Annotated in this window: 53 protein-coding genes (2 of these 53 running past the window's edge); 23 read left to right on the forward strand and 30 right to left on the reverse strand. The window is 72.1% G+C overall.

All coding sequences use genetic code 11. The annotated features are described in order from the left end of the window. Window positions 1–2,365 carry the 3' portion of a M4 family metallopeptidase gene (locus ACFY0K_RS36305; protein ID WP_390643423.1) on the forward strand. It extends 41 nt beyond the left edge of the window, so the window shows 2,365 of its 2,406 coding nt (coding positions 42–2,406); the start codon falls outside the window, past its left edge; its stop codon occupies window positions 2,363–2,365. A gap of 56 nt (window positions 2,366–2,421) precedes the next feature. Here the strand turns inward: ACFY0K_RS36305 and ACFY0K_RS36310 are convergent, their stop codons facing one another. From ACFY0K_RS36310 to ACFY0K_RS36320, 3 genes are all read right to left on the reverse strand, one after another. Further along, window positions 2,422–3,621 (reverse strand): glycoside hydrolase family 64 protein, encoded by a 1,200-nt coding sequence (locus ACFY0K_RS36310; protein ID WP_390643424.1) that lies wholly within the window; start codon window positions 3,619–3,621, stop codon window positions 2,422–2,424. A gap of 160 nt (window positions 3,622–3,781) precedes the next feature. Then, a complete protein-coding gene (locus tag ACFY0K_RS36315; RefSeq protein WP_390643425.1) occupies window positions 3,782–4,537 on the reverse strand; it encodes a dienelactone hydrolase family protein in 756 nt (251 codons plus the stop codon). Window positions 4,538–4,651: 114 nt separating this feature from the next. Further along, window positions 4,652–5,272, reverse strand: a complete 621-nt coding sequence (locus tag ACFY0K_RS36320; protein WP_351961436.1) for an L-threonylcarbamoyladenylate synthase — start codon at window positions 5,270–5,272, stop codon at window positions 4,652–4,654. 451 nt (window positions 5,273–5,723) lie between these two features. Here ACFY0K_RS36320 and ACFY0K_RS36325 point away from each other — a divergent pair, with 451 nt between their 5' ends. Continuing rightward, window positions 5,724–7,253, forward strand: a complete 1,530-nt coding sequence (locus ACFY0K_RS36325; RefSeq protein ID WP_390643426.1) for a helix-turn-helix domain-containing protein — start codon at window positions 5,724–5,726, stop codon at window positions 7,251–7,253. Window positions 7,254–7,397: 144 nt separating this feature from the next. Here ACFY0K_RS36325 and ACFY0K_RS36330 read toward each other — a convergent pair whose 3' ends face one another. From ACFY0K_RS36330 to ACFY0K_RS36365, 8 genes are all read right to left on the reverse strand, one after another. After that, window positions 7,398–8,630 carry a cytochrome P450 gene (locus ACFY0K_RS36330; RefSeq protein WP_390643427.1) on the reverse strand — a complete coding sequence of 411 codons (1,233 nt, stop codon included), beginning with the start codon at window positions 8,628–8,630 and terminating at the stop codon, window positions 7,398–7,400. Continuing rightward, complete coding sequence (locus ACFY0K_RS36335) at window positions 8,627–9,853, reverse strand: cytochrome P450 (protein ID WP_390643428.1); 1,227 nt, start codon at window positions 9,851–9,853, stop codon at window positions 8,627–8,629. Before ACFY0K_RS36335 ends, ACFY0K_RS36330 begins: the two co-directional genes overlap by 4 nt. After that, window positions 9,850–10,473: an ATP/GTP-binding protein gene (locus ACFY0K_RS36340; RefSeq protein ID WP_390643429.1), complete on the reverse strand. Its 624-nt coding sequence runs from the start codon at window positions 10,471–10,473 to the stop codon at window positions 9,850–9,852. The genes ACFY0K_RS36335 and ACFY0K_RS36340 overlap by 4 nt, the downstream gene beginning before the upstream one ends. Next, the gene (locus tag ACFY0K_RS36345) at window positions 10,445–10,807 is read right to left on the reverse strand and encodes a DUF742 domain-containing protein (protein ID WP_390643430.1); all 363 of its coding nucleotides are present in this window, start codon (window positions 10,805–10,807) and stop codon (window positions 10,445–10,447) included. The genes ACFY0K_RS36340 and ACFY0K_RS36345 overlap by 29 nt, the downstream gene beginning before the upstream one ends. Further along, complete coding sequence (locus ACFY0K_RS36350; protein WP_351961430.1) at window positions 10,804–11,226, reverse strand: roadblock/LC7 domain-containing protein; 423 nt, start codon at window positions 11,224–11,226, stop codon at window positions 10,804–10,806. Before ACFY0K_RS36350 ends, ACFY0K_RS36345 begins: the two co-directional genes overlap by 4 nt. Then, the gene (locus ACFY0K_RS36355) at window positions 11,223–12,713 is read right to left on the reverse strand and encodes an ATP-binding protein (RefSeq protein ID WP_390643431.1); all 1,491 of its coding nucleotides are present in this window, start codon (window positions 12,711–12,713) and stop codon (window positions 11,223–11,225) included. Before ACFY0K_RS36355 ends, ACFY0K_RS36350 begins: the two co-directional genes overlap by 4 nt. A 215-nt stretch (window positions 12,714–12,928) precedes the next feature. Then, a complete protein-coding gene (locus tag ACFY0K_RS36360; RefSeq protein WP_390643432.1) occupies window positions 12,929–14,179 on the reverse strand; it encodes a serine hydrolase domain-containing protein in 1,251 nt (416 codons plus the stop codon). Between the two features lie 147 nt (window positions 14,180–14,326). Next, window positions 14,327–14,797 carry a hypothetical protein gene (locus tag ACFY0K_RS36365; RefSeq protein WP_351961427.1) on the reverse strand — a complete coding sequence of 157 codons (471 nt, stop codon included), beginning with the start codon at window positions 14,795–14,797 and terminating at the stop codon, window positions 14,327–14,329. Between the two features lie 334 nt (window positions 14,798–15,131). Here ACFY0K_RS36365 and ACFY0K_RS36370 point away from each other — a divergent pair, with 334 nt between their 5' ends. Beyond that, window positions 15,132–16,481, forward strand: coding sequence for a transaminase (locus ACFY0K_RS36370; RefSeq protein ID WP_390643433.1), 1,350 nt, complete (start codon window positions 15,132–15,134; stop codon window positions 16,479–16,481). 37 nt (window positions 16,482–16,518) lie between these two features. Continuing rightward, window positions 16,519–16,959 (forward strand): Lrp/AsnC family transcriptional regulator, encoded by a 441-nt coding sequence (locus tag ACFY0K_RS36375; protein WP_093497173.1) that lies wholly within the window; start codon window positions 16,519–16,521, stop codon window positions 16,957–16,959. A gap of 29 nt (window positions 16,960–16,988) precedes the next feature. On the opposite strand, the gene ACFY0K_RS36380 is transcribed toward ACFY0K_RS36375, so the two are convergent. Continuing rightward, on the reverse strand, window positions 16,989–18,086 hold the full coding sequence (locus tag ACFY0K_RS36380; protein WP_390643434.1) for a PP2C family protein-serine/threonine phosphatase: 1,098 nt from the start codon (window positions 18,084–18,086) through the stop codon (window positions 16,989–16,991). A 244-nt stretch (window positions 18,087–18,330) separates the two neighbouring features. Between ACFY0K_RS36380 and ACFY0K_RS36385 the strand changes: the two genes are divergently transcribed. After that, window positions 18,331–19,224 (forward strand): GNAT family N-acetyltransferase, encoded by an 894-nt coding sequence (locus tag ACFY0K_RS36385; protein ID WP_390643435.1) that lies wholly within the window; start codon window positions 18,331–18,333, stop codon window positions 19,222–19,224. 83 nt (window positions 19,225–19,307) lie between these two features. Here the strand turns inward: ACFY0K_RS36385 and ACFY0K_RS36390 are convergent, their stop codons facing one another. From ACFY0K_RS36390 to ACFY0K_RS36410, 5 genes are all read right to left on the reverse strand, one after another. Next, window positions 19,308–20,195: a Gfo/Idh/MocA family protein gene (locus tag ACFY0K_RS36390; RefSeq protein ID WP_390643681.1), complete on the reverse strand. Its 888-nt coding sequence runs from the start codon at window positions 20,193–20,195 to the stop codon at window positions 19,308–19,310. A gap of 47 nt (window positions 20,196–20,242) precedes the next feature. Then, window positions 20,243–21,226, reverse strand: coding sequence for an ATP-grasp ribosomal peptide maturase (tgmB, locus tag ACFY0K_RS36395; RefSeq protein WP_390643436.1), 984 nt, complete (start codon window positions 21,224–21,226; stop codon window positions 20,243–20,245). Between the two features lie 15 nt (window positions 21,227–21,241). Continuing rightward, window positions 21,242–21,433, reverse strand: coding sequence for a putative ATP-grasp-modified RiPP (gene tgmA / locus ACFY0K_RS36400; RefSeq protein WP_089102565.1), 192 nt, complete (start codon window positions 21,431–21,433; stop codon window positions 21,242–21,244). Window positions 21,434–21,598: 165 nt separating this feature from the next. Beyond that, window positions 21,599–22,465: a fructosamine kinase family protein gene (locus tag ACFY0K_RS36405; RefSeq protein ID WP_390643437.1), complete on the reverse strand. Its 867-nt coding sequence runs from the start codon at window positions 22,463–22,465 to the stop codon at window positions 21,599–21,601. Window positions 22,466–22,492: 27 nt separating this feature from the next. Beyond that, the gene (locus ACFY0K_RS36410; RefSeq protein ID WP_390643438.1) at window positions 22,493–22,972 is read right to left on the reverse strand and encodes a hypothetical protein; all 480 of its coding nucleotides are present in this window, start codon (window positions 22,970–22,972) and stop codon (window positions 22,493–22,495) included. Between the two features lie 227 nt (window positions 22,973–23,199). Between ACFY0K_RS36410 and ACFY0K_RS36415 the strand changes: the two genes are divergently transcribed. From ACFY0K_RS36415 to ACFY0K_RS36425, 3 genes are all read left to right on the forward strand, one after another. Next, window positions 23,200–24,588, forward strand: a complete 1,389-nt coding sequence (locus tag ACFY0K_RS36415; RefSeq protein WP_390643439.1) for a glycoside hydrolase family 43 protein — start codon at window positions 23,200–23,202, stop codon at window positions 24,586–24,588. Between the two features lie 235 nt (window positions 24,589–24,823). Beyond that, window positions 24,824–25,252, forward strand: a complete 429-nt coding sequence (locus tag ACFY0K_RS36420; protein ID WP_390643440.1) for a hypothetical protein — start codon at window positions 24,824–24,826, stop codon at window positions 25,250–25,252. Window positions 25,253–25,362: 110 nt separating this feature from the next. Further along, window positions 25,363–26,058 (forward strand): class F sortase, encoded by a 696-nt coding sequence (locus ACFY0K_RS36425; RefSeq protein WP_390643441.1) that lies wholly within the window; start codon window positions 25,363–25,365, stop codon window positions 26,056–26,058. 57 nt (window positions 26,059–26,115) lie between these two features. On the opposite strand, the gene ACFY0K_RS36430 is transcribed toward ACFY0K_RS36425, so the two are convergent. The 4 genes from ACFY0K_RS36430 to ACFY0K_RS36445 all read right to left on the reverse strand — a co-directional run bounded on the left by ACFY0K_RS36430 (window position 26,116) and on the right by ACFY0K_RS36445 (window position 31,577). Continuing rightward, window positions 26,116–27,117 (reverse strand): LacI family DNA-binding transcriptional regulator, encoded by a 1,002-nt coding sequence (locus tag ACFY0K_RS36430; RefSeq protein ID WP_390643442.1) that lies wholly within the window; start codon window positions 27,115–27,117, stop codon window positions 26,116–26,118. Between the two features lie 2 nt (window positions 27,118–27,119). After that, window positions 27,120–28,421: an alpha-galactosidase gene (locus ACFY0K_RS36435; protein WP_390643443.1), complete on the reverse strand. Its 1,302-nt coding sequence runs from the start codon at window positions 28,419–28,421 to the stop codon at window positions 27,120–27,122. A 17-nt stretch (window positions 28,422–28,438) separates the two neighbouring features. Continuing rightward, window positions 28,439–29,962, reverse strand: a complete 1,524-nt coding sequence (locus ACFY0K_RS36440; RefSeq protein WP_390643444.1) for an alpha-N-arabinofuranosidase — start codon at window positions 29,960–29,962, stop codon at window positions 28,439–28,441. Between the two features lie 169 nt (window positions 29,963–30,131). After that, window positions 30,132–31,577, reverse strand: a complete 1,446-nt coding sequence (locus tag ACFY0K_RS36445; protein ID WP_351961413.1) for a glyceraldehyde-3-phosphate dehydrogenase — start codon at window positions 31,575–31,577, stop codon at window positions 30,132–30,134. Window positions 31,578–31,753: 176 nt separating this feature from the next. Here ACFY0K_RS36445 and ACFY0K_RS36450 point away from each other — a divergent pair, with 176 nt between their 5' ends. Beyond that, a complete protein-coding gene (locus tag ACFY0K_RS36450; RefSeq protein ID WP_390643445.1) occupies window positions 31,754–32,947 on the forward strand; it encodes a hypothetical protein in 1,194 nt (397 codons plus the stop codon). 69 nt (window positions 32,948–33,016) lie between these two features. On the opposite strand, the gene ACFY0K_RS36455 is transcribed toward ACFY0K_RS36450, so the two are convergent. Beyond that, window positions 33,017–33,331 carry a hypothetical protein gene (locus tag ACFY0K_RS36455; RefSeq protein ID WP_351961411.1) on the reverse strand — a complete coding sequence of 105 codons (315 nt, stop codon included), beginning with the start codon at window positions 33,329–33,331 and terminating at the stop codon, window positions 33,017–33,019. A gap of 173 nt (window positions 33,332–33,504) precedes the next feature. Continuing rightward, entirely contained in the window at window positions 33,505–33,693 is a 189-nt protein-coding gene (locus tag ACFY0K_RS36460; protein WP_382727406.1) for a hypothetical protein, read from the reverse strand. Window positions 33,694–33,856: 163 nt separating this feature from the next. Between ACFY0K_RS36460 and ACFY0K_RS36465 the strand changes: the two genes are divergently transcribed. From ACFY0K_RS36465 to ACFY0K_RS36490, 6 genes are all read left to right on the forward strand, one after another. Beyond that, window positions 33,857–35,059, forward strand: a complete 1,203-nt coding sequence (locus ACFY0K_RS36465) for an exo-beta-N-acetylmuramidase NamZ domain-containing protein (RefSeq protein WP_390643446.1) — start codon at window positions 33,857–33,859, stop codon at window positions 35,057–35,059. A gap of 55 nt (window positions 35,060–35,114) precedes the next feature. After that, window positions 35,115–36,104 carry a GNAT family N-acetyltransferase gene (locus ACFY0K_RS36470; RefSeq protein ID WP_390643447.1) on the forward strand — a complete coding sequence of 330 codons (990 nt, stop codon included), beginning with the start codon at window positions 35,115–35,117 and terminating at the stop codon, window positions 36,102–36,104. Then, window positions 36,101–37,402, forward strand: coding sequence for an ABC transporter substrate-binding protein (locus tag ACFY0K_RS36475; protein ID WP_390643449.1), 1,302 nt, complete (start codon window positions 36,101–36,103; stop codon window positions 37,400–37,402). The genes ACFY0K_RS36470 and ACFY0K_RS36475 overlap by 4 nt, the downstream gene beginning before the upstream one ends. Next, window positions 37,396–38,358, forward strand: coding sequence for a carbohydrate ABC transporter permease (locus ACFY0K_RS36480; RefSeq protein ID WP_390643450.1), 963 nt, complete (start codon window positions 37,396–37,398; stop codon window positions 38,356–38,358). The genes ACFY0K_RS36475 and ACFY0K_RS36480 overlap by 7 nt, the downstream gene beginning before the upstream one ends. Beyond that, window positions 38,355–39,224: a carbohydrate ABC transporter permease gene (locus tag ACFY0K_RS36485; RefSeq protein ID WP_390643451.1), complete on the forward strand. Its 870-nt coding sequence runs from the start codon at window positions 38,355–38,357 to the stop codon at window positions 39,222–39,224. Before ACFY0K_RS36480 ends, ACFY0K_RS36485 begins: the two co-directional genes overlap by 4 nt. 130 nt (window positions 39,225–39,354) lie before the next feature. Beyond that, entirely contained in the window at window positions 39,355–39,675 is a 321-nt protein-coding gene (locus ACFY0K_RS36490) for a hypothetical protein (protein ID WP_390643452.1), read from the forward strand. Between the two features lie 99 nt (window positions 39,676–39,774). On the opposite strand, the gene ACFY0K_RS36495 is transcribed toward ACFY0K_RS36490, so the two are convergent. Further along, on the reverse strand, window positions 39,775–40,380 hold the full coding sequence (locus tag ACFY0K_RS36495) for a GPP34 family phosphoprotein (protein WP_390643453.1): 606 nt from the start codon (window positions 40,378–40,380) through the stop codon (window positions 39,775–39,777). Window positions 40,381–40,668: 288 nt separating this feature from the next. Between ACFY0K_RS36495 and ACFY0K_RS36500 the strand changes: the two genes are divergently transcribed. Continuing rightward, a complete protein-coding gene (locus tag ACFY0K_RS36500; RefSeq protein WP_390643454.1) occupies window positions 40,669–41,523 on the forward strand; it encodes a PaaX family transcriptional regulator C-terminal domain-containing protein in 855 nt (284 codons plus the stop codon). Between the two features lie 38 nt (window positions 41,524–41,561). On the opposite strand, the gene ACFY0K_RS36505 is transcribed toward ACFY0K_RS36500, so the two are convergent. Next, window positions 41,562–41,975 carry a RidA family protein gene (locus ACFY0K_RS36505; RefSeq protein ID WP_390643455.1) on the reverse strand — a complete coding sequence of 138 codons (414 nt, stop codon included), beginning with the start codon at window positions 41,973–41,975 and terminating at the stop codon, window positions 41,562–41,564. A 140-nt stretch (window positions 41,976–42,115) separates the two neighbouring features. On the opposite strand from ACFY0K_RS36505, the gene ACFY0K_RS36510 reads away from it, so the two are divergent. Genes ACFY0K_RS36510 through ACFY0K_RS36525 form a run of 4 tightly spaced genes read left to right on the forward strand, consistent with a single transcriptional unit; the run spans window position 42,116 to window position 47,670 of the window. Continuing rightward, on the forward strand, window positions 42,116–42,598 hold the full coding sequence (locus ACFY0K_RS36510) for a cupin domain-containing protein (protein ID WP_390643456.1): 483 nt from the start codon (window positions 42,116–42,118) through the stop codon (window positions 42,596–42,598). After that, on the forward strand, window positions 42,595–43,521 hold the full coding sequence (locus tag ACFY0K_RS36515; protein WP_390643457.1) for an acyl-CoA thioesterase: 927 nt from the start codon (window positions 42,595–42,597) through the stop codon (window positions 43,519–43,521). Before ACFY0K_RS36510 ends, ACFY0K_RS36515 begins: the two co-directional genes overlap by 4 nt. Window positions 43,522–43,567: 46 nt before the next feature. Continuing rightward, window positions 43,568–45,274: an AMP-binding protein gene (locus ACFY0K_RS36520; RefSeq protein WP_390643458.1), complete on the forward strand. Its 1,707-nt coding sequence runs from the start codon at window positions 43,568–43,570 to the stop codon at window positions 45,272–45,274. Between the two features lie 11 nt (window positions 45,275–45,285). Continuing rightward, entirely contained in the window at window positions 45,286–47,670 is a 2,385-nt protein-coding gene (locus ACFY0K_RS36525; RefSeq protein WP_390643459.1) for a bifunctional salicylyl-CoA 5-hydroxylase/oxidoreductase, read from the forward strand. A 2-nt stretch (window positions 47,671–47,672) separates the two neighbouring features. Here ACFY0K_RS36525 and ACFY0K_RS36530 read toward each other — a convergent pair whose 3' ends face one another. Then, window positions 47,673–47,855: a hypothetical protein gene (locus ACFY0K_RS36530; protein WP_390643460.1), complete on the reverse strand. Its 183-nt coding sequence runs from the start codon at window positions 47,853–47,855 to the stop codon at window positions 47,673–47,675. A 652-nt stretch (window positions 47,856–48,507) separates the two neighbouring features. Here ACFY0K_RS36530 and ACFY0K_RS36535 point away from each other — a divergent pair. Continuing rightward, window positions 48,508–49,029 carry a transglycosylase SLT domain-containing protein gene (locus ACFY0K_RS36535; RefSeq protein WP_390643461.1) on the forward strand — a complete coding sequence of 174 codons (522 nt, stop codon included), beginning with the start codon at window positions 48,508–48,510 and terminating at the stop codon, window positions 49,027–49,029. 193 nt (window positions 49,030–49,222) lie between these two features. Here ACFY0K_RS36535 and ACFY0K_RS36540 read toward each other — a convergent pair whose 3' ends face one another. Then, complete coding sequence (locus ACFY0K_RS36540; protein ID WP_390643462.1) at window positions 49,223–50,674, reverse strand: purine-cytosine permease family protein; 1,452 nt, start codon at window positions 50,672–50,674, stop codon at window positions 49,223–49,225. A 266-nt stretch (window positions 50,675–50,940) separates the two neighbouring features. On the opposite strand from ACFY0K_RS36540, the gene ACFY0K_RS36545 reads away from it, so the two are divergent. After that, window positions 50,941–51,744 (forward strand): serine hydrolase, encoded by an 804-nt coding sequence (locus tag ACFY0K_RS36545; RefSeq protein WP_390643463.1) that lies wholly within the window; start codon window positions 50,941–50,943, stop codon window positions 51,742–51,744. Window positions 51,745–51,841: 97 nt separating this feature from the next. Next, window positions 51,842–53,020, forward strand: coding sequence for an AI-2E family transporter (locus ACFY0K_RS36550; protein WP_390643464.1), 1,179 nt, complete (start codon window positions 51,842–51,844; stop codon window positions 53,018–53,020). Window positions 53,021–53,035: 15 nt separating this feature from the next. Here the strand turns inward: ACFY0K_RS36550 and ACFY0K_RS36555 are convergent, their stop codons facing one another. The 3 genes from ACFY0K_RS36555 to ACFY0K_RS36565 form a co-directional block, all read right to left on the reverse strand. Then, window positions 53,036–55,336 carry a nitrate- and nitrite sensing domain-containing protein gene (locus ACFY0K_RS36555; RefSeq protein WP_390643465.1) on the reverse strand — a complete coding sequence of 767 codons (2,301 nt, stop codon included), beginning with the start codon at window positions 55,334–55,336 and terminating at the stop codon, window positions 53,036–53,038. Window positions 55,337–55,650: 314 nt separating this feature from the next. After that, window positions 55,651–56,055: a nuclear transport factor 2 family protein gene (locus ACFY0K_RS36560; RefSeq protein ID WP_390643466.1), complete on the reverse strand. Its 405-nt coding sequence runs from the start codon at window positions 56,053–56,055 to the stop codon at window positions 55,651–55,653. Between the two features lie 148 nt (window positions 56,056–56,203). After that, on the reverse strand, window positions 56,204–56,430 hold the end of the coding sequence (locus tag ACFY0K_RS36565) for a YceI family protein (protein ID WP_390643467.1). The gene runs 688 nt beyond the window's last position; the window shows 227 of its 915 coding nt (coding positions 689–915); its start codon lies off the right edge, out of view — the gene reads right to left on this strand; it ends in the stop codon at window positions 56,204–56,206.

Below are 56,430 nucleotides of genomic sequence, written 5' to 3' on the forward strand. Positions count from 1 at the left end.
CCTGGTCTCCACCGCGGCCTTCCTCGCCGTCGGCATCCAGTCGGTCCCGGCGAACGCCAAGCCCGCCGCCCCCCACCCCAGCCCCTTGCGCACCGGCGGCGTGGAGGCCAAGCTCACCCCCGCCCAGCACAGCGCGCTGCTCAGGAGCGCCCAGCAGAAGACCGCCGCGACCGCCCGCACCATCGGTCTCGGCGCCAAGGAGAAACTGGTCGTCAAGGACGTCGTCAAGGACAACGACGGCACCGTGCACACCCGTTACGAGCGCACCTACGACGGTCTGCCGGTCCTCGGCGGCGACCTGGTCGTGCACACCCCGCCCGCCTCCCTCGCGGCCGGCACCGTGAGCACGACCTTCAACAACAACAGGCACACCGTCGCGGTGCCCACGGTCAGCGCGGCCTACAGCAAGTCCGCCGCCCAGACCAAGGCCCTCAAGACGGCCAAGGCCCTCGACGCCCAGAAGCCCGTCGCCGACAGCGCCCGCAAGGTGATCTGGGCCGGCAGCGGCACCCCGAAGCTCGCCTGGGAGACCGTGGTCGGCGGCTTCCAGGACGACGGCACGCCCAGCAAGCTGCACGTCGTCACGGACGCCACCACCGGCAAGGAGCTCTACCGCTACCAGGCCGTCCAGACCGGCACCGGCAACACCCAGTACAGCGGCACGGTGACGCTCAACACCACGCTGTCGGGTTCGACGTACCAGCTGTACGACACCACGCGCGGCGGCCACAAGACGTACAACCTCAACAACGGCACGTCGGGCACCGGCACCCTGATGACGGACTCCGACGACGTCTGGGGCACCGGATCCGGCTCCAACACCCAGACCGCCGGCGCCGACGCGGCCTACGGGGCCCAGATGACCTGGGACTTCTACAAGAACACCTTCGGGCGCAGCGGCATCAAGAACGACGGTGTCGCGGCCTACTCCCGGGTCCACTACAGCAGCAGCTACGTCAACGCCTTCTGGGACGACTCCTGCTTCTGCATGACCTACGGCGACGGTTCCGGCGGTACCCACGCGCTGACCTCGCTCGACGTGGCCGGCCACGAGATGAGCCACGGCGTCACCTCGAACACGGCCGGGCTCAACTACACCGGCGAGTCCGGCGGGTTGAACGAGGCGACCTCGGACATCTTCGGCACCGGTGTGGAGTTCTACGCCAACAACTCCTCCGACGTCGGCGACTACCTCATCGGCGAGAAGATCGACATCAACGGCGACGGCACCCCGCTGCGGTACATGGACAAGCCGAGCAAGGACGGTTCGTCCGCCGACAGCTGGTACTCCGGGGTCGGCAACCTGGACGTGCACTACTCCTCGGGTCCGGCGAACCACATGTTCTACCTGCTGTCCGAGGGCAGCGGCAGCAAGACCATCAACGGCGTCACCTACAACAGCCCGACCTCCGACGGCGTCGCCGTCGCCGGCATCGGCCGGGCCGCGGCGCTGCAGATCTGGTACAAGGCGCTGACGACGTACATGACGTCGAGCACCAACTACTCCGCAGCCCGCACCGCCGCCCTGAACGCGGCCGCGGCGCTCTACGGCACCAGCTCCACCCAGTACGCGGGCGTCGGCAACGCGTTCGCCGGCATCAACGTCGGCAGCCACATCACCGTGCCCACCTCGGGCGTCACGGTCACCAACCCCGGCAGCCAGTCCTCGACCGTCGGCACCGCGGTGAGCCTGCAGATATCGGCGAGCAGTACCAACAGCGGCTCACTGAGCTACGCGGCGACCGGCCTGCCGACCGGCCTGTCGATCAACAGCTCGACCGGCGCCATCACCGGCACACCCACGACGGCCGGCACCTACAGCACCACCGTCACGGTGACCGACTCGACGGGCGCCACCGGCACGGCCTCCTTCACCTGGACCGTCAGTTCCAGCGGCGGCGGGGGCACCTGCTCCTCGTCCCAGCTGCTCGGCAACCCCGGCTTCGAGTCGGGCAACACCACCTGGACCGCGACCAGCGGGGTCATCACCACCGACAGCGGCGAGGCGGCCCGTACCGGTTCCTACAAGGCCTGGCTCGACGGCTACGGATCGACCCACACCGACACGCTGTCCCAGTCGGTGACGATCCCGTCCGGCTGCACCGCGACCACGTTCACCTTCTACCTGCACATCGACACGGCCGAGACCACCAGCAGCACCCAGTACGACAAGCTGACGGTCACTGCCGGTTCGACCACCCTGGCCACGTACTCCAACCTCAACGCGGCCTCCGGGTACGTGCAGAAGTCCTTCAGCCTCGGGTCGTACGCGGGCTCGACCGTCACCCTGAAGTTCAGCGGTGTCGAGGACTCCTCGCTCCAGACCAGCTTCGTCGTCGACGACACCGCCGTCACGACCGGCTGACGCACGGCAGCCGAGTGTCCCGCACCCGCGAGCCGGGTGCGGGACACTCGCGCGGGTCAGCTCAGCGGGTCAAGCGTGAGGTACGCCTGCTGCGGGCTGCCGTCGTTGACCAGGGACTCCTGGTTGCCGACGTCGTCGAAGGCGAAGGCGTACGCCTTGCCGTCGGCCATCTGGGCGTGGACGGCGCGCGCGTAGTGGTTGGTCACCGAGTCCTTGTAGAAGTCGGCCGGGCTGGTGTCCGGCTGGTTCGAACTCGTCAGCAGCGTCGACCGGTTGAAGCCCGCGCAGAGGGTGCGCGAGATCGGCCCGCGCACCAGGTCGTTCGGCGCGTCGAGCAGGTTGTGGCAGCCGAAGATGCTGTTCGCGTCGGGCTTCTGGAAGCTCGTCACCACCGCACCGGCCGAGTTGGTGAAGTTCATGACGTTCCCCGAGACCCGGCCGTAGTACTTGGTGTTCGGCTGGTCGGCGAACGGCGTGACGGTCAGGGTCGACGTCGCGTACTTCGACCAGACCCGGTTGACGTAGTCGTCCATGACGGTCGAGGCGAGCGCCCCCGTCTCCACGCCGTAGAGCGGGGAGAGCGCGCGGAGCACGGTGCCGTCGGAGCGGGTCTGCACCAGGTTGGCCCAGCCGCCCGACTGACCGCGCAGGGCGCTGAAGAACCCGTTGTAGCCGCCCGACTTGAGGTGTCCGGTGCTCGCCGTGCTGCCGTCGGCGCGCTGCACCCCGACCGCGTACGGCACCGAGAACATGTCCACCTGGGTGCTGTTGATCCACAGACCCGAGTCGTTCAGCGTGTACTCGGACCAGTTGAAGAGGATGTTCCGGTTGGGGTCGGTCGGGTTCTGCACCGCGGGCTGCACCAGACCGCCGGTGGTCAGCCTGAAGTCGAGCTTCTGGCCGTAGGAGAAGTAGATCCGGCCGGAGAACTTCGGGATCCGGATCGTCTTCGACTGGCCCGCCGCCGGGCCCGTGATCGAGGCGTCCGGCGCCGGGGTCGGCGGGTTGCCGCCGGCCGGCCAGGCGTGGAAGGTGCCGTTCGCGTCGGCCCAGCCCTGCTGTCCCGAGGAGAGCTGGGTGCCGAGGTCGTAGACGTAGACCTGGTCGCCGCGGCCGGAGTTGTTGGTGATCTTCAGCGGGACGGTGTCCGGCACGGCCGCCCCGGCCGGTGCGGGCGTGCCCAGGGTGAGCACCCCGCCGATCAGTGCCGCCGCGGCCGTGAGCGGCAGCGCCCGGCGTACGAGTCCTGTGCGCACTCTCCACCTCCGTGTGGGGTCGGGGTTGGCCCGGAAATTGGTCCGGACCAGTTCTGAGAGCGCTCTCAGGTTGGCGGGCGGTCGGGTCCATGTCAACAACATGGACGAAATCGGGGGCCCGTCGGTCGACGGGCCCCCGGAACCGGGTGAGTCGGTCGGATCAGAAGGTGCGCTTCAGCAGGCCGAGCAGCGCGTCCCAGTGCCGCTCGGCGGCCTCGGCGGAGTACGCCGGGGTGTCGGCCTGGGTGTAGCCGTGCTCCGCGCCCCGGTAGATCTCGACGGTGTTGCGGACCCCGGCGGCGTCGAGCGCCTCCTGGAAGGTGCGGATCTGCTCCTCGGTCATCGACTGGTCCTGGTCGGCGAAGCCGAAGTACAGCTCGGCGGTGATGGGACCGACCGTCAGGTGCGGGCTGTCCGGGGCGTCGGTGACCAGTCGGCCGCCGTGGAAGCCGGCCGCCGCGGCGATCCGCTCCGGGAAGACGGCGGCGGTCCCCACGGCCAGCCTGGCGCCCATGCAGTAACCGGTGATGCCGACCGGTCCGTCGGTCACCAGCGGGCTGTCGGCCAGCCAGTCCAGGTAGGCGTCGGCGTCCCGCTTGACTCCCTCGGGCGTCAACGACTGCATGACCGGCATGATCCGCTGCCAGATCGTCGGGTCCACGGAGGGGTCGATGAACTCCGGCAGCTCCCCGATCGGCGTGCGGCCGTGGCGGTAGAAGACGTTCGGGACCAGCACCGTGTAGCCCTCGCCGGCCAGCCGGTCCGCCATCGACTTCAGGTGCGGGCGGAGGCCGTAGGCGTCCTGGTAGAAGAGCACACCCGGGTGGGGGAGTCCGTCGGCGGGGTGGGCCAGGTAGGCGTCGGCGACACCGTCCTCGGTGGTGATGTCCACGTCGGATCCCTGTACGGCGGTCATGGCGCAAGTGCCTCTCTGTGGAGTCGGCGTCGGGGTGGGGGACACCCGGCGCGGCATGTCACGATCATCGTGGCACGCGAGGGTGAGAGAGCCGCGGACGGGGGATCGTCGAGCTCACTCGAAGCGGGAGGTGTCGCCCGCGCCCCGGCGCACGATCTCCGCCTCGCCGCCGGAGAAGTCGATGACCGTGGTCGGCTCGGTGCCGCACTCCCCGGAGTCGACCACCGCGTCCACCTGGTGGTCCAGCCGGTCCTTGATCTCCCAGCCCTGGGTCAGCGGCTCGTCCTCGTCCGGCAGCAGCAGGGTGCTGGACAGCAGCGGCTCGCCCATCTCCGCCAGCAGCGCCTGGGTGACCACGTGGTCGGGGATGCGGACGCCGACGGTCTTCTTCTTCGGGTGCAGCAGCTTGCGGGGGACCTCCCGGGTCGCCGGGAGGATGAAGGTGTAGCTGCCGGGCGTCGATGCCTTCACGGCCCGGAACACGTCGTTGTCCACGCGCACGAACTGGCCGAGCTGCGCGAAGTCCCGGCACATCAGCGTGAAGTGGTGACGGTCGTCGAGATGCCGGATGGTGCGGATCCGGTCGATGCCGTCGCGGCTGCCGAGCTGGCAGCCCAGCGCGTAGCAGGAGTCGGTCGGATATGCGATGAGCGACCCCGAGCGGACCGCGTCGGCGATCTGCGAGATGCTGCGCGGCTGCGGGTTGTCGGGGTGCACGTCGAAGTACTTCGCCATCCGCCGAGCTTATGCCGTACGGCGAGTTCCGGCCGGGCGGGGCGCTCCGCGGGAGGTGCCGCGAGAGGCCGTCCGCCGTCTGCGCCGCCGTCGTGGCTGGTCGCGCAGTTCCCCGCGCCCCTTCGGGGGCGCTCGGTCGGAGGGGCGGCGACATGCCGTCTGCGGCGGCGTGGTGGGTGGTTGCGCAGTTCTCTGCGTTCCTTCGGGGGGCTGCCCTCGTACCGGGATGCGTGCGGGCCGGAAATCGGTGTGCATACCCCGTGGATTCCTGGGCACCCGAGGAGTCAGCCACCCCGGGACCCTCCCCCCGGCCCCGGGTGAGGCTTCTCCGTCGGCGGCCCTTCCCCCGAGGGCCGCCGACGGAGCCGTGCCCGTTGGTCGGGACGGGGCTTCGGCCATCGGGTAACGTCCGTGGACCGAGGCCGACGCGAGGGACGAGGGGCAGGGCGAGATGGCAGGCCGAGCAGGTGAGGGCCCCCAGAACCCGGCACTGCACGGCGACGGCTGGGCCGAGCGGCTCCTCGACCATCTGCGTCCCGGCGCCCGCGACCCGCGCCGGGTCGTCGCCTGGCTCGCCGGCGCCGTGCAGGGGACCGTCTGCCTCCAGGACGGCGACGGCACCCTGCTCGCCGGGACCCCGGTGCCCCTCGACGCGGATGTCGCGGCCGACGTGACCGCCGGGCGGATCTCCGCCGCCGCCGTCCAGGAGGGCGACCGCCACCTGCGGCTGGTCGCGGTCCGCGCCCCCGATCCCCGTCCGGCCGCCCCCGCACTGCTCGCCGTGGCCCGCGCGACCCCCTTCGACCGGCGCGCCGCGGAGATCGTCACCCACACCGCCGGCGTCGTCGAACTCCTGCTGCGCGAGCGGGAGCTGACGGCCGCCGGGCACCGGCTGAGGCGGGCCACCGCCGACCTGCGCCTGGCCATCCTGCAGCTCCTGATGGTGGAGGACACCGTCTCCGCCCGCCGGGTCGCCGCCGGCCTGTGGCCCGGACTGCTCGACACCGACAGCGCCTGCGTCTACATCGTCGAGGGGCACCCGGCGGAACGCGACGGCCTCGCCGAGGACTGCGTGGTCGTGACCCGCGGTCAGGCCCTCGTCGTGCGCTGCCCCGCGATGGACGGCCACGTCATCGTCCTCAGTCCCGCGCCCGCCACGGCGGAGCGGCTGCGCTCGCTCGTCGGCGGCCGCCCCGGCACCTTCCTCGGCGGCAGCGTCCGGCAGAACCTGGCCCAGACGGCCACCGCCTACGGCCAGGCCGTCAGCGCGCTCGCCGTCGCCCGTTTCCGCCCCGGCCAGGCCGCCGTCTACGCGGAACGCACCCACCCGGAGCGGCTGATGGACCCGGGCGCGCTGCACGCCTGGTCCGCCGCCGTGCTGCGGCCGCTGGACACCCTGCCCCACCACACCCGCGCGGAACTCCTCGCGACCACCCGTCTCGGCCTGGAGTTCACCGCCGTCAGCGCGGCCAAGGTGCTCGGCGTCAGCCGCAACACCGTGCGCGCCCGCATGGACCGGGTCGAGGCGCTGCTGGGCGCGGACTTCTCCGACCTCACCGTGCGGGCCACCGCCCACCTGGCCCTGAACACCCAGGCGGCCCTGACGGAGGAACTCGCCGCCACGGTGCCGGCGCAATCCGGCGTCCGCCTCGGCGACCTGCTGGCCGGTCCGGGGCTGCGCGCCTGGGCGCGCGACCTGCTGGACCGCCTGGTCCGGGACGGCCGCGACCTGCGCGGCACCCTGCGCGCCTGGATCGCCGCCGGCGGCAACGCCGAACGCGCCGCCCAGGACCTGGGCGTGCACGCCCAGACCGTCCGCGAACACGTCCGGGGCGCCGAACCCGTCCTGGAGCGCCAGCTGCTGACCGCCGGCACCGACCTGTACGAGGTGGTGCTGGCCCACCTCGCCCTCGGGGACCTCGCCGCCCCCGTCCTGCTGCGGGCGAATCCGGGCCAACCGGACTCACCTGTGCACGGGTGAGCCCTCAGCGGGCACGAACGGGCATCGGCGCGATACCCAACGGCCGGAGCCGGACGTATGTTCACGGTGCGCGGGGGCACGACCGGAACGGGGGACCGGTCGAGGCCCCCGCCGTCCCCGTTGCGCTGCCCCCACCGCGCCGGTTCACGCCTGCAGACGTACCGGGATCTTCTGCCAGCCGCACGCGATGAACGACGGCACCTGTCGCAGCTCGTCCGCCCCGACCGCCAGCCGCAGCCCCGGGAACCGCTCGAACAGTGCGGGCAGCGCGGCCAGTGCCTCCGCCCGGGCCAGCGGCGCACCGATGCAGCGGTGCACGCCGATCCCGAACGCCAGGTGGTCGTCACGGCCCCGGCCCGCGTCGAACACGGCCGCGTCCGGCCCGTAGTGGGCCGGGTCCACGCCGGCCGCCGCGTACGTCGTGATGATCGCGTCCCCGGCCGGAACGGTGACGCCCCCGACCTTCAGGTCGCTCACCGCGAACCGCAGCGGCAGCGAGGCGATGGACGGATGCACCCGCAGTGTCTCGTCGATCACCGCGTCCCAGCCGGCCTTCCCGGCGCGCACCGCCGCCAGCTGCGCCGGATCCGTCAGCAGCGCCACGGCCGCGTTGCCGATCAGGTTGACCGTGGTCTCGAACCCGGCGCCGATCACCAGCAGCAGCGTGTACAGCAGTTCCTCGTCGCCGAGCCGGTCGCCGTCCTCGTCGCGGACCCGGATCAGCTCCGTGGTCATGTCGTCGCCCGGGTGCTCCACCTTGTGCGCGATCAGCCCGCCGAGGACCGTGCCGATCCGCTCCTGCACGAACGCGGCGTGCTCGGGGGTGGGGTCGGAGGTGTCCATGATGGCCGCGATCAGCGCGCCGGTGTCGTCCCGCATCTCGTCCGGCACGCCGAAGAGTTCGCAGATCATCCGCATGGGCAGCGGCTGTGCGAGACCGGCCCGCAGGTCCACCACCGAGCCGTCGGCACCCGCGGCCGCCACGCCGTCGAGCAGTTCCGCGGCGATCGCCGTGACACGCGGCCGCATCGCCTCGGTACGGCGGTGCGTGAAGCTCGGCGCCACCAGCTTGCGCAGCCGGGTGTGGTCGGGGCCGTACGCGGAGAGCATGTTCACGACGCCGATCCAGCTCACCACCCAGCCCCAGGAGGGGTGTTCGCCGATCTCCGGCCAGAGCCGCCAGTGCTTGCGCGGATCCTTGCTGACCCGGGGATCGAGGATGAGCTGCTTCAGGACGTCGTAGCCGGTGGGGGCCCAGGCGGGTATGCCGCCGGGCAGTTCGACCGGCACGACGGGGCCGAGGGCGCGCAGCCGCGCGCTTTCCGCCCGGATGTCGGAGCCGAACGGGTCGAGAGCGATGCGGTCGGTGACGGTCACGGCGACTCTCCAGGCTGGTCGGGGGAGCGGGGACTGAACCGGACGGGCAGCGAGGTCAGCGAGCGGTGGAACGGGCCGGGCCGCCAGCTGAGCTTGTCGCGGGGCAAGGCCGGGTCGAGGTCGGGCAGCCAGAGGGTCAGCTGTTCGATCGCCTCGGTCGCGATGAGCAGCGCGTGGTGCCGGACCGGACAGGCATGCGGGCCGGCACCCCAGGACAGGTGCGAGGCGTCCGCCGCGTGCCGGCCGCCGGTGACCTCCCGTTCGGCGAACAGGCCGACCGCGCCGAAGGAGACCACCACCGGGATCGCGGGCCGCACCCACGCACCGTGGAAGGAGACCGGCCTGCGGGCGTAGTAGATGCCGTAGTTGGCCAGTGGGGTCTCGTGGTGCAGCACCTCGATCACCGCGTCCATGACCGGGCGGGCGCCGCTGGTGAGCGTGGAGTAGTAGACCGGGTTGCCGAGGATCCGGGAGAGCGCGTTGGAGACGAGGTTCGTGCTCGGCTCGTAGCCGGCGCCGAGGGTGAGGAACACCTGCCAGGTGACCTCCTCCGGGGTCAGCCGGGCGGGATGGTCCAGGAGCATGCTCGGCAGGTCCTCGCCGCGCTCCTCGAGCTTGGCGGCGATCAGCCGCAGCACGTACCCGGCGAAGTCCGCCTCGCCCGCGGCCGCCTGGGCGCCGCCCTCCATCATCTTCAGCAGGCCCTCGTTGAGCCGGTCGCCCTGGCTGTCCGGCAGCCCGAACAGGTTGTTGAAGACCAGGGCCATCAGGGGCCGGGTGAAGTCGGTGACGAGGTCCGCCTCCCCCTTGGGCCCGAACCGGTCGACCAGCAGCCGGACCGCCCGGTGCACCAACTGGCGCAGGTCGTGCGGCTCGATCAGGTCGAACACGTCGATGAGGGTGGTCCGGTAGCGGATGTGCGCGTCGGCGTCGGAGAACAGGGCGTTGGGCCGCCAGCGCATCATGCCGAGCAGCGGGGAGTCCTCGGGGACGGTCGCCTCCCAGTCCCGCGGGTCGTGCGAGAACGTCTCCACGTCCCGCAGCACGTCGAGGGCGGCTCGGCGTTCGGTGACCACGTACGCCGGCGTGCCCGGCGCGAGCTCCGCCCAGCCGACCGGGCCCTGGGCGCGCAGGGCCGCGTAGTAGCCGTGCGGGTTGCGGGCGAACCCCTCCTCCCACAGCCGTACCGGACCCGAGACGGTGAAGGACTGCTGAGCGGTCATCGGGCCTCCGCCGGCCGGTCGTCGATCAGATGCTGGACGAGGGCGAGCAGCGCGTCCACCGAGGAGTTCGCGTCCCGGGCGTCGCAGGTCACCATCGGGGTGCCCGGCGCCAGGTCCAGGGCGGCGCGCAGTTGGTCCCCGGTGTAGTGGCTCGGCGCGTCGGGGAACGCGTTGAAGGCGACCGCGTACGGCAGCCCCGCCTCCTCCAGCAGGCCGAGCACGTCGAACGAGGCGTCGATGCGGCGGCTGTCGACCAGGACCAGCGCGCCGAGCGCCCCGTAGGAGATGTCGTCCCACAGCGTCCGGAACCGGTCCTGTCCCGGTGTCCCGAACAGGTACAGCACGACCCCGCCGGACAGGCTGATCCGCCCGAAGTCGATGGCGACGGTCGTCGTGTCCTTCTCCCGCACCCCGTCGAGGTCGTCGACGGGGACGGAGGCCTCGGTCAGATGCTCCTCGGTGTGCAGCGGCCGGATCTCCGACACCGAGTCGATGAGAGTCGTCTTGCCCACCCCGAACGGCCCGGTGACCAGGATCTTCACCAGGTCGCGGGCGCCGTCGGGGAGATGGGTGCCACCCCTGCGGGGCAGCTCACTGGTGTTTGAGGGCGCGGAGGCCATCGGCCACTCTCTTCAGCAGGTCGGGGTCGAACCGTTGGGCGGGCGGGATCGGCGCGCGGGTCCGGACCAGGTCCCGGTCGACGAGGTCGGCGGCCAGCACCCGCACGGCGGAGAACGGCAGCCGCAGCAGCGCCGCCGCCTCCACCGCCGTCAGCGCGCCGCCGGACAGCAGCTCCAGCAGGGCCAGTTCGGCCGCGGGCAGACCGGTGGGCAGGGGAGTCCGGGTACGGGTGAGCACGGTCAGCCGTTCCAGGTGCGGACGGCTGGGCCGGGCCACCCCGCCGGTCGACAGGTACGCGGGGACCAGGGGACGGCCGCCACGGCGGCCGGTCATGCCGGCGCGCCGCCGTCGGAGCCTCTGGGCGCGGCCGCCATCGCCTTCTCGCCCAGCCGGGCCACCTGCGAGTGCACCCGGTGCGCCAGCAGGTCCAGGCGCACCTCCGGGTCGCCGTAGGCGGCGACACAGGTGCCGTGGTCGGTCGGCACGATCAGCACGTACCCGTGGTCCGACTCGATGACCACCTGCCGTACGTCGGCCCGGTCCCGGTCCGCGAACGCGGCCGCCGCGGCCCGGCAGGCACCCTGCACGGTACTGGTGATCGCGGCGACCCGCTCGGCACTCGCCCGGGTCAGCCCGTCGGTGTAGCCGGTCGCGAGGCCGTCCCGGGTGAGCAGAACGGCGGCCAGTACATGCGGAACCTGCAGGACGGGGTCCAGCACCCATGCCGTCTCGCCCACTTCGCGGCTGGTCATCCGGCCGCCCCTCCTTCGTCGTCGGTCCGCTGGGGTTCGGGCGCGCTCGCCCGCTTGGGGGCCCGCGCCGCCGCGGTGCCGTACTGCAGAGCCGCGAGCGCGGCCGCCGCCTCCTCGGGCCGGCGCGCGGAGGGCTGCGGCCGCGGCGCGTCGGGGGCGGCGGCCGGGGTACGGCGGCGCCGCTGCGGCAGACCGGCCAGGTCCCCCGGGTCCTCGCGGCCGGGGGCGGGGGCGCGCTCGTGCTCGGCGGCCGACCCGGCCCGGTCCGGTGCCGGCCCGGCGACGGCCGGGAACCCGGCCGGCATGATCCCGGGCACAGGCGCCTCGGGCACGGGCGCCTCGGGCGCGGCTCCCTCGCGCACGGACGTCGTGCGCCCCGCGGCCTCCCGCACCGGTTCCCGGCGCACCGCGCGCTCCCGGGTCGACCGCGGCGCGCTGGCCGAGGGGGGCCGTTCGCCGGGGTCGATCCGGCCGAGCAGGTGGCTGTCCACCCGCAGTACCGCGCGCACCCCGCCGTACGGCGAGGGGGAGGAGACGTCGACGTTGAGGTCGAACTGCCGGGTGAGCCGGCCGATCGCGGCCAGGCCCATGCGCGGCGGGTCGCCGAGGTCGGTCAGCAGGATCGGGTCGCTGCCCGCCACCAGCCGCTGGGCGCGGGCCCGTTCGTCGTGCGTCATGCCGAGGCCCGCGTCGTCGACGGTCACGCACACCCCGTGGTGGACGTGCTCCAGATCGACCACGACGTCGGTGTCCGGCGCCGAGTGGCGCAGCGCGTTGTCGAGGAGTTCGGCGACGATGATGGCGACCGGCTCGACCGCGTGCGACACCAGGGCGGTGCCCGGCTCCAGGTGGTTGTTGACCCGTACCCGGTGGTAGCCCGGGAGCCGGGCCTGGCCGCCGGTGACGGCGTCCACCACGTGGGACTCCTCGCGGGCCAGCCCCACCCAGGCCCCGCACACCACCGCCGCGACCTGCGCCCGCCGCAGCGACTGCTCGTTCTCGTGGTCCAGCGCGAACAGCGTCTGCGCCAGCTCCGGGTCGTCGTAGCGCTGCTGGAGCCCCCGCAGGGCGTCCTGCAACCGGTAGAGGGCGGCCTGGATCTCCCTGGTGGCGCCGCGCAGTCCGGCCTGCGCGGCCGCGTCGATCCGGGTGCGCTGAGCGGTCAGCTCCTCGCGCAGCGCGGTGAGCACGTACTCCAGCGCGATCCCGGTGGGAGTCCCCGGCGTGTGCTGTCCGGCCGGGCCCGGCACCCTCAGGTGCGGGTGGGCGAGCTGGGCGGCGGCCGCGGGCATCCGGCGGGCGGCGAGATGCTCGACCTCGGTGATGAACGCGCCCTCGGTGCCCTCCAGCCGCGCGCGCAGCTCCGTCACCTCGGCCCGCAGCGCGGCCTTCTGACGCCGGGACCTGACCAGGCTGCCGCCGAGGGCGAGCGCGGTGAGCGTTCCGGCGGCGAGACCACCGGCCACCAGTTCCGGTAATTCGATCATGGAATCGGTTTCCAGGGGGTAGGGCAGCAGTGGGCAGGGGGGAGCCCGGGCCCCTCCCGTGTGGCGCTCGCTGCACAGTACACACCGTCATTGACCGGCCTCGCACGGTGAATCGTTACATCACTGCGAATCCGTTCGGTGACTGTTCGCTTCTGTGTCGAGTGTCTGAAATGCCGTACAGGGCAGGTGAGTTGAGGACCCGTGAGCGCGCTCCGTCACCGCGTGGCGGAGGCCGGCGCCGGCAGGTCGAAGACATGGGCCGGGGAGATGATCCGGGTGACCGCCTCGCCGAACAGGGTGCTGGGCTCGATGTCGCCCTTGTAGCCGATGTCGGTGTTGAGCAGCACGACCACGGTCGTGTGCGTCGAGGGCAGATGGACGGTCAGGGACTCGTAGCCCGGCAGTGAGCCGTTGTGCCCGATCCACCCCTGGACGTCGAAGATGCCGAGCCCGTACCCGGCGCCCCGGATGCCGGTCGCCGGGGTGGTCAGCCGCTGCTTCTGGACGGCCGGCCCGACCATGGCCGTACCGTCGGGGAAGACCCCGGTGGCCACGGTGCCCGCCCAGGTGTGGAGATCGTCCAGGTTCGAGATCATCGCGCCGGCGGCCCAGCCCCAGGAGGGGTTCCAGCCGGCGGTCTCCGTGACCTTCCCGGTCGCCGACTGGTCCGTGTAGCCCTGCGCGTGCGGGGTGGGGAACTCTTTCCCGGTCGGGAACAGCGTGTGGCGCATGCCCGCGGGCTTGAGGACGTGCTGTTGGAGGTAGTCCCCGAGCCGCTGTCCGCTCACCTTCTCGACGAGCAGGCCGAGCAGGATCAGGTTGGTGTTGGAGTAGTCGAACTTCTCGCCGGGCCGGAACATCGCCGGGTGCCGGAACGCGTATCCGAGCAGTTGCCGCGGCGTGAAGGAGCGTTGCGGATCCGAGGTCAGGGCCTTGAAGAAGCCCGCGTCCTCCGAGTAGTCGAACAGCCCGCTGCGCATCCCGGCCAGGTCCCGCAGGGTGATCCGGTCGCCGCCCGGCACGCCGTCGAGGTACCTGCCGACGGGGTCGTCCAGGCCGACCCTGCCCTGGTCGACGAGTTGCAGCACCGCGGTCACGGTGAACGTCTTGGTCTCGCTGCCGATCCGCATGTACAGGTCGCGGGACATCTTCTGCCCGGTCGCCTTGTTCGCGACCCCGAAGGAGCGAACGTAGTCGCGTTGCCCGGGCGTCCAGACTCCGACGGTCACGCCGGGCACGTCCGCCTCGCGCATCACGTGCTGGACGACCGCGTCGAGTTGCCGGGCCACTGCCGGAGTCATCGCACGGACGCCGGAACTGCCGGACGGCGACGGGGTGGGCGACGGCGCGACGACCGCGGCGGGTGCGGGGGCGGGGGCGGGCGCCGCGACGAGGGGGACGGTCAGCGTCCCCAGCGCGACGGCGATCGAGGCCCCCCGGCGCAGCATGGCGGACGGGTGCGGCATGGGCTGACTCCAAGCACGTGGGGGAACGTGCGGTGGGTCGGGCGTCAGAACCCCGAGCTCACAGAATACGAGCACGGCCGGCCGGCCGCCCGGCGAACCGGAGCGCCGCCGGGCCGCCGTTCCCGTCCTGCCACCCCGCCGCAGGCCTCACTGCTCCTCGCACACCGGCCGCAGGACCGCCAGCGTGCCGTTGGCCTCGCGCAGCGCCGACTCCAGCGTGGCCGGCCGGTGCAGTGCCCCGCTGCCGTCGGGCGGCACCAGCCACTCCAGGAACCGCGTGGGCCGGTACGGCGGCGGTACGGCGACCCACGCCCCCTTGGTCGTGTACCGCAGCCCGGCCCCGATCCAGCCGCCGGACGGGTCGGGCGGCAGGAGAAACCCGACCCGGCGTGCCGCGGTGTCCACCAGCGTCGGTCCGGGCACCGGCAGGGACGGCCGCCACAGCAGGTCGAGCGTGAGCAGACCGAGCCGGTCCGGCACGCTCAGCACGTCCCAGAAGCGCCCCGCCTCCAGCAGTGAGACGCCCTCACCATGGTCCCACTCCCACTTGCACGCCCGGGGGTCCGCCGAGGCCGCCGCGAGCCACTCGACACCCTGCATCCACATCCTGTTCGTCATGCACCCGCTCCGCGATATCCCGCTCACCCGTTCCGCACGCAGGGGAACGCCCGACGCCGGGCACTCGGCGCCTCCGCACGCCAACCCGGCATATGCATGCTGGTAGATATTTCTAACTGGCGGAAGGGGTGGCGAACCCTGGCGTTTGAGGGCGAATGTTCGAACACTGCGCAGTGGTGCGAGTGTTGCTCAAAACGGCGCAATTGTCCGCGTGAGGATGAGCGCTCGATTCGCTCGTCGCAACAATCGATTCGAGCGTCATCTCTTGCTGTGGGACTGATATCGGTCGTACGCTCACGCTGTTCCGTCGCCACCGTTCGACCAGGGGTATTCCATGGACCGCACCCGACTGCACGCCCTCCTGGCCCGCGAGAGCGCCGAGGCCGAGCGGCGAAACCCCCGCTCCCGAGCGGCATATGCCGATGCCGGCCATCTCTTCGGCCGGGTCCCGATGACGTGGATGAACAAGACCGCCGGCGCCTTCCCCCGGTACCTGGCGACCGCCCGCGGCGCCCGGGTCACGGACGTCGACGGGCACACCTACATCGACTTCTGCCTCGGCGACACGGGTGCGATGGCCGGTCACTCGCCGACCGCGGTGACCGAGGCGGTGCACCGCAGGTTCGCCGAGCTCGGCGGGGCCACCGCAATGCTGCCGACGGAGGACGCGGAGTGGGTCGGCGCCGAGCTGACCCGCCGCTTCGGGCTCGCCCGCTGGAGCTTCTCGCTGACCGCGACGGACGCCAACCGGTGGGCGATCCGGCTCGCCCGTGCCGTCACCGGGCGCCCGAAGATCCTGGTGAACAGCTACAGCTACCACGGCAGCGTCGACGAGTCCCTCATCGTCGTCGGCCCCGACGGCAAGGGAGCACCCCGTCCCGGGAACGTCGGCGCGCCCTGCGACGTCACCCTGACCAGCCGGGTCGCCGAGTTCAACGACCTGGACCAGCTGGAGCGCGAACTCGCCCACGGCGACGTGGCCGCCGTCCTCATGGAACCCGCCCTCACCAACATCGGCATCGTGCTGCCCGAACCCGGCTATCTGGAGGGGGTGCGCGCCCTCACCCGGCAGTACGGCACGCTGCTGATCAACGACGAGACGCACACCTTCTCGGCGGGCCCCGGCGGCTGCACCGCGGCCTGGGAGCTGGAGCCCGACCTGCTGACCATCGGCAAGGCCATCGGCGGTGGCATCCCGGCCGGCGCCTACGGCCTCTCCGCCGGCCTCGCCGAGCGGCTCCTCGCCCGCGACGACCTGGACCTGGTGGACATGGGCGGGGTCGGCGGCACCCTGGCCGGCAACGCGCTCTCGGTGGCGGCGACCCGGGCCACCCTGGAGCACGTGCTCACCGACGAGGCGTTCGGCCACATGGACCGGCTCTCCGCACGCTTCGAGGCCGGTGTCCGGGCCGCCGTGGAGGCACACGGACTGCCCTGGTCGGTCAGCCGGCTCGGCGCCCGCACCGAGTACCGCTTCGCCGCCCCGGCGCCGCGCACCGGGACCGAGTCCGAGGCCGCCGCCGACCCCGGCCTCGAGGACTTCCTGCACCTCTACCTCGCCAACCGGGGCATCCTCCTCACCCCGTTCCACAACATGGCCCTGATGTGCCCCGACACCACCGAGCAGGACGTCGACACCCACACCGCGGTGTTCGGCGCCGCCCTGCTCGAACTGGCCGGCTGAGGGCCGGCGGGGGAGGGGACAGGAGAACGTGGTGCACATGGACGACATCGACCGGGCCATCCTGCGCGAACTCCAGGCCGACGGCCGTATCGCCTACGCCGACCTGGGACCGAAGGTCGGCCTCTCCGCCTCCGCGGCCCGGCAACGGCTGCAGCGGCTGCTGGACTCCCGGGCCGTGCAGGTCGTCGGCGTCACCGACCCGATGGCCATGGGCGGCCAGGCGATGGCCCTGCTCGGCATCGGCGTGGACGGCGACCCCCGCGCCGTGGCCGACGCGCTCGCCGGGCACCCCGCGGTGGTGTACTCCGTCTTCACCTCGGGTGGCTTCGACCTGTTCGCCGAGGTGGTCACCCCCGGACCGAAGGACCTGCTCGACTTCGTCAACGACGTGGTCCGGCCGATCGAGGGCGTACGCGAGGTCCGGCCCTTCCCGTACTTCGGCATCCACACCCACCGGTTCCTGTGGGAGGTGGGCTGAGAGCCCGGCCGGCGGCGGTGCCCCGGACCTCAGCCGACGGCCGGTGTCAGGACCAGCATGGTGGCGTCGTCACGCACCTCGTAGTGGCGTGCCAGGTCCGCCCACACCAGCTCGCTGAGCGCAACCGCGTCCACGCCCGCGAACCCGGCGAGCCGCTCCGGGAGCGGGTAGAAGCCCCCGGACCGGTCGCGGGCCTCCCAGACGCCGTCCGAGGCGAGGAACAGGCGGTCGCAGGGACCCAGCTCCACCGTGACCTCCTTCGCCGGGTCCACTCCCACCAGCCCCAGCCCCAGCGGGGCCCCGGGAGCGACGATCACTTCCTGGGCCTGCCCGTCGCGCAGCAGCACGGGCGCCGGATGACCGCAGGCCACGATCCGCACCGACCGAAGATCGGCCGAGAACTCCAGCAGCAGGGCCGTGGCGAACAGCTCTGTGTGCGGGACGTCGGCCGAGTCCACCGTCAGCCTGCGGTCCATCCGCGCCGCCACCGACTCCAGGTCGGGCAGGTCGAGCACCGCCTCCCGGAACGCGCCGAGCAGCGACACCACCGTGGCGACGGCGGCCAGCCCGTGCCCCCGTACGTCCCCCATCACCGCCCGGACCCCGTACGGGCCGTCGCGCACGTCGAAGAAGTCCCCGCCGACCAGCGTCCCGTGCTGCGCGGCCCGGTACAGGCCCACGCACCCCACCGCGCCGACGTGCTCCGGCAGCGGCGGCAGCACCGCCCGCTGCACCGCCTCGCCCACCGCCCGCTCGGTGAGCAGCTGGGCGTCCCGGTGACTGCGTACGTAGGAGACGAACACGCTCAGCAGCGCCACGAAGGTGACTGTGAGGAGGTCGGTGTCGCCGGGATGGTTGAGGTGGGTGGCGGGCACGTTGAGCAGCAGCACCACCAGGCAGCTGAGGACGGCGGTGGCCAGCGGGCCGTAGGAGAGCACGGCCAGCGGCGGGATGGCGCCGAGCAGGAAGCCGAAGTCGTGTCCGTCCGGGCTGATCAGCGTCGCCACCGTCACGACCCCGAGCAGGACGATGGGCAGCACCCGCACCCAGCGTGGCGGCGGCGCACCCTGCAACCAGCCACGACTGTCCCGGTAGCCACGCGGCGACCAGCCGCGCACCGAAGTCACATCCCCAAGCTACGCCCGTGACCGGGCACCGCACCTGCCCCGATCATGAAAAGCCGCGCCGGGGAAACCCGTGGACGCGTCCGGCCCGGGCCCCTTAACGTATGAGCGCACGCCCGAGACCGGACGGAAGGAGGCGAGTGCGATGTATCTCACACCCATCCCGCGCTCCCTCCCCGTTTCCCGGGCGTGACAGGTCAGAGCTGACCCGGGAGCGCTCCTTGCAGCACGCATCCCGGAGGAATCCGTGACCGATCCGGTCATCCGTACGATCGACGACAGCACCGACCATCTCTTCGACACCCTGCCCGACCCGTTGCGGATGCGGGAGCGGCACCGGACGGCCGGATTCCGTGCCGACTGGAAGCGCGTCGCCCTGCGCGACGGGCGCGTCGTCGCCCGGGCCGCCTGGTGGGGCGCTCCCGGGGCCACCGAACCGCTCCTGATCAACTGGTTCGACGTGGCCGAGGGCGAGGAGGAGGCCGGTGCCGAACTGCTGCGCAGCGCGCCCTGGCGGGTCGAGGAACTGGAACTCGACCTGCCCACGGGCTGGCGCGAGACCCCCGCCGTGCGCACCGCCGCCGAGACCAGCTTCAGCGCCGCCCGCAAGGCCGGCTTCGAACTCCTGGTGGAGCGGTACAACTACCGCTGGACCCCCGAGTACGGCCTGCCCGAACGGCCCGGCCGGCTCGTCTTCACTCCCGAGCCCGACGACGGGGTGTTCTTCGACGCCCTGCGCCGCATCCACTCCGTCACCCTGGACACCCACGCCCGCCGCGCCGTCGAACAGGGGGGAGTGGACCAGGCGGCCCAGGAGGAGATGGACTTCTTCCACTGGATGCCCTCGCCCAGGGAGTGGTGGCAGATCGGCCGCACGCCCGACGGCGAGCCGGTCGGCATCCACATCCCCGGGCGCAACCCGGGCGGGCCCTGCATCGGGTTCATCGGCGTCCTGCCCGAGCAGCGCGGGCACGGCTACGCCTACGACCTGCTGGTGGAGTGCACGCGCTTCCTCGCCGAGCAGGGCGCCGAATTCATCGCGGCCGCCACCGACCAGGGCAACACCCCCATGGCCGCCCACTTCGCCAGGGCCGGATACCCCGTCGCCCGGGAGCGGGTGAACTTCTGGGCGAGGCGCTGAGGCCCCACGCCACCCATGCGCGACCAGCCACGACGGCGCCGCAGACGGCAGACGGCCTCTCGCGGCAACTTCCAGCGGAGCGACTAGCCGACGTCCTTGCCCAGCAGCGTCTCCGCCTCCGCGAGGATCTCGGTGACCCGCAGGCCGAAGGCCGCGTCGCAGGGGTGCCCCCGCCCCGTGCGCGCGGCCGTGACCAGGGCGTCGGCGGCCCGGCTCAGCGCGGGAACCGCTCCTTCCGCACTCCTCGGAAGGAGCGTGACCCCCGCCTCGCCCCGCAGCTCCACGTCGGCCCCGGCCGCCGCCGGCGGCGCGGTCAGGCTCAGCGTCACCGTGCTCGACGCCCCGCCTGCGTGGTCGAGGACGAGATGAACGGTGTCCGCGGGACCGTGCACCGCGGCCGCCACCCGCCGTACGTCGCCCAGCACCGGCAGCAGCACGGACAGGGCGTGCGGACCCACGTCCCACAGCGCGCCCTTCTCCCGCCGCCAGGGCGAGTCGGCGAACGGGCTCTCACCGGTGAACAGCGAACCCAGCCACTGCGCCCGGGCCGTGAACCAGCCGTCCGCGGCGGCCTGTTCCCCGATCCACGCCTCGGGCTCCTGCTGGAACCGGGTGGTGAAGAACACCACGGAGGCGACCCGGGCCCGCTCGGCCGCCTCCACCACCGCCCGCCCCTCGGCGACGCCGAGCGCGAGCGGCTTGTCCAGCAGCAGGTGGCGGCCGGCCGTCGCGGCCCGCACGGCCAGCTCCGCCTGGACGACCGGCGGCAGCGCCACGGCCACCGCGTCCACGTCGCCGAGCAGCGCGTCCACGTCGCCGTACGCCCGGACGCCGTACTCCCCGGCCAGTTCCGCGGCGGCCTCGGGGCGGCGGCCCCACACTCCGGCGAAGTCCAGCGAACCGTGCCCCGCCAGCGCGGGGGCGTACGCCGCCCGCGCCCAGGGCCCCGTGCCCAGCAGTCCGATGCGCATCTCGCGTTCCTTTCTCCGTACCAGGTCCCACATCGTCGCCCAGCCGGTCAGGGCGTCGTGCTCCGCCCCCGGTCTGCGTACGGCCGGCACCGGTCGCTGCCGTGCGCCAGCCACCCGGCGATGGTCTCGGCGATCGGCTGGCCGGTGTCCATCTCGACGAACCCGAACTGCCCCGACTGGTTGCACTCCAGGAACCACCAGATGCCGTCGGCGTCCTCCGCGAAGTCGAAGGCGCCGTAGGCCAGCCCGGCGTCCTTCATGTACGTGTGGACCGACTCGGCGACTCGCGGCGGCACCTGCGCCTCCTGCCAGGGGGAGTCGGACGGCGCGAACCGGACGTCCACGTCGTCGGGGTGGGCGTCCGGGCTCACCGGCTTGCGGGCGGCCAGCAGCCGGTCGCCGACCACCGTGAGCCGGATGTCGGCCCGCTTGGCGACCCGCCGCTGCAACAGCGTCGGGCCGAACGCCACCGCCGCGAAGTCGGTGTCCGGTGCCACCCGGCTGGTCGGCACGGCCCGCGGCGGCTCCTGTGGGTGCGCGCCCGAAACCGGCTTCACCACGAGGTCCGGGAACCGCTCCGCGAAATCCCGGGCCGCCTGCGGAAACGTGGTGATCAGCGTCGCGGGCACGGCGAGCCCGCTCTGCTGCGCCAGCCGCAGCTGCCAGGGCTTGTGGCGGGCCCGCCGGGCCGCGTCCGGATGGTTCATCCAGCGCGCCTCGGTCCCGCGCAGCATGCCGTACAGCGCCTGCTCGGACTCCTCGGTCAGCCAGGCCGACGGCTGGGCCGCCCGGGCGGCCGCCGCCCCCGGCCTGCGCACCCAGATGGAGCGCAGGCCGTTCACGCTCACCAGACGCCCGTTCACGGACAGATGCCCGCGGCTGACGCCCTGCACATACTCGCCCGACAGGGCCACACCACTGGTCAGATCAGCAGGATCGAGACGGACGACGGGCACTCCGGCCTCGTGCAGCCGGAGGACCACCATGTCCGCCGTCACGTCCTCTTCACTGGTCAGGATGAGCACGGTCATCGTGAGGATCCGCGATCAGTCGTCGAAGTGCGTCTTGGAGCCCGCGGTGGAGGTCGTGGTCCCCAGGGCTCTGAGCGTTGCGTGATCGGTGGCTGCGATCCGGCCATCGTGGAGAACGTTCAACTGCAGTCCGGAGTCATACGCGTACGGAGTGGTGACGTCCAACTGCACTGCGGGGCGTGCGTAGTTGAGCGCGAACGGTTGCATGGTCTCTCCCTGTTTCGTTCTTCCATGCACTTATACGATTCGAACGCGTGGTTGGTTTCCTTACTCTGCGTAATCTCAGCCCGAATTAAGAGCTTGTTAAGGGAGAAGCGGCGAATCGCTCCTGCACGTGGCCGATTTCACATTCCCCAACGGCACATGACGGTGTCACATGTCCGCGAAATTCCGGGATGTCGCCAACGCCTGTTCGGCATAGTTCCGTCCGAAGAGCACCGCGTGCACCAGCAGCGGGAACAGCTGGTGCAGGCCGATCCGCCGGGCCCAGCCGTAGGTCAGCGGGGCCGCTTCCTGATAACCCGCCAGGATCCGGTCCAGATACGGGCAGCCGAAGAGGTGGAGCATCGCGAGGTCGGTCTCGCGGTGCCCGCCGTGCGCGGCCGGGTCGATCAGCCGGACCTGGCCGTCGGCCCCCCACAGGACGTTGCCGTTCCACAGGTCGCCGTGCAGCCGGGCCGGCGGCTCGGGCGGCCCCGCGAGCTCCGGCAGCCGCTCGCAGACCCGCTCGATCACGGCGGCCTCGCCCGGCCGCAGGATCCCCCGGTCGGCCGCCTCGCGCAGGTACGGCAGCACCCGGTGCTCGGCGTACCAGTGCGGCCAGTCGGTGCCGGGCTCGTTGCGCATCGGGGCGAGACCGATCCACGCGTCGCGCGGACCGCCCGGCGGGGCCGCCCCGAAGGCCGGGGCGCCTGCCGCGTGCAGGGCGGCCAGCGCCCGGCCGAAGCGCGTCGCCACCCCGGCGTCCGGACGCCCGGTGCGGACCAGCCGGGTCACCAGCCAGCGCTCGTCGTGCCCGAGCACCTCGGGCACCGGCACCGCCCGGGCGGCGGCCAGCCAGCGCAGCCCGGCCGCCTCGGCCCGTACCGCCCCGGGGCCGTCACCGCGCTTGACCACGACCGCGGTGCCGCCCGCGAGTGTCACCTCCGCCAGACCGCCCGGCCCCGCCCGCTCAGCCGAGACCGGCCGCCCGGTGAGCCGGGCGGCCACCGCGCCCGGACTCTCGCCGCCATTGACCACGGCCACCAGGGTACGGGCCGGGCGGGATCACGAGCCCCAGGTGCCCTGGTCGACCGCGCAGTTCCACCCCGAGCCGTGCAGCGTGAACCGCACCTTGTAGGTGTGGGTGCTCAGCAGGTGCGTCTGCACCTTCACCCCGAGAGCGCCCTTCTTCTTGAGTGTCGTCGTGTACACCGACACCGTCTTCGACGTCCTGTGGCTGACCTTGCCGCCCTTGGCCGTGGCAGTGCCGAAGCGGATGTTCCTGACGTCCGTCACGGTGAACGTGACCTTCTGGAAGCTCTTGGCCGTGCTCCTGTTCCTGACCCCGAAGTACAGGCCGCCGTCGGTCACCCAGCCGCTCGCGTTCACGGCGAAGCGGCTCGGATAGACGATGTCGACCGGGCAGCCGGTGCTCCTCGCCGTCTCCGCGCCGTTCTCCGTCCGCGCCGACGCGCCCGTGGCGAGCGCGAGTTGGGCGGCGGTCAGCACGCCGGCGACGGCCAGGACCCGGAAAGACGCATGCATACGGTTCACTGCGGTGATACCTCCCCCTGCGGTACTCATCGGACCGTAGAGAAGAATCCCATCCCCCTCGCCCGGAAGCAGGCGATTTTCGCGGACCCCGCACAGTGAATTCCCAGTAACTCCCTTGCTGCACAAGCATTGACGCGCCCCACGCCCCCCTCTAGTTTCTGATCGGTTTCCCGAACCGTGTCCGAAATCCCGGACATCCCCCCTCGTCTGGAGCGCACATGAACGGCACCCCTCTGTCGCGCCGCCACTTCCTCGGTGCGGCCGTGACCGTCCCCCTCGCCGCCACCGGCGCCCTCGCCCTCGGCGCCGGAGCCGCCCGGGCCGCGACCGACTCGGCCTACGTGATGTGCTACTTCACCGAGTCCCCGGACATGCTGGCCGCCGACTACGGCCTGCACCTCGCCGTCAGCACCGACGGCCTCCAGTGGACCCCGCTCAACCAGAACGACCCCGTGGCCACCCCCACCACCGGCTCCCTCGGCCTGCGCGACCCGTTCATCCTGCGCAAGCAGGACGGCACCTTCGTGGTCCTCGCCACCGACCTGTACGGCACCGACTGGTCCTACGTCAGCCAGTACATCCACGTCTGGGACTCCACCGACCTGCGCACCTTCACCGGCTACCGGCGGATGAAGCTGCACGACATGGACACCCACGCCTGGGCCCCGGAGGCCTTCTGGGACGCGGGGCGCGGCACGTACGGCGTCATCTACTCCGCCGTCAACGACAGCGGCCACAACGTCATCATGATCAACTACACCGGCGACTTCGTGACCGCCGGCGACCCGCAGGTCTTCTTCGACCCGGGCTACGACGTCATCGACGGCGACCTCGCCGTCGGCGTGGGCGGCGTGAACTACCTGTACTTCAAGAAGAACTCGACGCTCGTCGGCGCCCGCTCCACCTCACTTGACCCGGGCAGCTTCACCGAGTTCTCCACGGCCGTCTCGCACCACGGCACCGAGGCCCCGACCCTGGTCAAGTCCCTCACGTCCAGCTCCACCTGGTACCTCTGGGGAGACACCTGGGACCCCAACGGCGTCTTCTACGCCTGGCAGACCAGCGCCCTGTCCGCCGGTACCTGGACCGCCCTCGACCAGAAGACCTACACCCAGCCGCTCAACTCCAAGCACTGCGGCATCCAGCCCATCACCGCGACGGAGTACGCCAACCTCGTCGCCACGTGGGGCACCCCCGCCTGGAACCGGCTGAAGTCCTACAACTACCCGGCCAGATACGTCCGGCACAGCGACTTCGTCGGCCGGATCGACGAATACGCCTTCGACCCGTACACCGACGGCATGTGGAACCTGGTCCCCGGCCTCGCCGACAGCGGCGGCGTGTCCTTCCGGTCCGTGAACTACCCGACCCGCTACCTGCGCCACTACGACTACCAGCTGCGGCTCGACGAGAACGACGGCACCACGACGTTCGCCCAGGACGCCACGTTCTACCGGACGGCCGGCCTGGCCGACGCCTCCTGGTCCTCCTTCCGCTCGTACAACTACCCGACGCGCTACATCCGCCACTCCGACTTCGTGCTGCGCATCGACCCCGTCTCCACGAGCACCGACCGGGCCGACGCCACCTTCCACGTCGGCTACTGACACCCCACCGGGCCCGCCGCGCGGCGACACGCCGACCACGGGTCCGCGACCGCCCGAATGGCGGTGTGCCCGACCGGGGGATTGGCCCAGCCGGGCGGTGTTGGGCGTGTCGTGACCACGGATGGGCCGCCTGGATGGTGCGCGCCGCGGGGCTGGCTGACGGTGGTTCATGTCGGGGCCGGGTCGTTACAGCTGATGGAGTATCGGCGCCCGGCCACGGCGGAAGGACATCGAGATGCGTTCTGCCCGCATGATCCTCGCGACCACGGCCGCCACCGCGGCCCTCGCGTTCGCCGCCCCAGCAGCCCAGGCCGCGGGCTCGGGGGACCGGGACGACGGAGGCGACTCTTCCTACAGCAGCAACGACAGCAGGTTCGACCCCGATTCCTACAAGGGTCAGGACGACGAGGACGAGGGAGGCAAGCAGGACCAGGGGGGCAAGCAGGACCAGGGGGGCAAGCAGCAGGGCGGCAAGGGGAAGGACCAGGGCGGTTCGTCGTGGGGCGACGACGAGGAGAGCGGCCGGCCGCACGGCGGTATGCACACCGGCGGCGGCGCCCTCGCCTCGCCCGGTGTCACCGCGGGCGGGCTGGCCGTGCTCGGCGTGGCCGCCTCCGGTGCCTACGCGCTGCGGCGCAGGAGAGTCCCCGGGTCCGCGTCCTGATGGGCCCACGCATGCGGGGGCCGCGGTGCCGTCGGCGCTCCACACTCCGACGGCACCGCGCCCCCTGTGTTCCGCCCTCCCGCTGCCGTGCCCCAGAAAGGTGACCTCCGATGGCAGCTGGCCCCGCCACCCAGATCCCCGAAGCCCCCGCCGACCCCGACGGCCCCGACGACCGGGACGCCGCCGGCAGCGCCCCGTCCGGCGGGCGGCTCCCCGTCTGGTGCATCGCCGCCCTGCTCGTCGCCGTGGCGCTGATCGGCGGGCACCAGGGCGGCTCCGACACCACCGGCACCACCAGGGCCGGGAGCACGGACGCCCTGCCCTCGGCGGATCCCCGCCGGACCGGCGAGGCGCTGCCGCGGTCCACGCCGATCCGCCTGCTCATCCCGAAGATCTCCGTCGACGCACCCTTCACCGCCCTCACCATCGGTTCCACGGGCCAGCTCGAGCCCCCGCCGGCCGCCAACACCAACCTCGTCGGCTGGTACTCGAAGGGCGCGGCACCCGGCGAGGCGGGCACCTCGATCATCGCGGGGCACGTCGACACCGTGACCTCGGCGGCCGTCTTCGCCCGGCTGGACGAACTGGAACGCGGCGACCGCTTCACGGTGGACCGGGCCGACGGGACGGAAGCGGACTTCGTCGTCGACGACGCCGAGACCTTCCCGAAGGACGACTTCCCCAGCGACCGCGTCTACGCCGACACCCGCCGCCCCGAGGTACGCCTGATCACCTGCGCCGGCGACTACGACCACGACGTCAGGGACTACACGGAGAACCTGGTGGTCTTCGCCCACCTGGTCTGACGCCTGGTCTGACACCTGGCCCGGCACCTGGTACGACGCCGCACCGGTACCGCCGGGTCAGCCACCCGTGGACTCCCGCACCACCAGCCGGAACGGACCGGCGAACTCCTCCCGCCCCGGCCCGCCCCGGTCGATGCGGGCCGCCAGCAGGGCGACCGCGCGCTCGGCCATCAGGTCGTGGTCCGGATCGACGGTGGTCAGGGAAGGGACGAGGTACGCGCTCTCGTCGACGTTGTCGAAGCCGACGACCTTGACCTGCTCCGGCACCCGGATCCCGGCATCGGCGAGAGCGCGCAGCACGCCCATGGCGACCGTGTCCGTCACGCAGAACACCCCGTCGAAGCCGAGACCCCGCGCCGTCCGCTCGTGGACACCGCGGGCGGCCTCCTGCATGGTGAGCGACGCGGCCGTCACCACCAGCTCGGGGTCGGCAGGCAGCCCCGCGGCCGCCAGCGCCCGCAGATACCCGGCGTACCGCAGGCTCGACACGTCGGCCTCGCCGCCCAGCCGCCCGCACACGACGGCGATCCGCCGGCAGCCCCGGTCGACGAGATGGCGGGTCGCGGCCTCGGCGGCGGCCTCGTTCGGCATCGCGACGTGGTCGACGGGCCCACCGAAGATCCGCTCGCCGAGAATCACCACCGGGTGGTCGACGTCGAGCGCCCCGACATCGGCCGGGCCCATGCCGACCGTGCTCAGGATGAGACCGTCGTAGAGCCGGTTGCGGGACTGGGACAGAGCGGCCAGCTCGCTCTCCCGGCTGGCGCCGGTCTGCTCGATGCTCACCCGCAGGCCGTGCCGGCCGGCCGCCGCGATGATGGCGGCGGCCAGCCGTCCGTAGTACGGGCGGTTGATCTCGGGGACGGCCAGGCCGATGGTCCCGGTACGGCCCTTGCGCAGGTTGCGGGCGGCCACGTTGACCCGGTAGCCCAGCCGGTCCATCGCCTCCAGGACCCGCTCACGGGTGGCCGGGCGGACGTTGGGGTGCCCGTTCATCACGTTGGAGACGGTCATCGCCGACACCCCGGCCGCCTTCGCCACGTCCTGGATCGTCGCCACACTCACTCCCGCCGGCTGTCCTCGGCAAGACGATAGAGGGCGGCACCGTGGGCGGGCAGCACCGCGGTCAGGTGCCGGCCGTCGTGGGCGGCCGCGGTGCCGGTCCACAGCTCCCGGACACGGTCGCGGGAGGTGGCGCCGACCGACCCCAGCGGCACCTGGACGCGCCGCTCCTCGTCCGCGAGCGAGAACACCGCCGCGTACCTGGTGTGCCCGTCGGTGTCCCGGGCGGTCCACAGCACCAGGTCCCGCTCCCGCAGCACCTCCCGGTTGCCGGTGCTGTGCCACAGGACGTCGAGGGCCTCGTCGTTGGTGAGCAGCGCGATGGTCTCGGGCGGGGAGGTGGGCAGGTCGCCGCCCATCATCAGCGGCGAGCGGGAGATGAGCCAGAGGGTGAGCAGGCTGACCTGCTCCGGCTGGGTGAGGCGGGACTGGCGGTCCGCGCCGCGCTCGGCGCGGATCCCGATGCGGCCGAGCGGCAGCATGTCGGCGTCCGCCCAGCCCCGCTCGCCCTGCCAGGGGGCCCAGCGGGCCATCCGCGCGAACTGCGCCTCGACGTCCTCCCAGCGGTCCCACAGGTCGTCGCAGACCCGCCACATGGTGGCGTGCTCGCGCAGATGGTCCAGACGGGCGAGGGACATGTCCGTGCCGGGGGAGAGACTCAGCTCGATGGGCCGGCCGCTGCGCTCGATCGCCCGCGCGTAGGCGGCGATCTCCCGCTCGTGGTACGGGAAGAGCATGTCGTCGGCCTTGACGAAGTCCACGCCCCAGGCGGCGAACTGGGCGACCTGGGAGTCGTAGTAGGCCTGGGCGCCCGGATGGTCGTGGTTCAGCCCGTAGTTGTCGGAGTTCCAGGGGCACACGGAACCGGTGTCGGCCACGTCCGCGGCCGTGAACTCCGTGCCGAGTACGGGCAGTGCGGCCTCGACCGCGCGGCGTGGGATGCCCCGCATGACATGCAGCCCGAACCGCAGGCCCATGCCGTGCACCCGCGCGGCCAGCGGCCCGAACCCGGCCCCGCCGGCGGCGGAGGGGAATCTGTTGGGGGCCGGGAGCTGGCGGCCGTGGCCGTCGAGGACGAGCGGGGCGTCCGGGTTGTAGCCGTGGGCCCGGGCGGTGGGCTCGTACCACTGGATGTCGACGACGACGGTGTCCCAGCCGTGCGGGAGCAGGTGCTCGTGCAGGAACTCGGCGTTGGCGAGGACCTCCTCCTCGGTGACGGTGGTGCCGTAGCAGTCCCAGCTGTTCCAGCCCATGGGCGGCCGCAGGTGACGGGCGGGCAGCGGGCGTGCGGGTCGGGTCATGTGCGCGCTCCTGCGGGTCAGGGCCGGTCCAGGGGAGCCTGGACGGTGACGAACGAGTGGGGCGGGAGGGTGAGCCGCAGTCCGCCGGCGGTCACGGACACGCCGTCGAAGGCGGTGGGGGAGACGCCCGTCGGGGCCTCCGGGGTGTTGTGGGCCTGGAGCTTGTCGGCCGTGAGGATCCGGGCGGCCGGCTCGCCGAGGCGGCCGCCGCGCAGGTCGAGGGTGACCTCGGCCGGTTCCTCGGCGTCCAGGTTGCTGAGCGAGATCAGGACGGTGCCGTCCTTGACGCTGGCCGAGGCGGACACCGTCTCCAGTTCCGCGTCGCCGACCGTGCGCCGGGTGCCCTCGCCGCGCAGGTGCACGGGGAGCGAGGTGGCGTCCTGGTGGCCCTTGTTCATCTCGAAGACGTGGTAGGTCGGGGTCAGGACCAGGGCGTCGCCGTCGGTGAGGAGCATGGCCTGCAGGACGTTGACGGTCTGGGCGATGTTGGCCATGTGCAGGCGGGCCGCGTGCCGGTGGAAGACGTCGAAGTGGGTGCTCGCCACCAGCGCGTCGCGCAGGGTGTTCTGCTGGAAGAGGAAGCCCGGGTCGGTGCCGGGTTCCACGTCCCACCAGGTGCCCCACTCGTCCAGGACGAGGCCGACGGTGCGCCCCGGGTCGTAGACGTCCATGACCGTGGAGTGGCCGGTGAGGATGCGGTCGATGCGGTGGGCCGACAGCATCGTGCGGTAGTGGTCCTCGGCGTCGAAGTCCGTGGCGCTGCCCTTGGCCTCCCAGGGCCCGGAGAGCGTGTAGTAGTGGACGGAGATGCCCTGGAAGAAGTTCTTGGGAGTCGCCTCGCAGCCGAAACAGCTGATCTGCTGCATCAGCGTCTCGGTCCACTTGTAGTCGGCGTCGGAGGCGCCCGAGGCGATCCGGTAGAGCTTGTTGTCGCCGTGGTCGCGGCAGTAGGTGGCGTACTGGCGGGCCAGGTCGGCCGAGTACTCGGCGCGCATGTTGCCGCCGCAGCCCCAGGTCTCGTTGCCGATGCCCCAGTACTTCACCCGCCACGGCTCCTCGCGGCCGTTCTCCTTGCGCAGCCGCACCATCGGGCTGTCGCCGTCCCTCGTGAGGTACTCCACCCACTCGCTCATCTCGCGGACGGTGCCGGAGCCGACGTTGCCGCTGATGTAGGGCTCGGCGCCGAGGAGTTCGCACAGGGCCATGAACTCGTGGGTGCCGAAGTGGTTGTTCTCCTCGACGTTGCCCCAGTGCGTGTTGACCATCCGGGGACGCTGCTCGCGCGGGCCGACGCCGTCCCGCCAGTGGTACTCGTCGGCGAAACAGCCGCCCGGCCAGCGCAGGTTGGGGATGTCCAGGGCCCGCAGGGCTGTCACGACGTCCAGGCGGATGCCGCCCTCGTTGGGGACGGGGGAGTCCTCACCGACCCAGAAGCCGCCGTAGACGCAGCGGCCGAGGTGTTCGGCGAAGTGGCCGTAGAGGTGGCGGCTGATCGTCGGGCCCTCGATGTCGAGGTTGATGATCGCGGTGGCGGTGGGCACGCGGGCACTCCTGTCCGGGTGATTCGAGTTGTTCGATATACGGAACAGAGTTCGTGAAGTCGGTTGTATCGATAAAAACCTGCCATCGGGCCGTGATCGCGTCAAGAGCGCGAGCAGCCCGGCCCCCTGTGTGTACTGGGGGCCGGGCTGCCGAAGGGGGAGAGGGGCGTCAGACCGCCGGGGACGGGAACGTCGGGTACTCCACGCCCGAGACGTGCTGGACGACCCGGACCACCTGGCAGGAGTAGCCGAACTCGTTGTCGTACCAGAGGTAGAGGATCGCGTTGTCGCCCTCCACCTTCAGCGCGCCGGCGTCGACGATCGACGCGTGGCGCGAGCCGATGAAGTCGCTGGAGACCGCGTCCGGGGCGGTGATGAAGTCGATCTGGCGCTTCAGCGGCGAGGTCAGCGACACCTCGCGGAGGTAGTCGAGGACCTCCGCGCGGGAGGCCTCGCGGGCCAGCTGGAGGTTGAGGATCGCGATCGACACGTCCGGCACCGGGACCCGGATCGAGCTTCCGGTGATGCGCGCCTTGAGGTCCGGCAGCGCCTTCGCCACGGCGGAGGCGGCACCCGTCTCGGTGATGACCATGTTGAGCGGCGCGGACCGGCCGCGGCGCTCGGACTTGTGGTAGTTGTCCAGCAGGTTCTGGTCGTTGGTGAACGAGTGCACCGTCTCGACGTGCCCGCGCAGCACCCCGTACTCGTCGGCCATGGCCTTCAGCGGCGGTACGATCGCGTTGGTCGTGCAGGAGGCGCAGGACAGGATCTGCTCGTCCGGCTTGACGGTGTCGTGGTTGACGCCGTGCACGATGTTCGGGACGTCGCCCTTGCCCGGCGCGGTCAGGACGACCTTCTCGATACCCGGGCGCAGGTGCTTGGACAGGCCCTCGCGGTCCCGCCACTTGCCCGTGTTGTCGATGAGGATCGCGTCCCGGATGCCGTACGCCGTGTAGTCGACCTGGGACGGGTCGTCCGCGTAGATCACCTTGATCTCGTTGCCGTTGGCGAGGATCGTGCTGTTCTCCTCGTCGACGGTGATCGTGCCCTGGAACTGGCCGTGGATCGAGTCGCGGCGCAGCAGCGAGGCGCGCTTGACGATGTCCTCGCCGCCGGCCCCGCGCACCACGATGGCCCGCAGCCGAAGGCCGTTGCCGGAGCCCGCCTTCTCGATCAGCAGCCGGGCCACCAGGCGGCCGATGCGGCCGAAGCCGTACAGGACGACGTCCCGCGGCTCGCGCTGTTCGATCTTGTTGGCGCCGGTGGCCCCGGCGACCGCCTCCGCGGTGAACGCCTCGACGCTCAGGCCCCGGTCGTCGGCCTTGTGGGTCGCGGCGAGCATGCCGATGTCGATCTGGGAGGGGCCGAGGTCCAGGGCGGTGAGCGCCCGCAGGAACGGCATCGTCTCGGTGACCGACAGCTCGGCACCGTCGATCTGGCGGGCGAAGCGGTGGGTCTTGAGGATGCTGACCACCGACTTGTTCACCAGGGAGCGGCTGTGGAGGAGGACCGTCACGTCCCGCTCCCGGTGCAGCTTCCCGATGAGCGGGATCATCGACTCCGCGATCTCCTCGCGGTTCTTCCAGTTGGTGAACGAGTCGTCGTTGACAGTCACAGACCTGAATCTCTCGATCGAGCTGGGTGGCGCTCATATGCTAAACCGCCCGGTGAATGATCGATCAAGGGGGTCCGGGTGTGATGCGGATCGCGAAGTTCTGAACCCCGGCGGAAGATCGTAAGAACCCTCCGTTCCGTGTTGCGCGGACGCGGGACGTTGCCGAAGGTCGGAGGGTGAGCACGTCCTCCGTCCCGCGGCCCGGTGCCGCCGCGCAGACCGGCCCCGCCCGGCCCGCACCCGGCCGCCGCGCCCCGTCCGGCCTGTTGCCGGCCCTCGTCCTGTTCACGGCCGTCCGGCTCGCCGGAGTCGTCGCCGTCGCCGTGGCGAACCACGCCTTGGGGCGCCCCCTGGTCGCGAACCTGGCCCATGCCTGGGACGCCCGCTGGTACCTGCACATCGCCGCCCACGGCTACGGCGACCTCATCCTGATCACCCGCAAGGGAGCCGTCCAGACCGACTGGGCGTTCTTCCCGCTCTACCCCGGGCTCGTCCACGCCGTGACGACGGTCCTGCCCCTGACCCCCGGCAAGGCCGCGCTGGCCGTCTCCTGGACCGCCGCCGTGGCGGCCGCGTGGGGCATCCACCGGATCGGCGACCACCTGTACGGCCGAGCCGTCGCCGCCGCGCTCGTCGTCCTGTGGGCCGTACTGCCCCAGTCGGTCGAACTCACCATCGCGTACACCGAGTCCCTCTTCTCGGCCCTCGCGGCCTGGTCCCTGTACTGCGTCCTCACGCGCCGCTGGCTGTGGGCCGGCTGCCTGGCCGCGCTGGCCGGGCTCTCCCGCCCCACCGGCTTCGCGGTCGCTGCCGCCGTCCTGGCCGCGGGTGCGCATGAAGTGGTACGGCGACGAGGCCGCGTGCCGCTTGCCCTGTGGGGCGGATGCCTGCTCGCCCCGCTCGGCTGGCTCGGCTACGTGCTGTGGGTCGGCCGGCGCACCGGCAACCTCCTGCACGGCTATTTCCACGTGCAGGCCGCCTGGAGTTCCCGCTTCGACTTCGGCGCGGGCTCACTCCGCTTCGTCAAGAGCCTGCTGCTGCACGGCGGCGGCTTCGTCTACGCGGCGGCCCTGGTGACCGTCGCCGCCGGAGTGCTGCTCTTCGGCCTGCTCTGCCTGGACCGGGCCCCGCTGGTCCTGCTGGTCTTCGCGGGCGTCCTGGTCCTGGTGGTCCTCGGCGGCTCGGGCTCCTTCTCCTCCAAGCCCCGCTTCCTGCTCCCCGCCTTCCCCCTCCTGATCCCGCTCGCCCGCGCCCTGGCCGGCAGCCGGCGTGTGCGTCCCGCCCAGACCGTCCTCGTCGTCGGCGCCCTCGCCGCGCTCTCGTGGCTGTTCGGGGCGTACGTGATGACGGTCGCCCGCGCGCCCCTGTGACGCCCGCACACGGACCGGTGGCGCCGGTCACCACGACGTGACCGGCGCCACCGGAGGGCGGAGCGGGGCCTACCGGGGGTTGAAGACCACGCTGGCGAAGCGGACGCTGCCGGAGGCCGAGCGGCCGGGGGCGATCCGGTGTTCGGTGCCCTTGCACTTCGCCTTGCTGTAGACGGCGAGCGTCTTCTTCGTGGCGTTCTGCGGTCCGCGCGCCTCCTGCGCCATGTCGAGGCACTTGCGGTCCGGCGGGTTCTGGATGGCGTACGCCTTGCCCTTCGGTCCCACCCAGACGAACGTCCCGTCGGCGGCGGACGCCGGTCCGACGGTGATGACGGTGAGGGCGAGCCCGCCGAGAGCGACGGCGAGCGGGCGGAGGAGACGCATGGTGAAGTCCTTCGGGAACGGCGAAAACGATGACGAACGGGGCCTCGGGTGCACCGAGGTCCGGCGCCATCACACACCGTCACCGCACCCGGATGTCCCAGCGACACGGCGACGTCCCACGTCCGGGGGACGCGCGTCGGCGTGTCGTGACGCCCGGTCCGGCCGCCGGGGGCTCACACGAACGCCATGACCAGGGCGACCGCGACGGTGAGCGCCGACAGCCCGACCATCGCGGTCCGCCACGCGAAGGACGGCGGCGGGGCCGGGGGAGCCGGGTCGGGGACGTCCTCGCCCAGGTGGGGACTGTCCAGCCAGTAGGCGTCCGACAGTTGGGCGAAGGGAGGGGTGTCACTGAGGCCCATGCCTGTTCCAACGTCCGCGACGCCCACGGGAGTCGGCGGAACCGGCGTCGTCACACCATCGGGGCAATCCGCTTCCCCGCGATTCCCTGCCGGAATTACGAGACATAAGAGTAAATTCCAGCCTATTGCTCGAGGGAGATCTCACCGGCGGACGGGGCAAGGGATGAGCACGGACGACCGCGGCACGGTGACGACCGGGATCGCACGTCTGCACGCGGCGCCCGCACTCGCCGGGCCCGGCCGCTTCGGGCTGGTGACCAACCACACCGGTGTCCTGCCGGACCTGCGCCCGGCCGCGCCCGCGCTGCTCGAAGCCGGCGCGCCCCTCGTGGCCCTGTTCGGCCCCGAACACGGACTGCACGGGACCGGCCAGGCCGGCGAGAGCGAGGCCGCCCGGACCGACCCCGGCACCGGCCTGCCGGTCCACGACACGTACCGGTGCGACGGCGAGCGGCTCGACAAGCTGCTCATCGACAGCGGCGTCGACGCCCTGGTGTACGACCTCCAGGACATCGGGGCCCGCTGCTACACCTACGTGTGGACCATGTTCGACCTGATGGTCTCGGCGGCCCGCACCGGCATCCGCTTCGTGGTCGCCGACCGGCCCAACCCGCTCGGCGGACTCGTCAGCGAGGGCCCGCTGCTCGACCCGGCGTGGGCCAGCTTCGTCGGACGCGCCCCCGTCCCCGTCCGGCACGGCCTCACCTGCGGCGAACTCGCCCGGCATCTCAACGCCTCGGCCGTGCCCCGAGCCGCCGGCCGCGCGGCCGACCTGACGGTGATCGAGGCCCTCGGCTGGCGGCGCGCCCTGGACGCCGCCGCCACCGGCCTGCCCTGGATCGCCCCCTCCCCGAACATGCCGACGCCCGCCACCGCCGCCGTGTACCCCGGCACCAGCCTCTTCGAGGGCACGAACCTCTCGGAGGGCCGGGGCACCACCCAGCCCTTCGAGATCGTCGGCGCCCCCTACCTCGACGCCCGGTTCGCGCCCGCCCTCGCCGAACTCGCCCTGCCCGGCGTGCACTTCCGCGACCTGCGGTTCGTGCCGGCCTTCCACGGACACGCCGGACGGCAGCTGCGCGGGGTCCAGCTCCACGTCACCGACCGCACGGCGTTCGCCCCCGTACGCACCGCCGTGGCGATGCTCGCCGTGCTCCGGCGGCTGTACCCGGACGACTTCGCCTGGCACACCACGGACACCGACGCCGGCGCCGAGGGGACCGGCCACCGGCACTTCGTCGACCTGCTGTGGGGATCCGACCGGCTGCGGCGCGCCGTCGACGCGGGCGACGACCCGCTGCCGCTGTGCGACCCGCCCGCCCCGCCCGGCCGGTGGGCCGGCGACGACGTGCTGCTCTACCCCTGAGACCCGCCGTTGCCTCCCCGGCAGCTGCCGCCCCGCTCGGAAGGACCCCCCGTCGATGACCGACCTCACGACTCGCACGCCGGCCACCCGGACCGCGACCCGCGGCTTTTGCGCGGGCGACGGACCGCAGGTCGTGGCGGCGTGGCGGCGGAGCGCGCCGGCCGACCCCGTCACCGCGGACCGGTTCCGCTCGCTGGTGCTGCTCGACCCCAACTTCGACCCGGAGGGGCTGCGGGTCGCCGTCGACGGCGAACGGGTCGTCGGCGCCGCCTACGCGGTGCGCCGGCTGACCCCGATGGCCGGCACGGACCTGGAACCGGAGCAGGGCTGGATCCCGTTCTTCTTCGTCGACCCGGACGCCCGCGGGCAGGGCCTCGGCCGCCGGCTGCTCACCGAGGCCCTCGACTGGCTGCACGGCCACGGCCGGACGCGGGTGGACTTCTCCTCGTACACCCCGAACTACGTCTTCCCGGGACTGGACGCCGAGGCCTACCCGGAGGCGGCGGGTCTCCTCGACTCCCTGGGATTTCGCACCCTGTACGAGGCGGCGGCGATGGACCGCGTCCTGGTCGGCTACCGCGTCCCGGACGAGGTCGCCCTCCGGGTGGGCGAGCTGACCGCGCGGGGTTACCGGTTCGGCACCCCGGCCGACGACGACCTGGTGGACCTCCTCGCCCTCGCCCAAAGCCACTTCGGGCCGGACTGGGCGGCCACGATCCGGGCGTGCCTGACCGCGGGCACCCCGCTCGACCGGATCGTCGTGGCCCGTGACCCCGGGGGCCGGATGGCCGGCTGGGCGATGCACGGAGCGTTCGACTCGGTGGACGAGCGGTTCGGGCCGATCGGCGTGCTGGAGGAGTTGCGCGGCACCGGACTCGGCGAAGTCCTGCTCCACCTGGTCCTGGAGCGGATGCGGGCGCTGCGCGCGCACTCCGCGTGGTTCCTGTGGACCGGCGCGCAGTCCCCGGCGGGGCACCTCTACCGCAAGAGCGGCTTCACCACGACCCGGGTGTTCAGGGTGCTGCGCAGGGAGGCCGCCCGGTGACACCGTCACTGAGCCGGCGCCACTTCGCGCTCGCGCTGCCCTCGGCGCTGCTGGTCTCCGGCTGCGCGGCCCCGCACCAGGGCACCGGACGGCCCGGCGACCCCGTCGTCCTCACCCTGCTCTCGCACTACGCGAGCGGGGAGCTCAAGAAGGCGCTCCAGAAACCGGTGGACGAGTGGAACGCCCTGCACGACCGGGTCAAGGTGCGGACGAAGGCCGTCGAGTTCACCGACCTGCTGACCACCTTCATGGTCCGGCAGGCGGCGGGCCAGGGCACGGACATCCTGCACCCGTACTGCCTGTGGAACGGCCAGCTCGTCCGCGCCGGGGTGCTGCGGCCCGCGCCGCCCGGGCACGCCGAGGAGATCGGCCGCGGCTACGGCGCCGCCGCGGCCGGCTCCGCATCGGTGGCGGGCAGGGTGTACGGCTACCCCACCGAGATGCAGACCTACGCCCTCTACTACAACAGGCGGCTGCTGCGCGAGGCCGGCGTCCACGGCCCGCCGCGCACCTGGCCGGAGCTGGAGGATGCCGCCTACCGGACCGCCCGGCAGGACCGGTACGGCAACACGCTGGTCCAGGGCTTCGGCCTGTCGGCCTTCGACGACTCCACGACCGTCGGCCAGACCCTCGCCCTGCTCAACGCCGCCGGCGGGCGGTTCGTCTCGGCCGACGGCAGGCGCACCGCCATCGACTCGCCGGCCGGCCGGACCGTCTTCGAGCTGGAGCGCCGCCTCGTCGACAGGGGCGCGAGCGCCCCCGGCGTCAACGTCTACCAGGCGTTCGCCTCCGGACAGGTCGCCATGGTGATCAGCGCCGGCTGGTGGACCGCCAACCTGAAGGCGCTGATGGGCCCGGCCTACCGCGACGTCGGTGTCGCTCCCGTGCCCCTCCCCGAGGCGGGCGGGAGACGCGCCACCCTCTCCACCGGCTTCATGCTCGGCGTCAACACCGCCAGCCGGCACCCGGACGAGGCCTGGGAGTTCCTGCGCTGGCTCAACACCGAGAAAGTGCGGGGTACCACCCGGATGAGCGCGCTGCAGGCGTCCGTCGGCTCCCTGACCGGCCGCGCCGACGACATGCGCAGGCTGCTCGGCGCGGGCGGCGACCCGAACCTGCGTCCGTTCCTGGACGCGCTGGCGTACGCCGTACCCGAACCGAACGTGCCCGGCGCGCAGCAGGCCAAGTCGCTGCTGCGCAAGAACATCGAGGCCCTGTGGACCGGTCAGCAGACGGTCGACGAGGCCCTGCGCGCCACCCGCCGCCAGGTCGACCAGGAGGTGACGCGGTCATGGTGAACGCCACCCTGGCACCGGAGCCCACCGAACGGGCGACGCACGGCGGGTCCACCGCCGTCGGACTCCGCATCCAGGCCCGCAACCGGCGCCGCCAGGCCGTCGTCGCCTACCTCTTCCTGGCACCGACGCTGCTGTTCTACGCCGTCTTCCTCGCCCTGCCGCTCGGCTTCGCGGTGCTCCTCTCGACGTCCCGCTGGGCCGGGTTCGACCTCGGCGACATCCACCCGGTGGGCCTGGACAACTTCGCCGGCCTGTTCGCCGACGGCTCGGCGTTCCTGACGCCGATCCTCACCAACACGCTGCTCTTCGCCCTGGGCACCGTGGCCCTCGCACTCGCCGGCTCGGTGCTCGTCGCCACCTGCATCGACAAGCTGCGGTTCCAGGGGCTGTGGCGCACCCTGTACTTCCTGCCGATCGTCACGACCGTCGTCGCCGTCGGCAACGTCTGGAAGTACATGTACCAGCCGGGCGGTCTCGTCAACGGTGTCCTCAACGCCGCCGGGCTCGGCTCGGTGGCGTTCCTCCAGGACCCGGACACCGCACTGCCCGCGGTGGTGGTCGTCCAGGCCTGGGCCTCCGTCGGCTCGGCGATCCTCGTCCTGACCGCCGGGCTGAAGTCGGTCCCCGAGTCGTACTACGAGGCCGCCGCGCTCGACGGGGCCGGGCCGGCGACCGTCTTCTGGCGGATCACGCTGCCGCTGCTGCGGCCGTCCCTGCTGTTCGTGTGCGTCACCCAGTTCCTCACCGGCCTGCAGTCCTTCGCGCTGATCATCGTGATGACCAAGGGCGGCCCCGGGGACGCCACCGACGTGGCCGCCCTCGAGATGTACCGGCAGGCCTTCTCCTACGGCGACTGGGGCACCGCGAGCGCCGCCGCCTTCGTGCTGTTCGCGGTGGTCCTCGCGGTCACGCTGGTCCAGCTCTGGCTCTTCCGGCGCACGGGGGAGGACGCGTGATCCGCCGCCGTTTCCCGTGGCTGTCGTACCTGCTGGTGGTGACCGGCGCGGTGCTCACCGTGGTGCCGTTCGCCGACATGCTGATGACGTCCTTCAAGGGACCGGACGAGGCGGGCACGCTGCCCTACCGGTTCCTGCCGAAGGCGTTCGACCTGTCCAACTACCGGGCGGCGATCCACCAGCTCGACCTGCCGGTGCTCTTCCGCAACAGCGTCGTCGCCACCGCCACGATCACCGGCTCGGTGCTGCTCACGTCGTCGCTCGCGGGCTACGCGCTCGCCAAACTCCGCTTCCCCGGCCGGGACTTCGTCTTCCGGCTGGTGCTGTCGACGATGATGTTCCCGCCGTTCCTCTTCTTCATCCCGCACTTCCTGATCCTGGTGCACTGGCCGCTGGCCGGCGGCAACGACCTCCTCGGGCGCGGTGGCGCGGGACTGACCGTCAGCATCCTGGCCCTTGCCATGCCGTTCCTCGTCAGCAGTTTCGGGATCTTCCTGACGCGCCAGTTCGTGGTCGCCCTCCCGGACGAGGTCCTGGAGGCCGCGCGCATCGACGGGGCGGGCGAGTTCGCCGTGTGGTGGCGGATCGTCGTCCCGCAGACCAAGCCGGTCCTGGTCACCCTCGGCCTGCTGACCTTCGTCGACGCCTGGAACGAGTACATCTGGGCCCTGCTCGTCTCCACCGCCGACCCGGACGTGATGACCCTGCCCGTCGGCATCCAGTTCCTCCAGGACTACGTCGACCCGACGCGGACCCTGCCCATCGTCATGGCCGGCCTGGTCCTGAGCGTCCTGCCGGTCCTTGTTCTGTTCCTGCTGCTGCAGAAGTACTACATCAGGGGCGTCATGCTCAGCGGCCTCAAGTGAGGCTGGGCGATCTGCCGGGTCCCCGTGCGCGCGTCGGTGCGTCGGTCGCGGCGGTCAGCGTCGGACGGCCCATCGGCACCGCCTTCACGGTGACGCCGTCGGTCAGCAGGATCCAGCCCGCGTCCCGGGCGTGAGTCCGGGACCAGTCGCGGTCCCTGTCGATGGTGCGGCGCTTCGCGGATCTGATCGCCTTCGGCGTCGTCGAAGTGACCTGCTCCGCTTCCGGGCGCTACGACGGCAGGCCGACCGGGCGGCGCGGGACGGGCAGCCGGGCGCCGCCACCGAGCTGTTCGGGGCCGTCCGCCGCCCGGACGGTCAGGTCCAGATCACCGTCGGCGGCTGGCCCGTCCACCGCTTCTCGGGCGACAGCAAGCCGGGCGACCTGAACGGCCAGGGGCTCGACGGCAAGTGGTTCGCGGTCGCACCGACCGGCCAGAAGGCCGCCCAGTGACGGCCAAAACGGTGCCGGCACGACGGTAGGCCGCCCGGGCGAGGCGCCCGGGCGGCGGTGCTCACGGGCGCCCCGGGCGCCGCCGCACGGCAGCCACCGTCACAGGCCGCGCCAGACGTTGTCGAACGCCGCGTCCTCGATCTCCCTGCGCTGGCGTACGGCGGCCAGTTCCGTCACGGCGTCGTCCACGGCGGCCACCACCGTCACGATCGGGTCGGAGACCGAACTCGCGAGGTCCTTGGCCGCCTCGTCCCGGATCCCCACCGCGGCCGCCAGGGCGGCGAGCACGGGCTCGCCCGACGCCCACCGCTCGTGCGCCCGCGCCCGCTCGGGCGAGTCGGCGGCCTCCGTCCGCCCGGTCGGCAGCGGCAGCCAGCGCCGCCGCTGCTGGGCGACGGTCCCGTCCGCCTCCAGGGCGTCCAGGTAGGCGGCGCCCAGGCCGCGCCCCCGCCGCCACAGCCAGTCCTCGACCGACTCGTACGGTGTCTCCCGCCGCAGCGCCGCCGCCGCCTCCCCGAGGAGCCGGTCGGCCGTCGTGCCCGCCGGAGCGGGCACGATGAGCTCGCCGTCGAGCGTGACCGCCCCGGCGTCGAAGAGATCGACCAGTTCGGCTCCCGCGAGCGCCAGCGAGAGGTCACCCTGCTCGACGGGCCGCGCGGCGGCGTCGTACACGGTGACGAGGAACAGGTCCCGGGGTGTGGTCATGACGGACTCCCCAACAGAGACGGCGAAGGCACCAGAGGTATCTGAAGCACTAGAGGTACCAGAGGTACCGAGAGGTGTCAGGGACAACGACGGCGCCGCCGCATTCGATGCCCGGTCGGACGCCGCCGCCCGTGCCGTACCGCCGGCCTGTGCCCTCGGCAGGCGCCCCGCGGCACGACATGCGGGGCCGGGCCCCGTGGCAGTGATCCGCGGCGCCGCTGCGGCTCCCGTACGCGCGGTAGGCTGCTGCGCGATCGGAAGGGTGACTCCGGCCGGAGGTGGGTGGGCATGACAGCACACGTCGAGCCGTCGTCCGCCGTCGGCGCGGGCGGCCGGGACAGCCGGCTGGGCCCGTTGATCATCACCCTGTTCGCGCTGTACGCGCGCGGGGAGCACAACTGGCTCTCCGTCGCCTCCGTGATACGCCTGATGGCCGACCTCGGCGTGGAGGGGCAGGCCGTGCGCTCGGCGGTCTCCCGGCTGAAGCGGCGCGGGGTGCTGCGCGGGGAGCGCCACGAGGGTGCCGCCGGGTACGCCGTCTCCGACCGCACGCTGGAGGTCCTCGAAGACGGTGACGTGCGGATCTTCGAGCGGAACCGGGCCGCGGCCGGCGACGGCTGGCTCGTCGTCGTGTTCTCCGTGCCCGAGTCCGAGCGCGACAAGCGCCACGCCCTGCGCACCGCCCTGACCCGCCTCGGCTTCGGCACCGCGGCCCCCGGCGTGTGGGTGGCGCCCGGCATCCTGGCCGACGAGACCCGCCGCACCCTGCAACGCCTCGCGCTGACGCCGTACGTGGACATCTTCACCGGTGACCACTTCGCCTTCGGTGACCTGTCCGCGAAGGTCCGCGAGTGGTGGGACCTCGACGAGCTCACCGCGCTGTACGCCGACTTCCTGGAGCGGTACCGGCCGGTGCGCGAGCGCGCAACGGCGGGCGCGGTCCCGGTCCGGGAGGCGTTCGGGATCTACCTGCCGATGCTCACCGAGTGGCGCAGGCTCCCGTACCGCGATCCCGGGCTGCCGCTGTCCCTGCTGCCGCCGGACTGGATGGGGGAAACCGCCGGCGCGCTCTTCGAGGAACTGGACCAGACCCTGCGGGAGCCCGCCCGCGCCCACGCCCTGGCGCTCATACACGCCCGCTAGGGCACCCGGCACCCGACATCCCGGACCCGGTCCAGGACCTACGGCCTGACCAGCCGGTCCTCCGGGATCACCGCCACACCGAGGATCTCGATCATCGCCTCCGGCTGCCACAGCGCGGTGCAGCCGATGCCGGCCATCGCCGGGTACACCGGCCCCGCCAGCTCCCGCCACACCTTGCCGATCTCCTTGCCGTGGGCCTGGTAGTCGGGGATGTCGGTGAGGTAGATGGTCACGCTCACCAGGTCCTCGGGCTCGCCCCCGGCCGCCCGCAGGGTGGTCATCACATTGCCGAACGCCTGGCGGAACTGCTCGACGATCCCACCCGGAACGATCTTCATGTCGGCGTCCAGCGCGGTCTGACCGCCCAGGTACAGCGTGTTCCCGGCGAGGGTTCCGTGCGAGTAGCCGCTCGGGGCGGGCAGCGCGGGCGGGTTCACGGCGACGGGAGTCATCGGGCCTCCGGTTCGGTGGTGTCCGGCGCCGGCCGCACGGCCGGTCGTATTGACAATAAATGACGACCGTGAAAAATACGAGATAGAGCGCGCGGTCCGGTTCCGGACCCCGGCGAGCCCACGGAAACGGAGTCGATTCCATGGAGCCTGACCTCGGCAAGTACCGGCTCGAGGGCGACAACGCGATGTACCGGCTGCCCAGCGGCATCGTCGCCCCGGTCGTGACCCGGGCCGGCCAGGAGGACGCCAACACCGCCGACTCGGGCGGCGCCGTCCGCGTGTCGGGCGTCAGCGCCCGGCACACCCCGGCGCGCCGCCTGTGGTACGGCAAGGTCAGCAACGAACCGGGCTACCGCTCGGTCTCCCACCACCACGGCGAGGCCGAGACCGGCGGCTACGTCCTGTCCGGGCGGGCCCGGATCTACTTCGGCGAGAAGTTCGAGGACTACCTCGACATGGCGGAGGGCGACTGGGTCTTCGTCCCGCCGTTCATGCCGCACGTCGAGTGCAACCTGTCCAGGACCAAGCCGCTGGTGTGGATGACCACCCGGACCCCGGAGAACATCGTGGTGAACCTGCCCGACGTGGCCGACACCGACCTGCGCGACTGGCTGAACCGGTGACCGCCGCCCCGGCCGGGCCGGCCGGCGAGGCCGCCCCCACCTCCGCGATCGTCACGGCCGCCCTCACCCTCAAGCCCGCCCCGCCCGAGCACTTCGACCTCGCCTTCACCGCCACCACCCAGCCCTGCCCCTGGCCCAAGGCCTACGGCGGCGACCTCGTCGCCCAGGCCGCCGCCGCGGCGATGCGCTCGGTGACCGACGGCAAGACCCTGCACTCCATGCACAGCTACTTCCTGCGCCCGGCCGACATCGGCGCCGAGGTCCGCTACGAGGTCGAGGTGCTGCGCGACGGACGCGGCTACAGCACCCGCCAGGTGCGCGGCTACCAGAACGGCAAGGTCCTCTACGTCTGCCTCGCCAACTTCGCGGCAGGGGAGCCCGGTTCGGCCTTCCAGGCCGAGTTCCCCGCGGACGTACCCGACCCGGAGTCCCTGCCCGGCACGGCGGAGTACCTCGCCGAGCGCACCGGCGGCACCATGACCGACGGCTCCAAGGCCTACTGGAGCGGCGGCCGCGGCTTCGACATGCGCCACCTGCCCGGCCCCGTCTACCTCACCGTCGACGGCGCACGACTGCCCCACCAGGCCGTCTGGGTACGGCCGTTCGACGCGCTCCGCCCCGTCGAGGGACTCACCGACGCCCAGCGCGACCTCGCCGCGCTCGCCTACGTCTGCGACTACACCATCCTCGAACCCGTCCTGCGCGTCCTCGGCCTCGCCTGGGCCGACCCCGGCCTGGTCACCGCCAGCCTCGACCACGCGATGTGGTTCCACCGCCCCGCACCGGTCGGCGACTGGCTGCTCTACGCCCAGGAAGCGGAGGCCGCCGAGGCCGGCCGCGGGCTGGGCAGCGGCCGCTTCTTCACCCGCGACCACCGCCACCTGGCCACCGTGGTCCAGGAGGGCATGATCCGCCCCGCCTGAACCGCCCGCCGTACACGACCGGCGGGCTCCCGGAAGGAACCCCGCGTTGGCTCTTCCGCTCTCACCCACCTCGCACCTGGACACCTTCGCCAGGGACCACCTGCCGCCCGCCGGACAGTGGCCCACCATCGAGTTCACCACGCCCGAACTGGCCTACCCGGACCGGCTCAACGCGGCCGGCGAACTCATCGACGCGGCCGTCGAGCGGTACGGCCCCGACCGCCCCGCCCTGCGCACCCCGGCCGGGGAGCTGTGGACGTACGGCGAACTGCGCACCCGCGCCAGCCAGGTCGCCCAGGTCCTCACCGAGGACCTCGGCCTGGTGCCGGGCCGGCGCGTCCTGCTGCGCGCTCCCAACACCCCCTGGACGGTGGCCTGCTGGCTCGGCGTCCTGAAGGCGGGCGGGGTGGTGGTCACCACGATGGCCGCGCTGCGCGCCCGCGAGATCGTCCCGATCGCCGACCGCACCCGGCCCGCGCTCGCCCTCGTGGACCACCGCTGCACCGACGAGCTCCGCGACGCACTGCCCGGCCTGACGGTGGTCGAGTACGGCGGAACCGGCGACGGCGACCTGCTGGCCCGGTGCGCGGCGAAATCGGGCGAGTTCACGAACGTCGACACCGCTGCCGACGACGTGGCGCTCCTCGGCCCGACCTCGGGCAGCACCGGCGTCCCCAAGATCACCATGCACTTCCACCGGGACATCCTGTCCATCGACAACACCTTCGGACGGCACGTCCTGCGGCTGCGGCCGGACGACCTGGTCGCCTGCACCGCGCCGTTCGCCTTCACCTTCGGCCTCGGCATGCTCGTCGTCTTCCCGCTGCGGGCCGGCGCCTGCGCCCTGCTCACGGAGACGGCGACCCCGCCCCAGCTCGCCGACCTCGTCGAGAAGCACGGCGTCACCGTCCTCGCCACCGCCCCCACCGCCTGGAAGGCGATCCTGCGCGACGGCAGAGAGGACCAGCTGAGCCGGCTGCGCACCGGGGTCTCGGCCGGCGAACACATACCACTGACCACCTGGGAGCAGCTGCGCGACCGCATCGGGCTGAAGGTGATCGACGGCATCGGCGCGACCGAGCTGCTGCACATCTTCATCTCGGCCGCCGGCGACGACATCAGGCCCGGCGCCACGGGCCGCCCGGTGCCCGGTTACCGGGCCGCCGTCCTCGGTCTCGACGGCGAGGAGCTCGGCCCGGGGGAGCCGGGGCGGCTCGGCGTCATCGGCCCGGTGGGCTGCCGTTATCTCGACGACAAGCGGCAGCGGGACTACGTCGTGGGCGGCTGGAACGTCACCGGCGACATCTTCCACCGCGACGAGGACGGTTACTTCCACTACCACGCGCGCAGCGACAACATGATCGTCTCCTCCGGGTACAACATCGGCGGACCCGAGGTGGAAGCGGCCGTCGACACCCACCCCGACGTCGTCGAGTCGGCGGTGGTGGCCAGGCCCGACCCGGAGCGCGGCTCGGTGGTGTGCGCCTTCGTCGTGCTGCGCGAGGGCGTCACCGGGGACGCGGCGAAGGCCAGGGAGATCCAGGACCACGTCAAGCAGGTCCTGGCGCCCTACAAGTACCCGCGGGACGTGCGCTTCCGCGACACCCTGCCGCGCAACACCAGCGGCAAGCTCCAGCGGTTCGCGCTCCGCCGGATCATCGAACAGGAGCAGGCAGCCGTGCAGGAGCAGGCCGTCGAACAAGAGCAGGCCGTCGAACAGAAGCAGGCCGCCGAGCCGGTCGCCGAGCAGTGAGAGGAACTCCGGTGAAAATCGCGATCATCGGCGGTGGCCCGGGCGGCCTCTACCTCGCGGCGTTGCTGAAGCAGCTGGACCCCGCCCACGAGATCACCGTGTGGGAACGCAACGCCCCCGACGACACGTTCGGCTTCGGCGTGGTCTTCTCCGACGAGACGCTCGGCGGCATCGAGAACGCCGACACCGTCTTCGCCGAGGCCATGGCCCGCCGCTTCGCCCGCTGGACGGACATCGACATCCACTACCGGGGCGAGAGCCACACCGTCGGCGGCCAGGGCTTCGCCGCCATGAGCCGCAAGGAACTCCTGCGCCTCCTCCAGGAGCGCTGCCGCGACCTGGGCGTCGCCCTGCACTTCCGCACCCTCGCGCCGGAGGTCGCCGAGCTGCGTGCCTCGCACGACCTCGTCGTCGGCGCGGACGGCGTCAACTCCGGCGTGCGCACGGCCCATGCGGACGCCTTCGGCCCCTCCCTGGACCGCCGGCACAGCAAGTACATGTGGCTCGGCACGGACCGGGTCTTCGAGGCCTTCCAGTTCTTCGTCAAGGAGACGGAGTGGGGGGTGATGCAGGTGCACGGCTACCCCTACTCCGACGCCGGCTCTACGTTCATCGTGGAGATGCACGAGGACGTCTGGCGCCGGGCGGGCTTCGACGCCACCGAGGACACGGTGTTCGCGCCGGGCGCGTCCGACGAACAGGCGGTGGCCCGGCTCCGTGAGCTGTTCGCCGCCGAACTCGACGGCCACCGGGTGTTCGCCAACAACTCCAAGTGGCTGAACTTCACGACCGTGCGCAACGAGCGGTGGCACCACGGGAACCTGGTCCTGATCGGCGACGCCGCCCACACCGCGCACTTCTCCATCGGCTCCGGCACCAAACTGGCCATGGAGGACGCCCTCGCCCTCGCCGCCTGCCTGCACGAACACCCGAAAACGGACGGCGCGTTGAGTGCCTACGAGAGCGAGCGGCGACCGGTGGTGGAGTCCACCCAGCGGGCCGCGCAGGCCTCGCTCGAGTGGTTCGAGAACATCGGCATGTACGCCCGCCAGGAACCCACCCAGTTCTGCTTCAACCTCCTCACCCGCTCCCGCCGCATCACCTACGACAACCTGCGCACCCGCGACGCCGGGTTCGCCGACCGCGTCGACACCGCCTTCGCCGCGGCACAGGGCCTGAGCGGCCGGGCTCCCGCCATGTTCCGGCCGTTCCGCATCGGCCGACTGGAGCTGAAGAACCGGGTGATCGTCTCCCCGATGGACATGTACTCCGCCGTCGACGGGGTACCGGGCGACTTCCACCTCGTCCACCTCGGCTCGAAGGCCATGGGCGGGGCCGGCCTGGTGATGACCGAGATGGTCTGCGTCTCACCCGAGGGCCGGATCACCCCCGGCTGCACCGGCCTGTGGAACGACACACAGCGCGACTCCTGGAGCCGCGTCGTGGACTTCGTGCACACGAACAGCACCGCGCGCATCGGCCTCCAGCTCGGCCACTCCGGCCGCAAGGGCTCCACCCGCCTGATGTGGGAGGGCATGGACGAACCGCTTCCGGTCGGCAACTGGGAGACCGCCGGCCCCTCCCCGCTGCCCTACGGCCCCGGCTCACCCACCCCGCGCGAACTCACCCGCGCCGACCTGGACCGGATCAGGGACGAGTTCACGGCGGCCGCCCGGCGCGGCGCGGACGCCGGCTTCGACCTCCTCGAACTCCACTGCGCCCACGGCTACCTGCTCTCCTCGTTCCTCTCGCCGGTCGCCAACCACCGCACCGACGAGTTCGGCGGCCCGCTGGAGAACCGGCTCCGCTTCCCGCTGGAGGTCTTCGACGCCGTCCGGGCCGCCTGGCCCGCGGACCGCCCGGTGATCGTTCGGATCTCCGCCACCGACTGGATGCCGGACGGCAACACCGAGCACGACGCGGTAGAGATCGCCCGCGCCTTCGTCGCCCACGGCGCCGACGCCATCGACGTCTCCACCGGGCAGGTCACCAAGGACGAGAAGCCCGCCTACGGCCGCTCGTACCAGACCCCTTTCGCCGACCGCATCCGGCACGAGGTCGCCGCCGCCACCGGAGCGGCCGTCATCGCCGTCGGTGCCATCGCCTCCTACGACGACGTGAACTCCATCCTCCTCGCCGGCCGCGCCGACCTGTGCGCCCTCGGCCGAACCCACCTGTACGACCCGCACTGGACCCTGCACGCGGCCGCCGAGCAGGAGTACACGGGAGCGGCCGCCGAGTGGCCGGTGCAGTTCCGGGCCGGCCGGCGCAAACCGCCCACCGCACGCACCGACGCCGTCCGCCCCCGCCTGTCACTGCTGCGGGCCGGGCAGGACGGGGAGAGCGTCCACCTGCGGTGGAAGCCCGCCGGGGAGGAGCTGCCGGCGGTGCGCTGACGTCAGGCGGTGCCCGTCGTACGGCTCCCGTGCCGCCGCGAGCGGCAGGGTGACGGTGAACCGGGTGTGCCGCCGGGCGCGCCGGCCACCTCGACGCGGCCGCCGTGCGCCTGGGTGATCGCCGCCGCGACGGCCGGCCCGAGACCCGCCCCGCCCGCGGCACCGGGGGCGACCAGTCCCGTCATCCGCGCCGACCGGCCGCAGACCCAGCGCGGCGCCAGGCCGGCTCCGATGCGATCTTCCGGGCTTCCACGCCCGCCCCGGAGCGGCGCAGCAGCGCGCGCAGTCGGAGCGTCACCTCCTCCATGGAGAAGGGCTTCACCACGTGGTCGTCGGCGCCGGCCCGCCGCGCCGACGGCGACCGAGAGCAGTTCGGTGAGCTCGGGCTCGTCGTCGATCAGCACCCGGATCGCGCCCGGCTTCGGTGTGGGGGTGACAGGCGTGGGCGGATGCTCTCGCGGCGGCCTGTTCGTGGCCTGCGGAGGGCGCCGGGTCCGTGCCGCGGACCCCGCGAAAGGGCCCCGGATGCGTGACACCCCCCATAGGAGCCAGATCACATCCTATCGCGCGTCGTAGGTACGGAACGCCCTGAACTGCCCAGAAGGCATATATAAGCGACATTCCGGCCATTGTTTCCTAAGTGGGGTAGTACGTCACATGATTGCCACCCGCTCCGGCTGCCGCTAACCATTGCTCTCGTCGCCGGGAGACGGGCGACGGGCCGAGCGGAACCCCGCCGGACCCGCCCACCTCCCGCCGGTAGTACGGGCTCCGCCCACCGCCGCCGCGCACCGCGGCCGGCGCCGACGCCGTCCCAGACCGGAGAGTTGCTTACACATGACCACGATCAACCGCACCCGCATCGCCCGCCTGCGCACCCTCGGCCTGACCGGCCTCGCCACCACGGGTGCCGCGGCCGCCGCCCTCACCCTGATGCCGGCGAACGCACAGGCTGCCGAGATGACGCAGGCGCACGCCTCGACCGCGGTCACGGCCTCCTCCGGCGACAGCCGCACCGCCTCCCAGAAGGGCGGCTACGGCAACAACCTGGACGGCTGGATCAAGCAGTCCCTGCAGATCATGAAGTCCAAGGGCATCCCGGGCAGCTACGACGGCCTCAAGCGCAACATCATGCGTGAGTCCGGCGGCAACCCGAGCGCCCAGAACAACTGGGACGTCAACGCCAAGAAGGGCACCCCCTCCAAGGGCCTGCTCCAGGTCATCGACCCCACCTTCAACGCGTACCACGTGTCCGGCACGGCCCACAGCGTCACCGACCCGGTGGCCAACATCACCGCCGCCGCCAACTACGCCGCGCACCGGTACGGCTCCATCGACAACGTCAACTCCGCGTACTGACCTGGGACCCACCAGCTGGTCCGCCTCCGCGTCCCGATCGAGCCCGGCGGGCAACCGGCCCGCCGCCAAGGCCCGTTCGAGCAGGACGAGGTCGCGGTGGCGCTGGGCCGCCAGGCAGCGGGAACGGAACCCACGGGCGAACGCCGGAGCGTGACCTCCATGGCGTCGTCCACGGCGAAGGCGACGACGGCCCCTACGGCTCGCGGTGCTCGTGTGCCGCCTGCTCCAGTGCGGCGGCCTCCGCCTCGGCGATGCGGGTCTCCGCCTCCACGTCGATCGAGCGGGTCAGCCACCAGTACAGCAGCGCCGACACCGGCAGCCCGACGAACAGGGAGATGTCGGCGCCGTCGAGGGCCTTCGCGGCGGGACCGACATAGAGGGTGCCGACCGAGAAGAACGGGATCATGACGGCGAACCCGACCAGGTACGAGATGATCCCCTGCCAGCCCCAGCGGCCGTAGATGCCGTTCGGCTTGAAGATCTCGGCGATCGCGTAGTGGCCCCGGCGCACCACGTAGTAGTCCATCAGGTTCACGGACGTCCACGGGATGAACAGGTAGAGCACCAGCAGCAGGAAGTTGTTGAAGTTCGTCAGGAAGTTCGACGTCGCCGCCAGTGCACCGATCAGGGAGAGCGCCGCGGTCACCAGGAGGGTGACCAGACGCACGCCCAGGGTCGGCCGCACCCGCTTGAACGAGTCGATGGCGCTGATCAGGGTCAGGGAACCGCCGTACATGTTCAGCGCGGTGACCGAGATCAGGCCCAGTGCGGAGAACAGCAGCACGATCGCGCCGAAGCCGTCGAAGACCTTGTCACCCGCGGCGTTGATCGACCGGATGGTGTCGAAGCCGGCGCCCGCCCAGCCGGCCAGCAGCGTCCCGAGCACCATCAGCCAGATGCCGCCTAGCGCCGAACCGAAGTAGGTCCAGTAGAACGTCTTGCGCACGGTGACGTCCGGCGGCAGGTAGCGCGAGTAGTCCGAGACGTAGATGGCCCAGCTGATCTGGTAGCCGGCGACCACGCCGAACTGCGCCAGGAACGGGGTGGCCTTGAAGGCGCCGAGGTCGAAGGAGCCCGCTGGGTAGTGCAGCGTGACCAGGACCCCGACGGTGAAGATCCCGAAGACGACCAGGAACGTGTAGGTCAGGAACCGCTCGGCCTTGTGGATGACGTCGTACCCCACCAGCGCCACGACCAGTCCGATCGCCGTGACCACGACCACCCACAGCTTCACCCCACCGTGGATCGTGGTGTTCAGGGCCTGAGCGGCCAGGATGGTGTTGAACACGTTGAAGCCCGCGTACTGCACGTACGCGAACAGCCACACCAGCAGCGCCCCGACGTAGCCGAACTGCGGGCGGGACTGGATCATCTGCGGCAGTCCCAGCTGCGGCCCCTGCGCCGAGTGGAACGCCATGAAGAACGTGCCGATCAGCGTGCCCGCGACGATCGCCAGCAGCGACCAGATCAGATTGCCGCCCTCCGTGATGCTGATCAGCCCCACGGCCAGGGTGGCGATCTGCGCGTTGGACATGAACCACAGCGGACCCAGGTGCCAGAGCTTGCCGTGCCGCTCGTCCAGCGGCACGTAGTCGATGGACCGGACCTCCAGACCGCTCACCCGCGGTTCCGCCGATGTGCTCATGGCACCTCCCAGGGACCAGGCCCGTCACTCTGACCTCATTCTTCCCCCGGACCGACACCGATGAGGCATGCGGAATTCACGTTCCGTACAGCGGAAGGTCCGCCCGCGTGAGGGGCTGTCGCCCTGCTCACAGACAGGCCCTGTTGCCCTCCTCACAATCAGCCCGAAACCGGTCCTTTCGTGGCGGCGGTCATGTCGCAGGTCGGGCATTTTGTCTACGTTCGCAGCTCTGTGTCCCTCCGACCCGAACTGCGAAGGTTCCCGCCATGCTCAACCGAACCCTGTCCGTCGTGGCCACGGCGGTGACCCTGCTCGCCGGAGCCGCGCCGGCGGCCATGGCGGCCGAGGCCGGATCCGGCACCACCGCCTTCCGTACCGCCGTCCAGGCGCCGGACACGGCCCGGGTGACCGCCGCCGTCCTCGACCTCGACCGCACCGGCGGGGAACCCGCCGTCTACGGCGACGACACGCCGTACGACACGGCGAGCATCGTCAAGGTCGACATCCTCGCCGCCATGCTCCTGCACGCTCGGGACCACCGGCGCGACCTCACCGCACGGGAGAACGCCGAGGCGCAGGTGATGATCCGCAACAGCGACAACACCGCCGCCACCGCCCTGTGGCGGGCCATCGGCGAGGCCTCCGGCCTGGCGTCGGCCAACAAACGGCTCGGACTCACCTCCACCCAGGGCGGCCCCGGCGGCCTCTGGGGGCTCACCCGGACCACCGCGACCGATCAGATACGACTGCTCGGCGCGATCTTCGGCACCGGAGCCACCCCCCTGGACACGGCGTCCCGCAACCGCATCGGCACCCTGATGACCGAGATCTCCGCCGGCCAGTCCTGGGGCGTCTCCGCCGCCGCCGACTCGGGGTGGGCGCTGAAGAACGGCTGGCTCATGCGCACCACGACCGGCCGGTGGGACATCAACAGCATCGGGCGCGTCACGAACGGCGGCCACCACTACCTCGTCGCGGTCCTCTCCAACGGGAACGCGTCCATGCCGGACGGCGTGAACCTGGTGGAACGAGCCGTCCGCACCGCCGTCTCCGAGACGGCGGCCCGCTGACCCCCGGCTGACCCCCTTGGCCCACCGCAGCCCGCCCGCCGCCCGAAATGCCCCTAACGTGCATGAGAGGTGACGGAGTCCGGCAACGGGAGGCACGGTGGCGGGTGCGGGCGGGCCGGCGGCCGGGCGGGGCCGTGCGCGCCGGGGCCGCGGTGCGGCACCGGACGGCCGGACCGCACCCGCGATCCGGATCCCGAAACGGGCCCGCGGCGCACGCGGCGCCGCCCCCGCCGGGGCGGTCGTCGTCCCCGCCGTGCGGATCGCCGCCGCCTACGCCTGGCGCCTCATCGTGGTCGGCATCGTCGTCTACGGCGTCTTCGTCGTCCTCGGCCGCTTCCAGCTGATCGCCGTCGCCGTCTTCCTGGCCCTCGTCATCACCTCGGTGCTGCGCCCGCTCGCCGACCTGCTGGCCCGGTGGCTCCCCAGGCCGCTGTCCGTGGCGGTGAGCCTGGTCGGCAGCATCTGCCTGTTCCTCGGCCTGCTGGCACTGGTGGGCAACGCGGTCGCGCAGGAGTCGTCGACGCTGGCCGACGAGTTCCGCGGCGGCATCCACCGCATCGAGGTCTGGCTGCAGCGCCCGCCCTTCCGGCTCGGCCCGGGCGCCCTGTCCCACCTCCAGCAGCAGATCGTCGACTACATCCAGGCCCACCGCTCCAACCTGGCGAGCAGGGCGCTCAGCGGCTTCGGCACCCTCGTCGAACTGGTCACCGGCGGCGCGCTGGCGCTCTTCACCTCCGTCTTCTTCATCCACTCCGGCGAACGGCTGTGGGCCTGGACGAGCAGCCAACTGCTGCCCGCCGGTGCCCGCGACGCCTGGGACCGGGCGGGGCACGCGGCCTGGCGGACGTTCGCCGGATACACCCGCGGCATCATCATCGTGGCCGCCGTCAACGCCGTCCTCGTCGGCATCGCCCTGCTCATCCTGCGGGTGCCGCTCGCGCTGCCGCTCACCCTGCTGGAGTTCTTCGCCGCGTTCGTCCCGCTGGTCGGCTCACCGGTCGCGCTGAGCGTCGCCACGGTGGTGGCGCTGGCCGGGCGGGGCCCGGTCACCGCCGCCGCCGTCCTCGTGCTCATCGTCGTCATCGGCCAGCTGGAGGGACATGTGCTGCATCCGCTGGTGATGAGCTGGGCGGTGCGGCTGCACCCCCTCGTCGTAGCCGTGTCCGTCATCGCGGGCAGCATCGTCGCGGGGGTGATCGGCGCCGTCGTGGCCGTGCCGTTCATCTCCGTCGTCTGGGCGGTGGTGCGGGCCCTGCGCCCGGTACCGCCGCCCTGACCCGGTGCCGGGGGCTCAGCCCTCCTCGGCGGGGCGACGGCCGCGCTTCGCCGGGCGCCGGGGACGACCGGACGGCGCGGCGCGTCCGGCGGGCTCGGGACCGGCGGAAGCCGATGTGCCCGCGGTGGCGGCGGGGGCTCCGGCCGCGGCACGCAGGGTGGTGGTGGACGCGCCGGAGGCCGCCGCGGGGCCGGGTGCCGGCCGGCCGTCGTCCCACGCCTCGTGCGCGCCGAACGGATCCGCCGGGCCGTCCGCGAGCAGCGCGGCGAGACCGGGCGTCGCCTGTGCCCTGACGGCCGCGAGCGCCAGCGTGTCGGCGTCGGACTCGCCGCTGCGCCAGGTGACCGTGCCCGGGAGCATGACGAGGGAGGTCGTGCCGGACTCTTCGGCGGCCGGCCGCAGCTGGACCCGGATGCCGTGCCGGTCGGCGAGCCTGCCCACCACGAACAGGCCCATGTGCTGGTAGACGCCGGCGTCGGCGGTGGGCGGGTTCGCCAGCTTGTGGTTGATCAGCGCGAAGTCCTCGGGCCGCAGGCCGATGCCCTGGTCGTGGATCTCGACCATGATCCGGGTGTCCGGCAGCCGGTTCGCCGTGACCCGGACCGTCGAGCGCGGCGAGGAGAACGAGGTGGCGTTCTCCAGCAGTTCCGCGAGCAGATGCACCAGGTCGGTGACGGCGCGGCCATGGACCTCGGCCTCCGGGACGCCCGCGAGCTCGATCCGCTCGTACTGCTCCACCTCGGCGGCCGCGGCCCGGATGACGTCGACCAGGGGGAGCGGGTGGTCCCACTGCTGGGTGGGGCGCTCGCCGCCCAGGACCAGCAGGTTCTCGCCGTTGCGGCGCACCCGCGTGGCCAGGTGGTCCAGCCTGAACAGGTTCGCCAGCTGCTCGGGGTCGGCCTCGCGCTCCTCCAGGTCGGTGATCAGGGCGAGCTGGCGCTCGATCAGCGACTGGTTGCGTCGGGAGAGGTTGGTGAAGATGGTGTTGACGTTGCCGCGCAGCAGGGCCTGTTCGGCGGCCAGCCGGACCGCCTCGCGGTGCACGTGGTCGAAGGCGCGGGCGACCTCGCCGATCTCGTCGGTGGTGGTGATCGGGATCGGCGCGACCCTGGTGTCCACCTGGCCGGGCACGGCCTGCGACAACTGGGTGATCACCGCAGGCAGCCGCTGCTCGGCGATCTCCATCGCCGAGGCGCTGAGCCTGCGCATGCCGCGGCTCATCGAGCGGGCCACCCAGGCGGCGAGGAGCACGGCCGCGAGTACGGCGCCGAGCACGACGGAGCCGTTGGTGATCGCGTCCCGCCTGGCGTCGGAGGCGACGCTCCGGGCACCGGCGAGGGCGGTGTCGGTGAGATGCACCTCGATGCCCCGGTAGGCGTCGAAGGCGAGCGCGGACGCGGCGAAGAACGACTCGGGCGTGATCCCCTCGGCGGCCAGCTGTTCGGTCGTCTTCCCGCCGGCGATCTCGCTGATCATCTTCGACAGGGCCGGCGGCGTCTCGAAGGCCTGCCCGGCCGCCTCGGCCTTCCGGGCGGCCTCGGCCGTCTGCCGCGCCCCCTTCTGCTGCGCGTCCGCCAGCGCCGCCCGCAGCCGGGCCATGTCCCCGGCGGTGCCGGCGCCCGCGTACTCCTGGAGGCCCACCTGCTCCAGATAGGCGTAGGAGCTGAACGAGCCCAGCTGGTTCTGCAGTTCACCCCCGGCGAGCGCGTCGCGGTCCTCGACCAGCAGGTGCGTACCGATACTGCGGACCAGCGACTCCGCCGCCTGGGTGAGGGAGATGGCGTACAGGGTGCGCCCGAAGCTCGCCTGGTTGTTGCTGCCGAAGCCCAGTTCGTTCGAGAGCTCCATCAGCGGGTGCTGGACGGCGTGGTAGCTCTCCTCCGTCTGCACCCCGGACGACCTGGCCGTGAACGCGTTGGCCCGCACCGCCGCCAGCTGTTTCTCGCCCGCCCGTACCAGTTCGATCCGCCGGGTGAGGCCCGCGGTCCGCGGCGCCCGGGCCACGGCCGCGTCGAACGCCTTGGCGTCGGCGTCGGTGACCTTGCGGGCGGCCACCACGGCGGGCGCGTCCCGCCTGCCCTGCAGGAGGGGGATGACCGACACGTCGCGCTCGTTGATCGCGTCACTGGCGTAGGCGTTCGCCGCCTGCACCAACTCCGCGACGTGCACCGCGTCGTCGGCGTCGCGCAGCGTGTCGATCGAGTGCTTCACCCGGACGCCGCCGAGGCCGAGGGCGACGAGTACGGGGATGAGCAGAATGGCCTGGAGGCGTCTTGCGACGCGCCAATTGCCGGTCAGAGGTCTTGACTTGGGCAAGATCGTCCCATTTCACAACAGGGATGGCGTGCAGGGCTGTGCGCAGCCCGACGTTCTGTGGCCAATTTCTAACACCCGGCGATCTGGATCGACCGGTGTTTGAGTGAAGCGGTTTCTCCGAAATGGTGCAAAGCTCAATCAAAACCATCGGTGGTCAACGCACGTACCACCAGGCGGGTGACCTGCGTGTGGTGACCCGTTCCGCGGACTGGACAGACAGCGCTTGCCGCGTGGCTGCCGGGCGCCGTCGTGCGCAACCACAGCGCGCGGATCCCGGCGCCCACCCATCGGGAAGCGGCGCTGCCGACGGGGGGTCAGGCCGGGCTCGACTGCGGGTTGGTGAACATGGGATTCCCCGCCACCGTGTCCCGGGCGTCGACCTCGCTCTGCAGGACGTCCCAGTGCTCGACCACCAGGCCGTCCTCGAAACGGAAGATGTCGACCCCGAGGAGCGGCTTGCCGGGACCGCCCGAGTACCGGCCGTGCACCATGACCAGGTCGCCCTCGGCGATGATCGCGCCCGGCTCGTAGCGGGTGTCCTCGGGCAGCCCGGCGATGAACCCACGCAGTCCCGCCTTGGCCGGCGGGATGAAGGGGTTGTGCTGGACGTAGTCCGGGTGCACGTACCGGTCCAGCGAGGCGAAGTCCTTGGAACCGAACGCAGTCGTCAGGAACTCCAGGACGACGGCCTTGTTCCGCTCGGTGCGGCTCTCGGGCATCGCGATCACTCCGTGGGCTCTTCGGCCGATCGGTGCACCTCCACGCTATGCCGGGTCCGGCACGTCAGCGATCGCGGGAGCCCTCGGGCGTCGCCCGGGGCCCGGGCGAACCCGGCGACGGGGTCCCCGGCCTGGCGGATCCGCCCCGTCACTCCGGCGGCGTCGGCGTGTCCGGTGAGCGGTACATCGCCTGCACGTCCAGTTCCAGCTGCACCGTCGGCCCCACCACCGCGATGCCCCGGGCCAGCATCGACCGCCAGTCGAGGGTGTAGTCCTCCCGGTGCAGCTCGGCCGTGGCGAGCGCGGCACAGCGCAGTTCCTCGCCGTAGCCGCCGTTGACCGTGCCCAGGTAGGTGGTGTCGAGCGAGACCGAAC

The sequence above is a fragment of the Streptomyces sp. NPDC001507 genome, assembly GCF_042894765.1.
GTDB lineage: Bacteria > Actinomycetota > Actinomycetes > Streptomycetales > Streptomycetaceae > Streptomyces.

Coding starts and splice junctions, on each gene's coding strand:
- ACFY0K_RS36375 (WP_093497173.1), top strand. CDS start 16,519: ATGGACGACATCGACCGGGCCATCCTGCGCGAACTCCAGGCCGACGGC.
- ACFY0K_RS36505 (WP_390643455.1), bottom strand. CDS start 41,975: ATGACTCCCGTCGCCGTGAACCCGCCCGCGCTGCCCGCCCCGAGCGGC.
- ACFY0K_RS36545 (WP_390643463.1), top strand. CDS start 50,941: ATGCTCAACCGAACCCTGTCCGTCGTGGCCACGGCGGTGACCCTGCTC.
- ACFY0K_RS36465 (WP_390643446.1), top strand. CDS start 33,857: ATGAGCACGGACGACCGCGGCACGGTGACGACCGGGATCGCACGTCTG.
- ACFY0K_RS36365 (WP_351961427.1), bottom strand. CDS start 14,797: ATGACGAACAGGATGTGGATGCAGGGTGTCGAGTGGCTCGCGGCGGCC.
- ACFY0K_RS36495 (WP_390643453.1), bottom strand. CDS start 40,380: ATGACCACACCCCGGGACCTGTTCCTCGTCACCGTGTACGACGCCGCC.
- ACFY0K_RS36320 (WP_351961436.1), bottom strand. CDS start 5,272: ATGGCGAAGTACTTCGACGTGCACCCCGACAACCCGCAGCCGCGCAGC.
- tgmA (WP_089102565.1), bottom strand. CDS start 21,433: ATGCAACCGTTCGCGCTCAACTACGCACGCCCCGCAGTGCAGTTGGAC.
- ACFY0K_RS36390 (WP_390643681.1), bottom strand. CDS start 20,195: ATGCGCATCGGACTGCTGGGCACGGGGCCCTGGGCGCGGGCGGCGTAC.
- ACFY0K_RS36370 (WP_390643433.1), top strand. CDS start 15,132: ATGGACCGCACCCGACTGCACGCCCTCCTGGCCCGCGAGAGCGCCGAG.
- ACFY0K_RS36325 (WP_390643426.1), top strand. CDS start 5,724: ATGGCAGGCCGAGCAGGTGAGGGCCCCCAGAACCCGGCACTGCACGGC.
- ACFY0K_RS36535 (WP_390643461.1), top strand. CDS start 48,508: ATGACCACGATCAACCGCACCCGCATCGCCCGCCTGCGCACCCTCGGC.
- ACFY0K_RS36560 (WP_390643466.1), bottom strand. CDS start 56,055: ATGCCCGAGAGCCGCACCGAGCGGAACAAGGCCGTCGTCCTGGAGTTC.
- ACFY0K_RS36355 (WP_390643431.1), bottom strand. CDS start 12,713: ATGATCGAATTACCGGAACTGGTGGCCGGTGGTCTCGCCGCCGGAACG.
- ACFY0K_RS36425 (WP_390643441.1), top strand. CDS start 25,363: ATGGCAGCTGGCCCCGCCACCCAGATCCCCGAAGCCCCCGCCGACCCC.
- ACFY0K_RS36335 (WP_390643428.1), bottom strand. CDS start 9,853: ATGACCGCTCAGCAGTCCTTCACCGTCTCGGGTCCGGTACGGCTGTGG.
- ACFY0K_RS36345 (WP_390643430.1), bottom strand. CDS start 10,807: ATGACCGGCCGCCGTGGCGGCCGTCCCCTGGTCCCCGCGTACCTGTCG.
- ACFY0K_RS36350 (WP_351961430.1), bottom strand. CDS start 11,226: ATGACCAGCCGCGAAGTGGGCGAGACGGCATGGGTGCTGGACCCCGTC.
- ACFY0K_RS36480 (WP_390643450.1), top strand. CDS start 37,396: ATGGTGAACGCCACCCTGGCACCGGAGCCCACCGAACGGGCGACGCAC.
- ACFY0K_RS36415 (WP_390643439.1), top strand. CDS start 23,200: ATGAACGGCACCCCTCTGTCGCGCCGCCACTTCCTCGGTGCGGCCGTG.
- ACFY0K_RS36530 (WP_390643460.1), bottom strand. CDS start 47,855: ATGACGGGACTGGTCGCCCCCGGTGCCGCGGGCGGGGCGGGTCTCGGG.
- ACFY0K_RS36435 (WP_390643443.1), bottom strand. CDS start 28,421: ATGACCCGACCCGCACGCCCGCTGCCCGCCCGTCACCTGCGGCCGCCC.
- ACFY0K_RS36420 (WP_390643440.1), top strand. CDS start 24,824: ATGCGTTCTGCCCGCATGATCCTCGCGACCACGGCCGCCACCGCGGCC.
- ACFY0K_RS36500 (WP_390643454.1), top strand. CDS start 40,669: ATGACAGCACACGTCGAGCCGTCGTCCGCCGTCGGCGCGGGCGGCCGG.
- ACFY0K_RS36360 (WP_390643432.1), bottom strand. CDS start 14,179: ATGCCGCACCCGTCCGCCATGCTGCGCCGGGGGGCCTCGATCGCCGTC.
- ACFY0K_RS36455 (WP_351961411.1), bottom strand. CDS start 33,331: ATGCGTCTCCTCCGCCCGCTCGCCGTCGCTCTCGGCGGGCTCGCCCTC.
- ACFY0K_RS36470 (WP_390643447.1), top strand. CDS start 35,115: ATGACCGACCTCACGACTCGCACGCCGGCCACCCGGACCGCGACCCGC.
- ACFY0K_RS36540 (WP_390643462.1), bottom strand. CDS start 50,674: ATGAGCACATCGGCGGAACCGCGGGTGAGCGGTCTGGAGGTCCGGTCC.
- ACFY0K_RS36460 (WP_382727406.1), bottom strand. CDS start 33,693: ATGGGCCTCAGTGACACCCCTCCCTTCGCCCAACTGTCGGACGCCTAC.
- ACFY0K_RS36340 (WP_390643429.1), bottom strand. CDS start 10,473: ATGGCCTCCGCGCCCTCAAACACCAGTGAGCTGCCCCGCAGGGGTGGC.
- ACFY0K_RS36510 (WP_390643456.1), top strand. CDS start 42,116: ATGGAGCCTGACCTCGGCAAGTACCGGCTCGAGGGCGACAACGCGATG.
- ACFY0K_RS36410 (WP_390643438.1), bottom strand. CDS start 22,972: ATGCATGCGTCTTTCCGGGTCCTGGCCGTCGCCGGCGTGCTGACCGCC.
- tgmB (WP_390643436.1), bottom strand. CDS start 21,226: ATGACCGTGCTCATCCTGACCAGTGAAGAGGACGTGACGGCGGACATG.
- ACFY0K_RS36315 (WP_390643425.1), bottom strand. CDS start 4,537: ATGACCGCCGTACAGGGATCCGACGTGGACATCACCACCGAGGACGGT.